Here is a 56,350-nt window from a genome sequence, read left to right as displayed (position 1 = left end):
AGGTTGCCCTCCTGGATCAGGTCGAGGAAGAGCATGCCGCGGCCGGTGTAGCGCTTGGCCAGGGAGACCACGAGTCGCAGGTTGGCCTCGAGGAGGTGGTTCTTGGCGCGGCGGCCGTCCTCGGCGATCCACTCCAGCTCCTCCTCGAGCTGGGGCTTGATCTTGCCGCCCTTTGCGAGCTTCTCCTCGGCGAAGAGACCGGCCTCGATGCGCGTGGCGAGCTCGACCTCGAGCTCGGCGTTGAGCAGCGCGACCTTGCCGATCTGCTTGAGGTAGTCCTTGACCGGGTCGGCGGTCGCACCGGCGACCATGACCTGCTGCTCGGGCTCGTCGGTGTCATCGCTGTTGGAGACGACGAAGGAAGCCTGCTTCTCGTCCTCGGCGATGGACGGGTCGGACGCGACGTCCTTCTCGAACTGCTCGTCGGAGATGTCAGGCAGGATCTTCTTGCCGTCGGGGCCGATCTTGACCTCGGTGACGGTCTCCTCGACCTCCACCTCGACCTCGTCGAGCACGATCTCCTCGCCCTCGTCCTCGTCGACCGGCGGCTTGGCGGCAGCCTTCTTCGCGGCAGCGGGCTTGGCGGCGGCCTTGGTCGCCACCGGCTTGCTCGCGGCCGGCTTGGCAGCGGCCTTCTTGGCCGACGCGGTCGTCGTCTTCTTCGCCGGGGACGCGGCGGCGGCAGCCCGCGAGCTGACCTGGCCGAGGTCGACGGAGATGCCGAGCTCGGACAGATGACTCATCAGGCCCTTGAGATGGCGCGGCTCAACGGCCGCCGCCTCACTTGCCTGTCGCACATCCTCCGGCGTGACCCGACCGGTCGGACGACTCCGATCGATGAGTGACACGACGGCGGGGTGGGACAACACCTCTGCAGGGAGCTTGCGTGCGTTCGAGGACACGAACACCTCTCGTGAAACTGGCTTCGGGGCGCGGCGAGGCCCGGTGACGTCAAGAACCGCGTTGATCATTGTGCCACGGGACTCATGACTTTTCGCGCAGGGCCGCCTTCTTGGCCTTCTTGAAGTCGCGAACCTTCTGCAGCGACTCCCCGTCGACCACGTCGGCGACCGAGCGGAACCCCTCCAGGGCGTAGTCGCCGACGGCCTTCTCCCAGCCCTCGGGCCGCACTCCGGCCTGCTTGGCGAGCAGGGCCACGAAGATCTGCGCCTTCTGCTTGCCGAACCCCGGCAGAGCCATCACGCGCTTGAGCAGCTCGGCGCCGGTGGTCGCCTCGCTCCACAGTCGCGTCACGTCGCCGTCGTACGTCGTCTCGATCATGCCGGCGAGCTCCTGGAGCCTCGAGGCCATCGAGCCGCCGTACCGGTGGATGGCCGGAGGCTGACGGCACAGCTCGGAGAACCGCTCCGGGTCGGCCGCGGCGATCTTGCCCGGCTCCAGCGTGCCGAAGCGCTCGAGCACCTTGGCCGGGCCGGCGAAGGCACGCTCCATCGGGAACTGCTGGTCGAGCATCATGCCCACCAGGAGTGCGAACGGGTCGTCGGTCAGGACCTGATCGGCGGCGGGGTCCTGGGCGATCTGGAAAGCCATGCCGACCATCATCGCGCACCTGTGGACAGAGCGCCGCACGAGCGAGCGAGGTGAGGCACGCTGGGCACGTGATCGATCCGGGAACGCACGGCCTGACCGAGCCGGTCTCGCGCCCACTGCAGCGGCTGCTGCGGGTGGCCGTGGCGACCCACATCGCCGGCCTGCGCGGTCGGCGGCGGACCGCACCCCGACTCTGGGTCGGACTGCCCCGCGGACCGCTGCTGAGCCGCACCGCCGACACCGATCAGACCGACCACACCCTGCGGACCGAGATCGTGGCCCAGATGGCAGGACGGATCGCACCGGCGACCCAGCCGTGGACCCCACTGGTCTGGCTCACCCGCCCCGGCGAGGTCGACCCGGTCGAGGACCTGGAGCTGGCCTGGCTGGCAGCGGCCGGAGCCGCCTACGCCGAGCTCGACCTGCGGCTCGTCTTCGTCACCGTCGGGCGGCACGGATGGCGCGATCCGCGCACCGGCACCGCCCGGCAGTGGGACCGGATTCGTCGACGCTGAGCGGCTCACCATCCGATCCCCTGTCCTGCCACCGGCGCCGACTCGGCCTCGGCGTCCGGGGCGCCCTCGACGTCCAGGTCCAGGTCGAAGCCCTCGTCCATGTCCGGCCAGCGTTCCAGCGGCGGCACCCCGCCGACGAGCAGGCCCGCGATCAGGACCAGTACGTCGTTGTCGGCCCCGACCGCACGCGCCCGGTCGACCGCGCACCAGGCCAGCGCCCCGTTGCCGGCGAGCCAGCTGACCGCCGCCAGCACGGTGGCAGCATCGCCCACCGTGGCCCCGGGCGCCCGCCGGACCAGGTCGATCCAGAGCTCGACGTGCCGCTCGGCACCTGCGTGGGTGAGGCCCCACCACACCCCGGCCCGCACCTGCGGCGCACCGATCGAGAGCAGCAGCGTGGCAGCCTCGGCGTCCGAGGGCCTCGTGCGCCCGCCGATGTGGGCCTCGACCAGATCGCGCGTCTGGGCCAGCGGCCACGGCTCGGCCTGCCCCATCGCCACGGAGACCGCTCCGACCAGTGCGGCGTCCCCGACCAGGCGCCGCGCCAGCGCCTCACGGCTCTCAGCGGTGACCCGACCCTCCAGCACGGCCTCGGCGGTGAACCGGTGGCCCGCCGGGTCGAACGTGGTGCCGCGCTCCCCCGCCGACGGGACCCGCCAGGCCCTGAACCACCGGTCGCCCTCGACCCTGATCCCGTCGAGCACCACGATGCCGTCGGCACGACACTCACGGCTCAGGTGGCGATGCACCTCGACCACCGCTGCCGCCTCGGCGCTGTAGTAGACGAACACCACGGAGTCGGGGCGCTCCCGGCGTGCCGGGGCGAGCAGCGCCGCGCCGAGATCGGTCAGCACCTCGGGGAGGAGGTCGGGTGGCGGGAGGTCGATCCGAGCGTGGAAGGGGTGCGCGCCGCCGAAGGTGACCATCACCGCCGAGTCATGGGGATGGAAGCCGAGCAGGACGGGAACGGCCGCGAGCAGATCGTCGGTCGTGGAGAGGTTCATCGTCATCATGGCGTCCACCCTGGGCGGAACAGCCGACCCACGGCGGCCACCGCCGACGGACCGGTGGAGAACCAGCCGGCAACGGCGATCCGGGACAGACAGTGGTCCGTCGTGTGACGCGTGGGACGACGACGCACCCGGCGCACCCGCCGAAGCAGCGTTCGAACGGAGATTCGACTAGATTCGTCCCGTGCGCCCGCACGCCAGTGTCCTCCACCTCGATCTCGACGCGTTCTTCGCCGCCGTCGAGCAACGCGACAAGCCTTCGTTGCGGGGCAAGGCCGTCGTCGTCGGTGGGACCGGTGGCCGCGGCGTGGTCGCCACCGCGAGCTACGAGGCCCGGGCCTATGGCGTCCGGTCGGCGATGTCGACCCGCGAGGCCCGCAGCAGGTGCCCGCACGCCGCCTTCCTCGGTCCGCGGTTCGAGGCCTACCGCAGCGTCAGCGAACGCGTGATGGAGCTGCTCCGTTCGGTCTCCCCCTTGGTCGAGCCGCTCTCCCTGGATGAGGCGTTCGTGGACCTGGCCGCCGCCCACGAGCCGATCGACCTCAGCCCGACCGGGGTACGCGCCTTCGCCGAGGACCTGCGCCACCGACTGACCGAGGCCACCGACGGGCTGACCGCCAGCGTCGGGGTGAGCACGTCGAAGTTCATGGCGAAGATCGCCAGCGACCTGAACAAGCCCGACGGCCTGGTCGTGGTCGACCCCGGCACCGAGCTGGAGCTGCTCCGCCCGATGAACGTCAAGGTGATCCCCGGCGTCGGCCCGCAGACCGCCGAACGTCTGCGCCGCGCCGGCATCCACACCGTCGCCGACCTGGAGACCGTCGAGCTCGACGAGCTGGTCAGCCTGATCGGCAAGGCCCACGGCACCGGCCTGTTCCACCTCGCCCGGGCCCAGGACGACCGACCGATCGTGGCCGAACGGGAGACCAAGTCGGTGAGCGTGGAGTCGACGTACGACTCCGACCTCACCGACCGGGTGCTGATCGACTCGCTGGTGGCGCGCCAGGCCCGCCAGGTCGGCGAACGGCTCCGGGCGCACGGCCTGTCCGGACGCACGATCACGCTCAAGGTGCGCCTCCACGACTTCACCACCCTGAGCCGGTCCACGACGCTGGCCGGGCCGACCGACACCGACGCGGTGATCGCGAAGATGGCCCGCACCCTGCTGGTCGAGCTGACCGAGTCGGGTCAGACCGCAGGCGGCATCCGCCTTCTCGGGGTCGGGGTCAGTGGCCTGGCCGACTGGATCCAGGAGGACCTCTTCGAGGAGCTGTTCGGCTCCCAGGATCCCGCCACGACCGACGACGGTGACGCCGAGAACGCCCCGGTCCCGGCACCGGAGACGGTGATGCGCCGACGTCAGGGCTGGTGGCCGGGGATGGACGTCGTGCACGCCGAGCACGGCCGCGGCTGGGTGTGGGGCTCAGGGCGCGGCGTGGTCACCGTGAGGTTCGAGACCGCCGAGACCCCAGCGGGCCCGGTGCGCTCCTTCGCCGTCGACGACCCGGCGCTCAGCCGTTTCGAAATCGCAGCCGATCCCCCGGCCTGACCTGAGCGCACTGCCACAGGTCATCGGGGTCGACCACCCCGATCACCGGGTAGCCCCCGGTCGGCGGATGGTCGGCCAGGAAGACGATCGGCTGCCCCTGCGGCGGGATCTGGACGGCGCCGAGGACCATCGGCTCGCTGGCCAGCTCCCGTCCCCGGTACGTCGTCTCGCGCTCGATCATCGGTCCGGCCAGCCGCATCCCGATCCGGTCGGAGTCGGGGCGGACCGTCCACTCGGCCTCGACCAGCAGCCGGCGCGCGGCCGTGGTGAACCACTCCGCACGCGGGCCGGCCTGGAGCCGCAGCCCCTCGCCCCGCGGACGACGGACCGTCGGCAGGTCGTACGCCGTCCCCGCGGGCGCCCCGAGCGGCACCAGGTCCCCGGCGCGGAGCCGGTCGGGCCCGACCCCGGCGAGCAGATCGGTAGCCCGCGAGCCCAGCACAGGCTCCACCGCGATCCCGCCCGCGACCGCGAGGTAGCTGCGCACCCCGGTCGTCGGCGCCCCGATCCGGAGCTCGGCACCGGTGGGCCACCAGAACGGCGCCCCGACCGGCATCGTGCGCCCTGCCAGGGTGAGTGGTGCCGGGGCCCCGGTGAGGGCCGCCCAGCGGCCACCCCCAGCGGCCCCGTCGAGCCCGTCCACCCCGTCCAGCCGGGCAGCGAAGCCGCCCAGGGTCACCTCGATCACCGCATCGTCGACGCCGTTGCCGACCACCCGGTTCGCCAGCGCGGCGGCCGGGGCGTCGAGGGCACCGGCTCGCGGAACCCCCAGGTGCGCCCAGCCGATCCGACCCCGGTCCTGCACCGTGGCCAGAGCGCCGACGGCGAGCAGGGTGAGGCCACTCATACGGCCACCGGTCGCACCGCGACGAACCTCACCCGTGTCCCCGGGGCCAGGGTCGCCGGGCTCGGCGCCTCCAGGTCCCACAGCACCAGGTCGGTCCGGCCCAGCAGCTGCCACCCGCCCGGCGAGGACGTCGGGTAGACCCCACACCACGCTCCGGCCAGGGCGACCGAGCCGACCGGGACCGCGGCACGGGGCTCGGCCCGTCGCGGCACCTCCCAGCCCCCGGGCAGTCCCGCCAGATAGGCGAAGCCCGGCGCGAACCCGCAGAAGAGGGAGGTGAACTCGACCGAGGTGTGGCGGGCGACGACCGCCTCGACCGAGCAGCCCCACAGCCCCGCCACCTCAGCGAGGTCGGCCCCGTCGTAGACGGTCGGCACCTCCACCACCCGCGACGCCGCCGCCGACGTCGCCGAGGACCGCAACACCCCAGCCCCAGCCGCCGAGGCCTCCCACCGCAGCACAGCCTCCTCGATCACCGCCCGCTCGACACCGTCGAAGAGCACCGTCAGCGCTGCCGGCACGATCTCGTCGGCCTGCACCCCTGCCGCCCGCGCCCACAGCGCGAGCGAGGAGGCCTGGGCGGCGTCGTCGACCTCGACCAGGACGGCCCGAGCGCCGCACTGCCGCAGCCTCACCTGAAGCTCCGCAGCGCCCATCCCTCGGCCTCCAGCGCGGCCCGCACCGCCCGGGCGTGCTCGACCGCCCCCGGGGAGTCCCCGTGCAGGCACAGCGACTCCACCCCCGAGGTCGCCAGCCGCACCGCGTTGGCGATGATCTGGGGCTCGGCGCTCACCAGCGCACCGGGCTGGTCGCGTGGACGCAGCTGCTCGCCGTCGTACGCCCGATCAGGGAATCCCTCGGCGATCGTGCGCCGGCCCTCGGCGCGGGCCTGGGTGAGCAGCTCGCCCGGCATGCCCAGCACCGGCAGCCCCGCTGCCCCGGCCAGCACCGCCGCCGCCTGGACGGCGTCGCGGCGGGTGCGGTGGTAGAGCGCCCCGTGCGCCTTGAGGTAGGTCACCTCGATGCCGGCGGCGGTGGCGGCCTCCCGCAGCAGGCCGACCTGGTCGGCGATCTGCTCGGTCAGCACCGCGGCGTCGACGTCGAGCTCGACCCGGCCGAAGTTCTCCCGGTCGGCGTAGGAGACCTGGGCGCCAACGGCCACACCCCCGGCCGCGGCCAGATCGCAGACCGCGCGCATCACCGCCACAGAGCCCGCGTGGTAGCCGCAGGCCACGTTGGCCGAGGTCACCACAGCCATCAGCCCGGCGTCGTCGGTGATCTCCTCACCGAGGTCCGCGTTGAGGTCGACGGTCAGCATGGCGTCGAGGATAGGGGCGTCGGCGATAGGGTCGCATCCATGCCCCAGCTCCAGGCTCCCTCGATCGACGCCCGACCGATCACGACCGAACACCACGGCCGGAAGCGGACCGACGACTACGAGTGGCTGCGGGACAAGGAGAACCCCGAGGTGATCGGCTACCTCGAGGCGAACAACGCCTACACCGAGGAGCGCACCGCCCACCTCGCCGACCTGCGCGCCCGGCTCTTCGACGAGATCAAGCAGCGCACCCTGGAGACCGACCTGTCGCTGCCCGTACGCCGTCGCGGGTACTGGTACTACGGCCGCAGCTTCGCCGGTCGCGAGTACGGCGCCTCCTGCCGGGTCCGGGTCACCGACCCCGACGACTGGACGCCGCCGACGCCCGACACCACCGTCGCCCCCGACCAGCCCGCCCTGGCCGGTGAGGAGGTGCTGCTCGACCTGGACGCCCTGGCCACCGGGCACGACTTCTTCAGCCTCGGCGGCTCGGCGGTCTCCCCCACGACCTCGCTGCTGGCCTGGGCCGTCGACGTCGTCGGCGACGAGCGCTACACCATCCGGGTCAAGGACCTCGCCACCGGCGAGGAGCTGCCCGACGTGATCACCGGCGCGATGGGCGGTGCCACCTGGGACCGCGACGGCGCCTCCTTCTTCTACTCCACCGTCGATGAGTCCTGGCGCCCCGACAAGGTCTGGCGCCACCGCCTGGGCACCGCCCAGGCCGAGGACGAGCTGGTCTTCCACGAGCCCGACGAGCGGTTCTGGAGCGGCCTTGGCCGCACCCGCACCGACCGGTTCCTGATGATCGAGTCCGGCGCCAAGATCACCACCGAGATCCGCTTCCTCGACCTCGACGCCCCCGAGACCGGCTGGCAGGTCTTCGCCGCCCGGGAGGAGGGCGTGGAGTACTCCCTGGAGCACGCCGTGCTGGGCGGGGAGGACGTCTTCCTGGTGCACCACAACGCCACCGGCGCCGACTTCGAGATCGCGGTGGCACCGATCGCGCCGACGCCGCGGGAGCAGTGGCGTCCGCTGATCGCGCACGACCCCGCCGTACGCCTGGAGGGGGTGGACGCCTTCGAGACCCACCTCGTCGTCCACCAGCGCAGCGGCGGCCTCACCCAGCTGCGCATCCTGGACCTCGACAGCGCCGCCCCGAACGGGATCAGCGACGACTACCTGGTGAAGTTCGCCGACGAGCTGTACACGATCGGCGCCGGCGGCAACCCGGACTTCCGCCAGCCCACGGTGCGGCTGGGCTACACCACGATGCGCACCCCGAGCTCGGTCTACGACTACGACGTCGCCACCCGGACCCTGACGCTGCGCAAGCAGCAGCCGGTCCTGGCCCTGGACGGTGTCGAGTACGACCCCGAGGCCTACGAGGAGCACCGGCTCTGGGCCACCGCACCCGATGGCGAGCAGGTGCCGATCTCGATCGTCGTACGTCGTGACGCGCGGGCTGCGGGCCCGGTGCCGGTCCACCTCTACGCCTACGGCTCGTATGAGTACTCCCTCGACCCGAGCTTCTCGATCGCCCGGCTCTCGGTGCTCGAGCGCGGCGGGGCGTTCGCGCTGGCGCACGTGCGCGGCGGCGGCGAGCTCGGCCGTCGCTGGTACGACGACGGCAAGGTGCTGCACAAGCGCAACACGTTCACCGACTTCATCGCCTGCGCCGAGCACCTGGTCGCGACCGGCTGGACGGAGAACGGCCGGATCGTCGCCGAGGGTGGCAGCGCCGGCGGGCTGCTGGTCGGCGCGGTGGCCAACCTCGCCCCCGAGGGGCTGCTGGGCGGGATCGTGGCGGCAGTGCCGTTCGTCGACAACCTCACCACCATGCTGGACGCCTCACTGCCGCTGACGGTGGTGGAGTACGACGAGTGGGGCAACCCCGAGGCCGACGCGGAGGTCTACGACTACCTGGCCTCCTATGCGCCCTACGACAACGTGACCAACCGCGCGTATCCGCCGATCCTGGCCGAGACCAGCCTCAACGACACCCGAGTGCTCTACGTCGAGCCAGCCAAGTGGGTGGCGCGCCTGCGGGCCGTCGCCGAGGCCGACGTACTTCTGCGCACGGAGATGGCGGCGGGGCACGGCGGTGTCTCGGGGCGCTACAAGGGCTGGCACGACCGCGCCTTCAGCCTGGCCTGGATCATCGAGCGGCTCGGTCTGGTGTGAGCACGCCCGGGCCGCGGATCCTGCGGGTCGGGTTCTCCCCGGTCAAGGGCACGGCCCACCTCGACCTGCCCCGGATCGAGGTCGATCCTCACGGCGTCGTGGGTGACCGGCGCTGGTGCTTCGTCGATCCGGTCGAGCGCCGGGTGCTGCGCACCGTGCAGCATCCGGGGCTGGTGGCGCTGCACGCGGTCGAGACCCGGAGCGGGACTGGGACCGGCGCCCGGCCCAGTCTGAGCATCACCGCACCCGACGGCGAGCGTGTGGTCGCGGTGCCGACGCCGACGGGGCGCCACCTGCGGTGTGACTACTGGGGCCGCGAGGTGGACCTGGCGCTGATGGTGGGCCCGCACGCCGCCCTGGTGGGACGGGTGCTGGGCCGCGACGTCGCGCTGGCGGCCGCTCCGCCACGCGGGGTGGTGTACGGCGCCGGCCTCACGCTGCTCACCCGGGCCTCCCTCGACGAGCTCGCCGCCCGCACGGGCACCGCCGTCGACCCGGCCCGCTTCCGCGCCAGTGCGGTGATCGAGACCGACGAGGCCGCCGGTGCCGAGGATGGCTGGGCGGGCCGCGAGCTGCGGCTGGGCACCGCCACCGTCAAGGTCGGCGCCCCGGTCGGGCGCTGCGCCGTGATCGACCTCGATCCACGCACCGGGGAGCGCGCGGGACGGCTGCTGCGGGCCCTGGCCGACTACCGCCCTCGCACCCCTGCCGGTGAGCCCGCGTTCGGGGTCTACGCCGAGGTGGTCACGCCCGGACTCATTCGGGTGACCTGAGATTTCACTTAGATTCACCGAATCCGGAAACCACGGGAACACGCCACACGTCTAACCCTTCGAGAAGCGCGCACGGCTGGGAATCCAGTGCCTCACGAGCGTGTTGACTAGATGCAGGCGAACCCTGCAAGCGAAGGAGGGGTCCCCATGGCTACACTCACCGCCACCCGGGAAATCGAGGGACGCGACAGCGTCGGTCTCTACCTTGACGAAATTTCACGCACCGACCTCTTGGACGCCGCCCAAGAGGTGGAGCTCTCCCAGGCGATCGAGGCGGGTCTGATGGCCCAGCACCTGCTCGCCGAGGGCAAGGTCAACACGAAGGCGCCCGGCCGTGCCACCCGCGAGGAGCTCGAATGGCTCGTCGACGAGGGCGAGCGCGCCATGCGTCAGTTCATCAACGCCAACCTGCGGCTGGTCGTCTCCATCGCCCGCAAGTACGGCCGTGCGCAGATGCCGATGCTCGACCTCATCCAGGAGGGCAACACCGGCCTGATCCGCGCGGTGGAGAAGTTCGACTACACCAAGGGCTACAAGTTCTCCACGTACGCCACCTGGTGGGTGCGCCAGGCGATCACGCGTGGCATCGCCCAGCAGGCCCGCGTCGTACGCCTTCCCGTGCACGTGGTCGAGGAGCTCAACCAGATCGGCGGCGCCCGCCGTGCCCTGGAGCGCAAGCTCGGCCGCGAGCCCGAGGCCGCTGAGATCGCCGCCGAGCTCGGCCTCGACCTCGACCGTGTCCTCGACCTGATGGCGTGGGGCCGTGAGCACGTCAGCCTCGACGCTCCGGTCGACGACGAGGGCGACACCTCGCTGGGTGACCTGATGGCACTGGAGTCCGCACCCGGTCCCGACCTGGAGGTGCTCGACAGCGAGGCCCGTGAACTGCTCGACGAGCTCGTCGACCAGCTCGACCCGCGTGCCGCCGACATCATCAGGGCGCGCTACGGCCTCTCCGACGGCCGCCAGCACAAGCTGGCCGACATCGGCGTCAAGCACGGCATCAGCGCCGAGCGAGTGCGCCAGCTCGAGCGGGAGGCGCTGCAGAAGCTCCGCCGGCTCGGCGACCCGGACCTGGCCGCCTGACCCCTGCCTCAGCTCCGCAGCTGCTCGAGGACCTGTGCCACCTGGTGGCGCAGGTCCTCGACATTTCCGGTGTTGTCGATGACGTACGTCGCCGCCGCCAGCCTCGACCCGCGGTCGAGCTGCGCCGCGATCCGGCTCTCGGCATCCTCCCGGGTCATCCCCCGGTCGCGGATCATCCGCTCCACCTGGGTCTCGTGCGGCACGTCCACCACGATGACAGCGTCGAAGGTGCTCTCCTGGCCGGTCTCGACCAGCAGCGGGATGTCGTGCACGATCAGGGCGCCCGGCTCGGCCGCGGCCACCAGGGCCGCCGAGCGCGCAGCGACCAGCGGCCAGATGATCGACTCCAGCTGGGCCCGCTTGTCGGGGTCGGCGAAGACGATCGCGCCGACCTTCGGCCGGTCCATCTCACCCTCGGCGGTGAGCACCTCGGGGCCGAACACGTCGACCACGCTGGCCAGGCCCGCGCTCCCGGGGGCGACCACCTCGCGGGCGAGCTGGTCGGAGTCGATGATCACCGCGCCGGCCTCGGCCAGCATCCGCGACACGGTCGACTTGCCTGAGGCGATCCCGCCGGTGAGCCCAATACGCATGGGCGCAGCCTAGACCGCACCCCGCCCCGCCGACTTCCGGGTTCACCACCGCCGACTTCCGGGTTCACCACCGCCCAGATCCGGGTTCACCACCGCCCAGATCCGGATTCACCACCGTCTACTCGCCCGACTCCCGCAGGTCGGCGACCACCTGACGCAGGATCCGGTCGAGCTCGGCGCGATCGGGGTCGGACAGGTGCGAGGCGAAGCCGTCGAGCTCGCGGTGCCGGGCCGCGTCGATCAGCGCCCGCAGCCGCGCACCCTCCTGCGTCAGCACGACACACGTCGCGCGACGATCCACCGGATCCGGCTGCCGCTGCACCAGTCCCCGGCGCTCGAGTGCGTCGATCACGTCCGTGGCCGACCGGGGCGCGATCCGCAGGCGCTCGGCGATCACCGAGAGTCGGACGCCGGGCTCCTCGGCGACGGTGCGCAGCGCTCGTGACTGCGACGGCGTGACGTCGTACTCCTCCAGGGCGACGGAGAAGCGACGCCGGAGCATCCGGGCCGCCACCATCAGCAGGTCGCCGGTCGATTCGGTGTGGGTGCTGTGCACGGGAACAAGAGTACAGCGGTGCGGTGTTAGGCTCATAGTGAGTCAACCTCAGCAATTGGAGGTGAGCGTGTGAGCGACTTCCACGCCCCCGGCGGCCGCGGCCGCCCCGAACGCCACGACGGCGGTCCCAGCGACCGCCGCGATCCCCGCAAGCGTGACGCCGACACGGCGCAGCTCCGGGACCACCCCGCCGAGCTTCGGCGGATCGGGCGCCTCTTCGCGCCCCACAAGGGCTGGCTGACCATCGTCGTCGCCCTGATCACCGCCAGCTCCGTGATCGGACTGGCCTCCCCCTTCCTCGTTCGCCACGTCATCGACGTCGCGCTGCCCGAGCAGAACGTCTCGCTCCTGGTCTGGTGCGTGATCGGCATGGTCGCCATCGCCGTCGCCTCGGCCGGCCTCGGCGTGCTCCAGACCCTGATCTCGACCCGGATCGGCCAGCAGGTGATGCACCGGCTGCGCAGTGACCTGTTCGGCCACCTGCAGCGCCAGAGCGTCGACTTCTTCACCCGTACCCGCGGCGGAGAGGTCCAGTCCCGGCTGGTCAACGACATCGGCTCGATGCAGTCGGTGGTGACCAGCACGGCCACCTCGATCGCCGCGAACGTCACCGTCGTGATCGGCACGATCGCGGCGATGGTCGCGCTCGACTGGCGCCTGGCCCTGATCTCGATGGTCGTGCTGCCCCCGGCCGTCCTGACCACCCGCACCGTGGCGCGCACGCGCTACAAGATCACCAACGAGCGGCAGCGGAAGTTCGCCGATCTGCACGTCCAGGTCGAGGAGGGGCTCTCCGTGAGCGGCGTACTGCTGGCGAAGACGCTCGGCGCAGCACCCGCCATGACCCGGAAGTTCGAGCAGACCTCGGCCGAGCTCGTCGACCTCGAGGTGCGCAGCCAGCTCGCCGGACGCTGGCGGATGGCAACGATGCAGATCATCTTCGCCGCCGTGCCCGCAGCCCTCTACCTCGCCGCCGGCCTGCCGGTCACCCGCGACGGCGTCACGATCGGCACCCTGGTCGCCTTCGTCTCGCTCCAGGGCTCGCTCTTCCGCCCCCTGATGGGCCTGCTCAACGTCAGCGTCGACGTCACCTCGTCACTCGCACTGTTCAGCCGGATCTTCGAGTACCTCGACCTGCCGATCGAGATCGACGACCCCACCGACCCCGTCGCCCTGGGCACCGCACGGGGCGAGATCTGCTTCGCCGACGTCACCTTCGGGTACGACGCCACCCAGCCGGTCCTGCACGACATCGAGCTCGCCGTTCCTGCCGGTTCGTCGCTCGCCCTGGTCGGCGCCACCGGCTCGGGCAAGACGACCCTCGCAGGGATGGTCGCTCGACTGCACGATCCCGACTCCGGTGCGGTCACCCTCGACGGCGTCGACCTGCGCGACCTGCGCCTGGCCGACCTGGCCGATGTCGTGGGCGTGGTCACCCAGGAGACCTATCTCCTGCACGCCACCGTCCGGGAGAATCTGCGCCACGCACGGCCCGACGCCACCGACGCCGAGATCGAGGCAGCCGCCCGCGCCGCCCAGATCGACGACCTGATCCGGTCACTGCCCCAGGGCTACGACACCATGGTCGGTTCGCGTGGCCACCGCTTCTCCGGTGGCGAACAACAGCGCCTGGCGATCGCCCGCACCCTGCTGCGCAACCCCCAGGTGCTGGTCCTCGACGAGGCCACCAGCGCCCTGGACAACACCACCGAGCGCGAGGTCCAACTCGCGCTGGACGAACTGTCCCGGGGCCGCACCACGATCACGATCGCGCACCGCCTCTCCACGGTCCGCAACGCCGACCAGATCGCGGTCCTCGACCACGGCCGGATCGTCGAGCTCGGCACCCACGAGGACCTGCTGCTGCGCGGCGGTGCGTACGCCGACCTGGTCCGAGGCGGGCTCACCACCCCGGTCACCGTGCCGTGACCCGAGCCTGCTCAGCGGACCTTCGTGCAGGAGTACGACGACCCGGCGACGGGCCCCACCGCCGTGTCACGCACCGGGCTCCATCGGGCCCAGACGTACGCCGCCCGGGTCCGGAACCTCGCCCGGGGGCTGGTCACCTCGGCGCCGGTCCGCACGAATCGTGACGCCGCCGGACGGGATCGGCAGCTGCGTCCGGCCGCACTCTGCAGCCGGTAGCTCGTCGCGTAGGCGACCGTCGCTGCCCGGGCGACCACCACCCGGTGCCGGGGCGAGGAGCTGAGCGCCTTCGTCACCGGCTTCAGCGACGGCACGGCCACCGCGAGCGGAAGCGACCACTCGCTGGCCAGCAGACCGTTCTCGGCCCGCACACGGACCACCACCACCGCGCCGTTGCGCAGGCCGGTCCGCAGCCACGACGGCGAAGTCGTCGGGGTGCTGGTCCGCACACCGGCTCCGTCCCGCGTCGTCACCTCTACCCGGTAGCCGGCCGTGGCCGGTGTGGCAGGCCACCTCACCCGCACCCGACCGCCTGCCGAGACACCGTCGAGCGCGGGACGCGGTGCCGTCGGCCGAGCGCCGGGCACGACCTCGACGACGGCCGAGGTCACCTCGGCCAGGGAGTTCTTCTTCTGCGGGCGCAGCCTGAACTGATACCGGTGCCCATCGGCCAGCCCCGGAACGACGGCCTGGTAGACACCGTCCGGGAACGGCGTACGGTGGCGGATCCAGGCTGCTGCGGCGGTGGCGTCGCGCATCTCCACCCATTCGGTGTAGACGCCCGGAGCAGCCGCCCACAGCAACGTCGCCTCGCCGACCCCCGGGTAGGCCGTCAACGCCGGCGGCCGGGCGGGACCGACCGGAACGACCGGCACCGTCGTAGGCGCCGTCCCGACGCCGATCGATGCGAGCGCATCCTCCACGCCCGTTGCGATCCGGATCGCACCGCTGCCACTGGGGTGGGTGCCGTCGAAGGTGTCCTGCGACTGGTCCGCCGGCGGAACCTCCGCGACCTCCACCCGGGACCGCTCCGTGGTGAGGTCGGCCGCCAGGGCGCGGAGGTGCTGGTTGTAGATCGGAACAGAGGTGAGCCAGGTGTTGGGGTACTCGACCAGCACCCAGTCGATGTCGGGGTTGACGAGGCGTGAGGTCTGGATCTGGTCACCGATCGCCTCCACGATCCGCTGAGGCGAGACCTGGAGGAAGCCCATGTCGTCGATCCCGATCATGGAGGCGACCACATCAGGCAGGTACGTCGGCACCAACGCCTGCGGGCTCGGCCCAGCGAGCTCGTAGACCGGCCAGCTCAAGGCCTGACCCCAGACCGCTCCGCTGTCGTGATCGAACGCGGGATCGGCGTACTCCTCGTCGTCGGGATTCAGCCCGGTCTCCGGCTCCGGGAGGTGGTGCACCCCGGGCCGCGGTCCGACGAGGTCGAAGCTGACGCCGCTCGATCGCAGGTGCCTGTCCACGAAGTAGCGCCAGGTCCAGTCTCCGCTGGACCCCTGCGTGATGGAGTCGCCGTAGAGCAGGATCCGGAGGGGTCGATCGGCATCGGCGACGCCGGGACGGGCCACCACCAACGACGTGACCACCACGATGATGGCGACGACCACGACGCCGATCCTGCTCACCACGCGACCAGGCTAGAGACACCGCGGCGTCAGCGCAGGCGAATGGGAACACCCGCCGTGGGTCCGGTGACGAACCCGGAACTCACCCGTGGTGAACCCGGATCTCGCGCGTGGTGAACCCGGAAGTCGGCGGTGGCGAACCCGGAAGTCGCGGAACGACGAAGCCCCCCGACCCACCGTGACGGTGGATCGAGGGGCTTCCTCAGTTCTGCTGTTCACCTGGGCCGGAGCCCGAGGAGGAACCTCAGTTGTTGCCGGTGAGCTTCTCGCGAAGCGCCTGCAGAGCCTCGTCGGAGGCCAGCGAGCCGCTGGTCTCGGCGGTCTCGGAGCTGTACGAGGTGGCCTCGCCAGCCTCAGCCTCGGCCTGCTTGGCCTCCTGCTGCTGCTTGACGTGAGCCTCCCAGCGAGCGTGAGCCTGGGCGTACTGCTCCTCCCAGGCGTTCTTCTGAGCCTCGAAGCCCTCGAGCCACTCGCCCGTCTCCGGGTCGAAGCCCTCGGGGTAGATGTAGTTGCCCTGCTCGTCGTAGGTGGCGGGCATGCCGTAGAGGGTCGGGTCGAACTCCTCCACGTCGGCAGCCGTAGCCGTCTCGTTGGCCTGCTTCAGCGACAGCGAGATCCGGCGACGCTCGAGGTCGATGTCGATGATCTTGACCATCGCGTCGTCGTTGACCTGGACGACCTGCTCCGGGATCTCCACGTGACGCTCGGCGAGCTCGGAGATGTGGACCAGGCCCTCGATGCCCTCCTCGACGCGAACGAACGCACCGAACGGGACGAGCTTGGTGACCTTACCGGGAACGATCTGGCCGATCTGGTGGGTCCGGGCGAAGTGCTGCCACGGGTCCTCCTGCGTCGCCTTGAGCGACAGGGAGACGCGCTCGCGGTCCATGTCGACGTCGAGAACCTCGACGGTGACCTCGTCGCCCACGGCCACAACCTCGGAGGGGTGGTCGATGTGCTTCCAGGACAGCTCGGAGACGTGCACCAGACCGTCGACGCCGCCGAGGTCGACGAACGCACCGAAGTTGACGATCGAGGACACGACACCCTTGCGGATCTGGCCCTTCTGGAGCTGGGTGAGGAAGCCGTGGCGGACCTCGGACTGGGTCTGCTCGAGCCAGGCACGACGCGACAGGACCACGTTGTTGCGGTTCTTGTCGAGCTCGATGATCTTGGCCTCGAGGGTCTGACCCACGTAGGGCTGCAGGTCGCGGACGCGACGCATCTCGACGAGCGACGCGGGCAGGAAGCCACGCAGGCCGATGTCGATGATCAGGCCGCCCTTGACGACCTCGATGACGGTGCCCTCGACGACGCCGTCCTCTTCCTTGACCTTCTCGATGGTGCCCCAGGCACGCTCGTACTGAGCGCGCTTCTTGGACAGGATGAGACGGCCTTCCTTGTCCTCCTTCTGGAGAACCAGAGCCTCAACCTCGTCGCCGACAGCAACAACCTCATTGGGGTCGATGTCGTGCTTGATGGAGAGCTCGCGCGAGGGGATGACGCCCTCGGTCTTGTAGCCGATGTCAAGAAGGACCTCGTCGCGGTCGACCTTGACGATGGTGCCGGACACGAGGTCGCCGTCGTTGAAGTACTTGATGGTCGCGTCGATAGCGGCGAGGAAGTCCTCCTCGGAGCCGATGTCGTTGATCGCAACCTGGGGCGCGTCGTAGTCCGGAAGGGCAGAGAGCGTGGTCATGGAGTAGTAGGAACCTTGAGGTTAGGGAGTGCTTCCTAGGAAGCGGGACAGTCCAGCGTACGTCGCGGGCCGCCTCGGAGTCCAACCGGCGTAACTCCTACAGATTCTCCTCGTTTTGGTAACACAGGCTGTTGACATCCCTCACGGGGCGCCTGTGCCACACACCCCGAGGAGTATCCCATGCGTTTCAGTCCCGCCCTGGCCTCCGCGGTCGGGCTCACCACGGCGGTGATCACCTCCATGGTGACACCGAGCCTGGCCCAGGCGGCGGTCGCGCCCACCCCGACACCGCCCGCCACTCCGACGTACACGGCGACGGCCCAGGCCGACGTCCTGCGGATCTCCGCCCTCGGCGTGAGCGCCGGCTCGCTGGCCAACGTCGTCGTCGGTGAGGCCAAGGGCAGCGTCGACAGCCGGGGCGGCAAGGACTCCAAGGGCAACACGGTCAAGGCGAAGGCCTTCGGCGGTGGCCTCGGCCTCAAGGTCGCCGAGGCCGGCGGCGCCCTGGACTACGCACTGCAGACCGCTCCGGAGCCGGGCGACGCGCTGCCGAACTACGGCCCGTCCGCCGACATCACCGCCCTGTCCCCGCTGGTCTCGGCCAAGGTCGCCGACACCTCGGCGCACGCGATGTGGAACGCCCACGCCTCCTGCGCCCCGGCCTCGCTGGTGCCGACCACCTCGACCGCCGGGATCGCGAGCCTCACCGTGCTCGGTGGCACCTCCACGCTCCCGGGCGTGCCCGACCTGCCCTCGCTGCTCTCACTGCCCGGCACCGCCTCGGTGAGCGAGACCATCACCCAGGTGCCCAACGCCGCGACCCCGGCCGACGACCGGGTCCTGGTCGCCGAGTCGCGAGCCAACGTGGCCTCCGTCGAGCTGCTCGGCGGCGCGATCTCGATCGGGGTGGCGCAGGCGCCGAAGCTGGTCGCCTCTGCCAGCGGTACGCCGGGCGGCGCATCGGTCAGCTACACCCAGCCCGTCCTCACCGTCAGGGTCGGGTCGATGGCACCGCAGACCCTCGACGCGAACAACAAGGTCCTGTCCCTGTCGAACATCCCGGGGCTGGGCACCGTGCTGGGCTCGATCGCGAACGTGGAGCTGAGCCTGGGCTATCTGGGGACGCAGAACCAGAGCCTCGCCGCCGACGGCACCAGCGCGAGCGCCGACGTGGCGCTGCTGCACGCCAAGATCAGCCTGCTGCCCGTCCTCGGCGGCGGTCTCACCGTGCTCAACGCCGACGTGGTGCCGCTCTCCTCCACCGTCACCGTGCCGGCCGGCGGCATCGACTGCACCACCGACCCCGACGGCGACGGCCTCAGCACCGCGGTGGAGACCGCCCTCGGCCTCGACCCGTACCACCCCGACACCGACGGTGACGGGATCGCCGACGGCGCCGAGGACAACGACGGCGACGGTCTGACCAACGCCGAGGAGGTCAACGGCACCCCGGCGACCGACGCGGCCAAGGCCGACACCGACGGCGACGGCCTCACCGACGGCCAGGAGCGGCTGACTAACACCGACCCGACGAAGGCCGACTCCGACGGCAACGGCGTCTCCGACGCGGCCGAGGACCCCGACGGCGACGGCCTGACCAACCTGGCCGAGGTCAACGGCGACCCGGCCCACCACGTGCCGGCCACCGACCCGCTCAAGGCCGACACCGACGGTGGCGGCGTGGACGACGGGCACGAGGTGGCCAACGGCACCGACCCGACCGACCCGAGCGACGACCAGGTGGTCAGCGGCGCCGTCGACACCGACAACGACGGGCTGACCGACGCCACCGAGCACAACATCGGGACCGACCCGTCGAAGCCCGACACCGACGCCGACGCGCTCACCGACTACGCCGAGGTCGTCACGTACGCGACCAGCCCGCTCAAGGCCGACACCGACGGCGGTGGGGTCGACGACGGCGCCGAGGTCGCCCGGGGCACGAACCCGCTGGACAGCTCCGACGACCTGCCCACGACCCCGACCACTCCGACCACCCCGACGACGCCGACCACGCCCACCGGGCCGGTCGACACCGACGGCGACGGCCTCACCGACAGCACCGAGCGCAACATCGGCACCGATCCGCTCAAGGCGGACACGGACGGTGACGGCCTCAACGACGGGCTCGAGGTCAAGACCTACAAGACGAACCCGCTCAAGGCCGACACCGACGGCGACGGGCTCACCGACGGCGCCGAGGTGAAGGGCTTCCGGGTCGTCTCCCGGCTCCGCCTGATCGGGGCGAAGAAGGCCACCCGGGTGGTGTGGGCGGTGCGGACCAACCCGCTCGTGGCCGACACCGACGGTGACGGGATCAGCGACCGGGACGAGATCCGGGGCACCGGGAACAAGCGCTGGGGCTCGCGGCCCACCAACCCGCTCCAGGCCGACACCGACCGCGACGGCCTCAAGGACGGCCAGGAGACCAAGCGCTACAAGTGCAACCCCAACGACTGGGACACCGACCGTGGCGGCAAGAGCGACGGCTGGGAGGTCAAGCACGGGTGGAGCCCGCTGAAGAAGGGCAAGCTCCCTCCGGGCCAGAGCAAGCACACGAAGAAGTGATCGTCACCGGTCTCGCCGATGGGGCGGCGGGACCGGTGGACTCGGGGCTCCAGCGGGCACGGACTCAGGTCCGTGCCCGCTGGCGCGTGTGTGGGCCGATAGCCTGGCCCTGTGAGTGAGCCGCAGGGGCCGATCGTGTACTCCGATCGCCGGGCCGTGAGCGAGACCGAGTCACGACGGGCCAACGGCCCGGACTGGGACCGCTACGCCGACGAGTATCAGGCCACCCACGGCCCGTTCCTCGGTGACATCGGCTTCATCTGGGGCCCCGAGGGGGTCACCGAGGAGAGCCTTCGGGTCCTGGGCGACCTCGCCGGCCGGCAGGTGCTCGAGCTCGGCTCGGGTGCGGGCCAGTGCGCACGCTGGGTGCGGCACCAAGGCGGGACCTCCTACGGCCTGGACCTGTCCCACCGCCAGCTGCAGCACTCGCTGCGCCTCGATGACGCGACCGGGGTCGCCGTACCGTCGGTGCGGGCAACCGCCACCGCGATCCCGTTCGCCGACGACTCCTTCGACGTCGTGTTCTGCTCGTTCGGCGCGCTCCAGTTCGTCGCCGACATCGAGGTCGCCGTCGCCGACGTGGTCCGGGTGCTGCGCCCGGGCGGCCGCTTCGCCTTCTCGATCACCCACCCGACCCGGTGGATGTTCCCCGACGACCCGACCGCCGAGGGGCTCACCGCCTCGCAGTCGTACTGGGACCGCACGCCGTACGTCGAGATCGACGTCACCACCGGCACCGCGTCGTACGCCGAGCACCACCGCACGCTCGGGGACTGGGTCGGGCTGCTCTCGGCCGCCGGCTTCCGGCTCACCGACCTGATCGAGCCCGAGTGGCCGGCCGACAACGACCGGATCTGGGGTGGCTGGAGCCGCGCCCGGGGCGAGTTGACCCCGGGCACCGCGATCTTCGGTGCCGACCTGCTCGCCACCGCCCAGCGCTGAGCGACGCCCCTGACAGTCAACGGCGCCCCCAGGACCAGGTCCTGGGGGCGCCGTCGTCGGTCTCGCGTCTGATCAGGCCTTCGCCGCGGGGCGGCGGCGCAGCAGCCACACGCCCAGGGCCACGAAGGCGATCCCGATGAACGGGGCGTAGTAGCGCGCCAGCGTCCCGACCAGGCCCAGCGAACGCTTGTTGCTCTTGGCGGTCTTCACGTTGTCGGCGATGGTCTGGTCGGTGTACTTGACCGCGACGTCGAGGACGTTGGTGCCGTCGGGCAGGGTGACCTTCTGGGTGCCCGTCTGGTCGATGAACGAGCCGGTCTTCGGGTCGACCCAGACCGTCTGCGTGGCGGCGTACGTGCCCTGCGTGCCGGCGGCGATCTCAGCCTGCGTGGCCGGGATGTCGACATCGAAGCGGTAGGTCGTGAGGCCACGGATGGTGCGCTCGCCCTTGTAGACCGCCGTCGTGGTGGCACCCAGGGTGCTGTCCCAGTAGGGGTAGTCCTTCTTCTTCGTGTTGAAGGGGAACTTCACCACGACACCCTCATAGGGCTCGACCAACGAGGCGTCGAGGATGTACTTGCTCTGGTCCTTGACCGGCCAGCTGCTCTTGCGGTCGATCGCGAACGCCTTGTGGGCGATGTTGACGATCTGCTCGTCGGTGCCCGCCAGGACGAACTTGCCCGACCCGTCGATGCAGTACTCCGAGGTCAGCGCCATGCAGCTGGTCTGCTCCATCGCGATCACGTCGCCATTGGAGTGCTTCGGGTCGACCTGGGTGTGGACGATGTAGGTGACGTCCACCGGGGTGTCGGACTTCGCCAGGCTGCCCGAGGCCTGACCCGTCAGCCGGGTGTAGGAGTCGGTGTCCAGCGGGATCCGGTAGGCAGCGTCCTTCCCCCAGAAGATGGAGACGGCCGCGGCGACGAGCGCGAAGGCACCAACAAACAAGGACAGGCGTCCAAGAACAGCACGCACGGTTTAACCCCTCCCAAGGTCACGGAAATGCTTCCGAACCTTAGCAGTTTCTCAGGGGTGCTGTGCCATAGGTCACACGAGCCTCGCCCGTGAGCGGACTCACCCCTTCGATGTCCTGTTCGGCGGCCCGTATGCCATAGTCACGCCGTGGACCGCCCTGCCCTCACCGAACAGCCCCCGGCGACCCGTCGCGGCACCAGCCGAGCACTGCGCTGGTTGCAGACCGAACGGGGCGTCGTGGTGAGCGCGATCGCGATGATCCTGGTCGCCCTGGTGATCCGCTCCTGGGCCGTGTCGGGCTCCTGGTTCGCCTTCGACGACTTCGTCTTCATGTCGTGGGCCCAGACCGACGGTCTGCACCTGTCCAGTCTGATGCGCAACTACGGCGGCCACGTGATGCCGGCCGGGATCGCGCTGAGCTGGCTCAACCTCAAGATCGCCGGCCTCGGCTTCTGGCTGACCGCGATCGAGCTGATCGCCGGCCTCGCGCTGACCTACGGCGGCGCGCTGATGCTGCTGATCACCGCGTTCGGCAAGCGCCCCGGCATCCTGCCGCCGCTGGCGCTGCTGCTCTTCACCACCTTCACCATGCCGACCACGGTGTGGTGGGCGGTCGGGATGAACCAGACCCCGGGCCTGATCGTGATCATGTGGGCCGGCATCTTCCACCTGCGCTACCTGCGCTCGCGACGCTTCCGCGACGCCCTGATCGCGATCGCGATCACCGTGGTCGGCCTGGCCTTCCAGGAGAAGACCCTCTTCGTCTACTGGCTGTTCGCGCTGCTGGCGGTGGGCTACTTCGCCCAGGGTGACATCGTGGCACGGCTCCAGCAGGTCTGGCGGCGCTATCGCGCCGGAGTGGTGCTGTACGGCGTGGTGGCGGTCGGCTACCTGGCGATCTACCTGTCCACCGGCAGCGCCTTCAGCCCCTCGCCCGACCAGGACCAGCCGCTGACCGCGGTCGGCTCCCGGATGATCGGCACCACCTACGCCACCGGCATCCTCGGCGGCCCGCTGAAGTGGGACATGACCGGCGGCACCTGGCCCTCGGCCGCTCCCCCGCCGCTGCTCACCTGGGTCGCGTCCGGCCTGGTCCTGCTCTTCCTGGTGCACGTGGCCCAGACCCGCCACCGCTCGCGTCGGGCCTGGCTGCTCGTCGCGGTCCCCCTGATCGCCGACATCGTGCTGGTCACCGCCGGGCGCTCCGTGCTGGGCTCCATCCTCGCCCTGGAGTACCGCTACGTCACCGAGCTGGCCGCGTTCACGATGATCGCGCTGGCGCTGGCCACGATGCCGCTGCTCGGCGCCCCCGAGCAGGTCGAGTCGACCCGGGAGAGCGCGCTGCTGGACAAGCCGGTGCGGGTCACCCTGGCGATCTCGGTGATCGCGGTGCTCGGCACCGTCTCCTGCGTCGAGTACGCCCACCGCTGGCACGAGGTCAGCCAGCAGGGCGGCAACCGGTACGTCAGGGCCGTCGCCCGCACGCTGGACCACCTCACCGAGCCGACCGCCATCGCCGACACCCAGGTGCCGCAGACGGTGATGTGGGCCTACGGCTACCCGGACAACACCGTCAGCCACGTCTTCCGCTGGAAGGCCGCCAAGCACGTCACCTTCCCGACGATCAAGGCCGACACGATCGCGGTCTTCGACGACACCGGCCACCTCGGGCCGATGATGGTGACCCCGCTGCGTCAGGCGGCCCCGGTCGCCACCACCGGCAACGGCGTGGAGTCGGGTGCGACCAGCGCAGGCTGCGCCTACCCGGCCAAGCACGGCGCCGTCTCGGTGCCCCTGGACGGCCCGATGCTGGGCACCGGCTGGTGGACCCGGGCGGCCTACTACGCCGAGACCGAGACGCCGATGTCGATCACCGCCGGGGACCAGCACTACGAGACCACCCTGGAGCCCGGCCTGCACTCGCTCTTCTTCATCGCCGGTGCCGACCGGATGGACGAGATCTCCTTCTCCGGGATCTCGGCCGGCGCGCACCTGTGCATCGCCGAGCTCTCCGTCGGTACGCCGACCCCCGCGCCGTGACCTCCACCGCGGCCCGCCGCCGGTACCCGACGCTGGACGCCGTACGCGCGGCGGGAGCGCTGATGGTGGTGCTCACCCACGTCGCGTTCAACACCGGCCAGATCAACCACGGCTGGCCCGGCGCGGTGCTCTCCCGCCTCGACTTCGGCGTCGCGCTCTTCTTCGTCGTCTCCGGCTTCCTGCTCAGCCGGCCCTGGTTCCAGGCTCGCACTGCCGGGACCCCCGATCCGGCGCTGGGCCACTACCTGTGGAAGCGCGCGCTGCGGATCCTGCCGATCTACTGGGTCGTGGTGGTGGTCGCCCTGGCCGCCGACCCGGCCAACCGGCACGCCTCGCTGGGCGACTGGGTCAGCAACCTGACCCTGACCCAGCTCTACCGGCCCGCGCCGCTGTCGAGCAGCCTCACCCAGATGTGGAGCCTGTGCACCGAGGTGGCCTTCTACCTGGTGCTGCCGTTCCTGCTGCGGCTGCTGCTGGGCCGCGGCCGGTTCTCCCTGCGCCGGACCCTGGCCGGCTTCGCCGGGCTCAGCGTGCTGGGCCTGGCCTGGACCGCGTTCGCCCAGCAGATCGCGCCGAGCGACTGGCATGTCGGGCAGTGGCTGCCGGCGTACGTGCTCTGGTTCAGCGTCGGCGTCGCGTTCGCGGCCTGCAGCGTGGTGCCGAGCGTGACGGCACGGCTGGACGACGTGGCCCGTGACCTCACCGGCTGGTGGATCCTCGGCCTGGCGCTCTTCGCGATCGCGTGCAGCGACGTCGCCGGGCCCCGCCTGCTGGTGCCGCCCACGTCCTGGGAGGCGGTCGCCAAGTCGCTGCTGTATGCCGCCTCGGCGGGCTGCCTGATCCTGCCGCTGGTCTTCGGCCCCGAGCGCGAGGGCCGGGTGCGCCAGTTCATGACCGGGCGGGTGCCGACCTGGCTGGGCGAGATCTCCTACGGGATCTTCTGCATCCACATGTTCGTGCTCGTGGTCGGCATGCGGGTGGCCGGGATCGACCCGTTCACCGGCCGCTTCGCGGAGGTGCTGGCCTTCACCCTGGCGATCACCCTCGTCGCCGCGGGCCTGTCCTACCGGTTCCTGGAGTCGCCGGTGCTGCGGCTGAAGAACCGCGGCCCGCTGGCCCGCAGGGACCCGGCGATGAGCGCGACCGCGACCACCGCCGACCACTGAGCCAGGCCGGCGAGGTCGCTGCCCCGCTCCAGCACTCGCGGCAGCACCGAGACCAGCACCGCCCCGGCGGCCAGCGGCCCCCACGGCTCCCCCTCGCGCAGCCCCGGCAGCCGTCGCCCGGCGACGATCAGGACCAGGCCCAGGGCGGCACCGATCCAGCCGGCGAGCAGCCCGAGGGCCAGCACGGCCAGCACACTGTCGACGTACGTCGGCTCGCCGGTGCCCAACGGTGCCAGCTCGCGCCGTGGGCGGCTCCGCACCAGGACGACGGCGACACCGAGGACGCCGAGCGCCCCCAGCACCAGGCCGACCCGGTAGACGGTGTTGGCCGGCATGTCGAGGCTGACGGTCCCGGCCAGTCCGGCCGGCACCACCCAGCCCTGCTGCCAGCCGTCGACGCGGAGCGGGGTCAGCACGGTGCCGTCGAGGGTGGCACGCCAGGCGGCGTTGAAGTTCTGCGGCAGGCTCAGCACCCGCTCGTCGGTGGTCGCCACCGCGATCTGGACCGAGGTCGGGGTGTCGCGTCCGTCGCGGGTGACCGGCAGGGTGGTGCCGGTCAGGGCACGGTCCGTGGTGACGCCGGTGGTCGCGTCGCTGTCCTGGGTCTGACTCTGCGGCTGGGCCTGCGCCAGGGCGGTCAGGTGCAGGGTGTCGACCCGGGCCAGGTCGCTCGGGGTGGCGAGCACCGTCGTGGTGCCCGCACCCAGCCGGCGTACGGCGTCACCGCACGGCTCCAGCGCGACGTCGTCGCCCCGCACCAGGGCCGACAGGGATCCGGTGAGCCGGGTCGCGACCACGGTGCCGTCCACGTCGATCCGGGGCCCTGCCGCACAGCCGAGGGTGGCCTGGGAGCCGCCGACCTGCTCGCCGTTGATCAGCAGCTCGGAGATCCCCGGGTCCAAGGTGGCGGGCTGGCCGTCGTCGATGCTCAGACCCTTGCTCCAGGTCAGCACCCTGATCGTGAGGTGGTCGGTGCGCCAGCCGGGCAGGCGGGCGTCGCCGTCGTGGAGGGTGACCCGGAGCCGGTGGGCGCCGGCACGGATCTCGACCCGTTCGGGGCTGCGGGCGGCGGCCGTCGACCCGGTGGCCAGGGTGAGCGAGTGCAGCACCCGGGGCGTGTCGAAGCGCAGCGTCACCGAGGCGTCCTCCTCGGCACGCCAGGTGGTGGCCGGGTCGCCGTCGATCATCGCGACCGGTGACTCGGCCAGGTCGACCGCGGCCGAGCCGGTGGTGCGCAGGTCGACCCCGGCGGCTGCGGCCAGCGCCCTGCTGCCGGACGGGTCACGGCGCAGCGAGGCGGTGCCGCTGAGCCGGTACTCCCCCGCGTCGGTGGTGAGGCTCCGGTCGAGGTGGTCGCCGTCCTCGCCATTGGTGCCCAGGTAGGCCAGGCAGGTGACGGCCTCGTCGATGAGCGGGCACGCCGAGGTGCCCCGGTCGCGGGTGAGGTCGATCGCCTCGACATTGACACCCGTCGGAGGCGTGGGCAGGGCCAGCACCCGGTGGGCGCTCAGGCCGGGGACGGTGAGCTCCGCGATGCCGACCTGTCCGACGGCCCCGGGAGCGGTGTGCAGCGTGACACTGAGCGAGGTGGCGGCGGTGGCACGGAGGGTGACCGGGAGGTCGGTGCCGGCCGCTGGGGCGTCGACCCGGGTGCTGGCCGCACCGGCGCGGAGGTCCACGGAGGTGACGGTGCTCAGCCCCGACGGCAGCCGGAGGGTGACCCGGTCGACGTCGGTCGGCTGGTCGAAGGTGACGGTGAGCCGCTGTCCATCGGTGGCGGTGCCCGCAGCGCTCTTCCAGGCGGTGGTGTCGTCGCCGTCGAGGGCGGAGCCGGGGGTGGCGCCGCGGTCCAGGGGCGGCTCGGCGTCGACTGCGGCCTGGGAGGAGGTGGCCGTGACCGCGCTGACGCCCTGCCAGGCCAGGGTGGTCTGCCAGGCCTCCTGGTCGGCGATCACCCGGTGGAACTGCTCGCGGCCGGGCCGCAGCGGCGACGAGCCGGCGGCGTCGGTCGCGGCGACGTTGCGTCGCACGGCCTGGAAGGCGACCTCACGGCGGCGCATCCCGTCGGTGAGGACCACCGGCGCCGAGGTGGCACCGCCGGTCGCGGTCGCGGACGCGCTGGTGCCGAGCAGGTCGGCGGTCAGCGGCAGCCCGCTGCCGACGTCCCCCATCACCGAGGTGCCGCGCTGCTGCAGGGTCGCCGTGGCCGGGGCGCTGACGGCGTAGAGCTCGACGGCGCTGTACTGCCCGGCAAGGCCGCGGTTGACGACCACCCGGGCACCATCGGAGCCGGTCTGCAGGCGGGTCTGGCCGACCTTGTCGCCGTACCCGGCGACCCGGGTCAGGCCGGGGCTGTTCTCCAGCGCGGCGTGGACGTAGGCGGGGTCGGGTGCGCCGGTGGCGGCCCGGTCGAGGTCGTTGCGCACCACCAGGGTGCCGACCCCGGCACGGGCGAGCAGACCGGCCAGCTGGTCGCTGCCGTGCCCGCTCTCCAGCAGCGCGGTGACCTGGTCGAGCAGGTCGACGTTGCCCGGCTCGGCCAGCGGCACCACGTTGCGCACCGCCCACGGTCCGGTGGCATAGGGCTGCAGGATCCCGTCGCGGGTCGAGCCCCAGGTGTAGTCGTCGAACGCCGCAGCCGGGACGACCAGACTGGTCCCCGTGCGGCTCCCGGCGGCGTCGGCCGCCTGACGCCAGTACGTCGGCACCGCGGTGAAGCCGCCCGGTGCTGCCACCGATCCCTGCGCCCAGGGCAGCGCCAGGCCGACCAGCACGACGGCGGTGGTGCCGACCAGCATCCGGCGGGCCAGGGTGGCCACCGCCGGGGTCATCTGGCGGCCCTGCAACGGCCGGGCCAGGGCATGGGCGATGCCGAGGCTCAGGGCCAGCCGGATCGCGACGTCGTACTTGTGGGTGTTGCGCAGTGCCGCCAGCGCACCGTCGAGCCAGGACTGCCGCTCGGCGGCGCCCCAGCCGTGCACCTGGCCGACGTAGCCCAGGCCGACCAGGACCAGGCCGGCCAGCAGCAGGCCGATCCCGAAGCGGCGCTGCGGGTGGGCACGCAGCGCCAGCCCGGCCAGGCCCAGACCGGCGATCGCGGCGGCGTCGAGCAGCACGAACGGGGTCCCGAGCACGGTGGTGCCGGCCGGGTAGGAGCCGCCGCCGAGGTAGGGCGCCCAGTTGGAGGTGCCGAGCAGGCTGTTGGACGGGTCGGTGACCGAGGAGGTCAGGGTGGCGTTCTCGATGTAGTCCAGGAACGGTGCGGCGTAGCGCCCCAGCAGCATCAGCGGGATCGTCCACCACAGCGTCGCGGCGACGGTGAAGATCCCCCACCAGCCCAGCAGCCGCCAGCGGCGCGGGCCCGGGGCGCGGGTGAGCAGCCAGATCACGCCGATCGGGATCACCGCCGAGGCGGCGGTGGCGTTGACCCCGCCGCAGCAGGCCACCAGCAGCGCCGCCGCCGCGGCCGCCTTCACCACCGATCCCCGTTCGGAGCCGCGGATCAGCGGCACCAGCACCCACGGTGCCAGCGCGGTGGGCCACAGCTCGACGGAGCTCTCCCCCAGGATCGAGGTGATCCGTGGTGCCAGCACGAACGCGGTCGCCGCGGCGACCTGGCTCCACGGGGTGCCCAGCCGCAGCTCGCGCAGCAGCCGCAGGATACCGAAGAACGCCAGGTTGAGCAGCAGCGCCCACCACAGCCGCTGGATCACCCACTCGGGCAGTGCGATCAGCTTGCCGAGGCCGAAGAACGGCCCCATCGGCCACAGGTAGCCGTAAGCCTGGTTCTGGATCTGGCCGAATGCCGCCTCGGCGTCCCACAGCTGGGTCGCGTTGGCCAGGAAGCGCCACGGCGCCGCGACCAGGTCGAACTTGGTGTCGGGCACGATCCGGCCCGGGGACTGGGCGAAGGCCAGGGCGGTCAGGATCGCCGCGTAGCCCCAGCGCCGCAGCCGCGAGGTCGCCGAGGCAGAGGTCACCGCTTTCGCAGAACGAGCAGCAGGTTCCACGAGAGCACCTCCCCGATCACCGGCACCCTGACGATCCAGCGCGCCCACCAGGGGTGGTAGCGCGCGACCCGGGCGAGCACCTCGCCGGCGTTCTGCGCACGCGCCCAGCGCAGCATCTCGGCCGCGGTGACGGCGTACATCGACTCACCGAACTTGTTCTTCGGCTCGTGCCCGTGGGTGCGCGCATAGCGTCGCCGGGCGTAACGGCCGCCGAGGAAGTGCCACGGCGAGGTCTCGTGGCCGCCCCAGGGGCCGTACCAGAGCGTGTAGGAGAGGAAGACGATCCCGCCGGGCTTGGTCACCCGGAGCATCTCGTCGGCCATCGCGGCCCGGTCGGGGACGTGCTCGAGCACGTTCGAGGAGTAGCAGACGTCGACCGACGCGTCGGCGAACGGCAGCCGCATCCCGTCGCCGATCACCGTGCCCGGCGCGATCTCGCCCTGCCCGGAGAGCTCCCCGACGTCGGCGTCGAGAGCGAAGTACGTCGCCCCCGCGGACTCGAACGCGTCGCGGAAGAACCCCGGGCCGCCGCCGACGTCGAGCACGACCTTGCCCGCCAGCCCGGCGCTGCCGGCGTACGCGCTCAGCTGGCCGACGGAGTCGGTCGCGAGCGCTGTGTAGAACCGGCGCGGGTCGTCCTGCTCATGCCGAAAGTCGGCGAAAAGACGGACCGAGCGACGCACGGTCGGGGCCCACGAGTCAGCGTTCAGGGACCGACGAAGCACCGCCGCAGGGTAGCCCACGCATCGCGCGTGTGCACAACGTCACAGCAAAAGGTTACTGTTCAGTACTGGTTTCCTTGGGAGGGGTTGCCTTGACTGCACGACACGTTGTGATGCTCACGTGGCGGGACACCGGAAACCCCGAAGGGGGCGGCGCGGAGGTCTATCTGGACCAGGTCGCGCGCGGACTGGTGGAGCGCGGCGACCGGGTCACGATCTTCACTGCCGCCTACCCCGGAGCGGCTCCTGAGGAGACCTCCGAGGGCATCCGCTACGTCCGTCGCGGCGGCAAGCTCACCGTCTACCTGTGGGGCATGCTGCTGCTGGCGCTGGGCCGGCTGGGTCGCCCCGACGTGGTCGTCGACGTCCAGAACGGCCTGCCGTTCTTCACCCGCCTGGTCACCCGGGCGCCGGTGATCGTGCTGGTGCACCACGTCCACCGCGAGCAGTGGCCGGTGGTCTACCCGGGGCTCAAGGGCCGGATCGGCTGGTGGCTGGAGTCGTCCTTCGCGGTCAGGCTCTACCGGCGCTGCCAGTACATCGCGGTCTCCCGCGCCACCCGCACGGAGCTGATCGAGCTGGGCGTGGACGGGGACCGGATCGCGGTGGTGCACAACGGCACCGAGGCCCGCCTCGACGTGCACCCGCGCAAGTCGACGTACCCGAGCATCTGCGTGGTCGGCCGACTGGTGCCGCACAAGCGGGTCGAGCAGGCCATCGACGCGGCCGTCGCGCTGCGTGCCACGATCCCTGACCTCCGGCTCACCATCGTGGGCAGTGGCTGGTGGGGCACCGAGCTGACGGCGTACGCCGCCCAGCGCGGAGCCGGGGAGACCGTGGAGTTCCTCGGCTTCGTCGACGACGCCACCCGGGAGGCGGTCTACGAGCGCTCCTGGGTGATGGCGGTGCCCTCGCTCAAGGAGGGCTGGGGCCTGGTGATCACCGAGGCGGGACGCTACGGCACCCCGGCGATCGCCTACCGCAACGCCGGGGGCACCACCGAGTCGATCGAGGCCGGTGTCTCAGGGCTGCTGGTCGAGACCGAGGAGGAGTTCGTCGAGCGGCTGCGCGAGGTTCTCACCGACGAGGTGCTGCGCAAGGAGCTCGGCGAGGGGGCGCTGTGGCACGCGGCCCGGCACACCTGGGAGCAGTCCCAGACCAACTTCGCGGCCATCGTCGACGCCGCCGAGCGCGGCCAGGTGGTCAGCCCACAGCTGTGAGGCTCACAGCGAGGTGCGCTCGAAGATCCGTCGCGGGACGGCCCTGATGATCGCCATGATCAGCCGCCAGCGCCGCGGCGCATAGACCACCGGACGACCGGCCTCGACCCCGGCGACGATCTCGGCGGCGACCGCGTCGACGTCGGCCAGCGCAAGCTTGCCGCCACGCAGGTGGTCGGTCATCGGGGTCGCCGTCGGACCGGGCTTGACCAGGGTGACGGTGACCGGACTGGACGCGAGCCGGTGCTGCAGCCCCGCGACACCGGTGGCGACCATCGCCTTGGCCGCACCGTAGAGGTAGTTGGACTGTCGCCCGCGGTCCCCGGCCACCGACCCGAGCACCGCCAGCGCCCCGTGCCCTTGGCCCTCCAGGCGCAGCGCGACCAGGTGTGCGGCGAGCAGCGCCAGGGTGCCGTTGACGTGCAGCAGGTCGGCGCCCACCTGCGCCGAGGCGTCCGCCTCGGCCTGGGACGGCATCGTGCCGAAGGCGATCATCACGATGTCGACGGGACCGTCGGCGAAGATCGCGTCGACCGCGGCACTCACCGACGTGGCGTCGCTCAGGTCGGCACTGATCGGGGTCACGGTCACGGCCGCACCCCGAGCGCTCAGGTCGGCGCCGGTGCGCTCCAGGCGCTGCGCGTCCCGGGCCACCAGCCGCAGCGCCAGCGGCTGCCTCGCCTGGCCGGTCTGGGCCGTCCACTGCCGCAGGCAGGCCTGGGCGATGCCGCTGGTGGCACCCAGCACAGCGATCGTGGTCATCGTCTCTCCTCGTCGGTGGACGTGTCGGTGGTCGGGTCGCCTCAGGCGAGGCCGAGGCGTCGGGCCTGCTCGGAGACGAAGACTCCGGTGGCGCCGTACTGGGCGCGGATGCGGGCGAACTCGTCGATCCGGTCGTAGCCCGCGGCGAAGGTCTGCGCGCTCATCCGGGAGTCCTTGGTCAGGTAGAGCCGGCCGCCGGCCTCGATCACGAGCCGGTCCAGGGCGTCGCACAGCGCGAACGCGGCCGGCCCGGTCTGGACGTCGACGGCCAGGGTGTAGCCCGGACGCGGGAAGCTGAGCAGGTTGTCGTTGCCCGCCCCGAAGACCTTAAGCACCGCCAGGGGCGAGGCCAGCCCACTGGCCGCGATCAGCCTGACCGCCTCGGCCAGGACGGCCCGGCCCGCCTCCAGCGGCACCACGAACTGGTACTGCAGGAAGCCGCGCCGACCGTAGAGCCGGTTCCAGTCGCTGAGCCGGTCCAGCGGGTAGAAGAAGGGCTCGTAGTCGATCCGATGCTGCGTGAGCGGCCGCCGGACGCGGCCGTAGTAGAGCGCGTTGAACGCGGTCACGGTGGCGCGGTTGAGCAGCCGGGCCGGCATCTCGACCGGCACCGGCAGGCCGGGACCGGAGGCCTGGCCGAGCTCGCCGTCGGCAGCGTGCTCGCCGAGCATCACCAGCGACCGTCCCAGGTGGGCTCCGGTGGCGACCAGGTCGATCCAGGCCACCGAGTAGGTGACGTCACCGTGCTGCTCGAACGCCTCGATCGCGGCGTCGAGGTGCGGGACCTTGAGGACCGTCTCCTCGATCATCCGCGAGCGCACCGCGCGCAGGGTGAACGTCGCCTCCAGGATCACCCCGGTCAGCCCCATCCCGCCGCAGGTCGCGTGGAAGAGGTCGGCGTGCTCGGTGCGCGAGGCGGTCACGATCTCGCCGCTGGCCAGCATCAGCCGCAGCGAGGTGACGTGGTCGGAGAAGGAGCCGTCGCGGTGGTGGTTCTTGCCGTGCACGTCGCTGGCGATGGCGCCGCCCACGGTGACGAACCGGGTGCCCGGCGTGACTGGCAGGAACCAGCCCCGCGGCAGCGCGACGGCGAGCACGGCCGACAGGCTCACCCCGGCCTCGCAGGTGATCACCCCGGTCTCGTCGTCGAAGGCGATCAGGTGGTCGAGGCCGGTCAGGTCGAGGGTGCGCTCCCCCAGTGAGCTGTCCCCGTAGCTGCGCCCCAGCCCGCGCGGGGTGAGCGGCCCGGCGGCCACGGCGGCGGCGACATCGTCGTACGAGCGGGCGAGGGTGAGCTCGGTGGGGACGACCGGGTAGCGGCCCCAGCCCGACAGCGAGACCTGGCTCATCGACTGCTCACATCGTCACGACCTTGGCCAGCACGAACACAGCGACCAGGATGCCACCGGTCGCGATGCTGGCACGATCGCGGATCGCGAACAGGATCGGGTCCTCGTCCATCTCACCGCGGTGGGCCAGCAGCCAGACCCGCATCAGCCAGGCCAGCAGCACCGGCACGCTGCACCACAGCAGCTCGGGGGTGGCGTAGAGCACCGACGTCTTCGGGTCGTCGACGTAGAGCGAGAAGATCACCACCGCCGCGACGCTGGAGGCGACCCCGTACGACGACAACAGCTCCAGGTCGGCGGGCCGGTAGCCGCGGCCGCGGGCGTTGATCCCCGCAGGGCCCGCGGTCCGCCGCAGCCGGGCCAGCTCACTGACCCGCTTGATCAGGGCCAGGCTGAGGAAGAAGAACATCGAGAAGGTCAGCAGCCACATCGACAGCTCGACGTCGATCGCCGCCGCACCGGCGACGATCCGGCTGGTGTAGAGCATCCCGAGCGCCACCACGTCCACCACCGGCTGCTGCTTGAGCCAGAAGGTGTAGGCCACGGTCAGCACCAGATAGGCCGCCAGCGCGGCGCAGTAGAGCCCGGGCAGGAAGAGTGCCGCGATCGCGAAGCCGACCACGGCCAGGGTGGGCCACAGCAGCCAGCCGGCCATCAACGGCAGCCGACCCGAAGCGAACGCCCGGGAGCGCTTGCGCGGGTGGTGCCGGTCGTGGGCGACGTCGGCGAGGTCGTTGAGCACGTAGACGCTGGAGGCGACCAGGCAGAAGGTCAGCAGTGCCAGCAGGGTGTCCCCGACCGCCTCGGCATCGCCGAGCCGCTGCGCCGTCAGCAGCGGCACCAGGATGAGGGCGTTCTTCACCCACTGATAGGGCCGCAGTACGCCGATGGCATCACGCAGCGACCGACCGTGGCGGCCGAAGACGCGGCCGACCTCGGTGACACCGCGGGCCTGCCCCTCCACGCCGCTGCGCGGACCGACCAGGTGCCCGACGGCCGCTGCCCGCCAGACCGGGAGGTCGTCGGCGTGGTCGCCGACGTAGTCGAACCCGTGCTCGCCGAAGCGCTCCACCAGGGCCGCTGCCTTGGCGGGCCCCTTGAGGTTGACCCCGTCGCCGGTGGCCAGCACCTCGTCGAAGAGGCCCAGGTGAGCGGCGACCGCCTCGGCCTGGCGGGCGTCGCTGGCCGTGGCCAGGATCAGGCGCCGGCCTGTGGCACGCTCCGCGGTGAGCCAGGCCACCACGTCCTCGCGGTAGGGCAGCACCGCGACGTCGAGGTCGACCCGGGAGGCGAGCTCACGCTTGAGGGTCGCCTTGCCGGCGCGCAGCCATCCCGGAAGCCGGAGGGCTCCCAGGGGATGGTGTGCGATGTAGTCCGAGGCGCTCTCGACCAGGAGGTCGCTGGCGATCAGCGTCCCGTCGAGGTCGACCACGAGGGGTCGAGCGAGCTCGCTCAGCGCGTGCCGTAGGCGATCGAAGTGCTGCCCGCGACGCTACCGGCCTGGCCGGGGCCGGGCTTGCTGTCGACGGTGTGGTTGACCAGACCGACGACGGTCACAGCAGCGACAGCGCCGCCGACGACGATGCTGGCGATGGTCCCCATGAACCCAAAACTAAGCACGATGGCTCTCCCTCCACTCGAACCCCCAGCCTAGCAGGACCCAGGCCGAACGTGACCATCTTCACATGCGGGCCGCAGCGGTCCGGGCCGCGGCGGCGAGGAGGGCTGCGGCCGAGGCGACCACCACCGCCAGGTACGCCACCCAGGCCGCTCCCTGCGCCACCCGGGTCGCCGTCGCGACCTCGGTGCGGGTGATGGTCCCGTCGAGCCTGACCACCCGCACCAGCGGGTCGTCCAGGACCACGGTGCCGGCCACCTCCGGGGCCGTGCCGGCGTCCAGCTCCTGCACCACCCAGCCGATCCCCAGACCGCGCAGCCCCTCAGCACGCGCCGCCGGGGTGGCAGCGGCCAGCACCCGACCCGCGTCGGCGGCACGGGGGTCCTCACCGGCCACCAGCGTCTGGCCGACCAGCAGGTCACCGTTGATCACCGCGTCGGTGCGCAGCATCCGCGGGAGCGGGTCGAGCACCGGGCGCCCGCCGTTCCAGGCCGGCGCCCGGTAGGCGCTCCACGGCAGCACCAGGGCGCTGCCGTGACCGGGCTCGACCACGGCACGCACCTGCGACCAGGCACCCGGCAGCCGAGCCGTGTCGAGCTCACCGCTCAGACCGGCCGCCGCATCGGGCAGCAGCGCCACCGGTCCCAGCACCCCGACCGCGGCCAGGGCGAGGGCGGCGACCCGTTCGCGGGGCAGGGCGACCAGGCGCTCCACGCCGGCAGCGACCAGGGCCGCGGTAAGCGGCACCGCCAGCCCCAGGGAGCGGGTGCCGTCGCGCAGCAGCCCGAGACCCGGGACGTGCTCGCCGATCCGGCCCAGCGGCCCCGGAGCGAGCCAGCTGACCCAGGCCACCGCCATCGCGATCAGCCAGAGCACCAGCAGTGTTCGGCCCTGTCCCCCGGCGGACGAGGCGGGGGTCGCGGGGGTGCGCCAGCGTCGCCATCCCGCCACCGCCAGCGCCACCAGCGCGATCAGTCCGATCCAGGCCGCGATGCCCTCGCGGGAGCCGGGCACCACGCCGGTGTTCCAGATCCCGCCCAGCGTCAGCACCGCCAGCGGGGTCGGCAGGGCATCGGCCGAGGGCGCGAAGGCACTCCAGCCGCCCGCCCCGGTCGAGGCGGCGGCGTGGGCCAGACCGGCGACGATCCACGGGGCGTTGACCGCCGCCACCAGCACCGCCAGCACGGCGATGCTGCGACGTCGTACGCCGCCCACGCAGGCACTCACGCCGAGGGCGAGGGCGGAGACCACCCCGGCGTTCGCACTCAGACTCCCCGCGATCAGCACCAGCGGCAGCCAGGCCGCGACCGCTCCCCCGGCCGCGATGCGCCGTCCGGCCAGCAGGAGCCACGGCAGGGCGGCGTACCCGGCCAGGACCGGCCAGTGGCCGATGGCGAGCCGCTCGACGACGAACGGGTTCCAGATCGCGACACTGGCTGCGCTCAGCCGGGCGACCTGGGCGCCGCCGACCAGCACCGCCATCCCGACCCCGGCTCCGGCCAGCGAGCCGAGCAGGACGAGCTTCTGCAGCACCATCCCGCCGACGACCTGGTCCAGCACGGCGACGACGGCGTCCGAGGGCACCGCGCGGGGCAGCGCGCTGCCCAGCCCGAGCACGTCGGCGCGCCCCAGGTCCAGGTGCGGCACGAAGACCATGTCACGCAGCAGCACGAAACCGGGACCGAGCGCCGGTCCGAGCATCACCACGGCGAGGGTCAGGCTCCACACGACGGACGGCAACACGACGCGGGAGCGGGATGCTCGGGCGCTCACACGAGGCACTCTAGACTCAGCGGTTGTGACCCTCCGTGCTCAGCCATCGTCGCGACTCCGCAGATTGATCGAGACCGGTGGCGTGATCGCGGTCGCGGTGATGGTGATGAACGTCGGCACCTACGGGTTCCAGCTCGTGGCGGCCCGCCTCGTCGGCCTCGACCAGTACGGCTCGATCGCCCGACTGCTCGCCATCCAGCTCGTCCTCTCGGTGCTCCAGCTGGGGCTCCAGGCCACGGCGGCCCGCCGGATCGCTGCGAACCCCGACCACCTGCCCGAGGTGGAGCACAACATCCTCGCCCTGGGCTGGCGCGCCTCGTGGGCGCTGACCCTGGTGATGCTGGCGGCCTCGCCGATCCTGGTGAGCGCCCAGCACCTCAACAGCATCTACCCGGCCCTGCTGGTCGCGATCGGCGCACTGCCGATGAACGTGATGGGTGCCCAGGCGGGCATCCTCCAGGGCGAGCGCCGCTGGGCCGAGTTGAGCCTGGTCTACCTCGCGGCCGGGGTGCCACGCCTGGTGCTCGGCGTGATCGCCCTCGCGATCCGTCCGACCGAGGGTGCCGCGCTGGCGGCGGTGGCCGTCGGCTGGGTGATCCCGTGCGTCGTCGGCTGGTACGTGCTGCGCCGCGGCCGCAACAGCCGTCCGGCCCGCACCGACCGTCCGCAGCTGCGCGAGATCGGCACCGAGGTCGCGCACGGCGCCCTGGCGCTGCTGGCCTTCTTCGCGCTGTCCAACATCGACATCGTGATGTCGAGCCACATCCTCGGCAAGCACGGCTCGGGCTTGTACGCCGGTGGCCTGATCCTCACCAAGGCCGTGCTGTTCATGCCCCAGTTCGTCTCGATCGTGGCGTTCCCGGCGATGTCGACGACCGCCCGTCGGCGTACGGTGCTGCTGCGCTCGCTGATGCTGGTCGGCCTGGTCGGCGTGATCTGCGTGGCCGGAGCCCTGCTCCTGACCGACGTGGCGATGATCTTCGTCGGCGGCGAGAAGAAATACGGCGCGATCCACCCCGACCTGTGGCAGTTCGCCGTCCTGGGCACCCTGCTCGCGGCCCTGCAGCTGCTGATCTACTCCGTGCTGGCCCGGCAGAGCCGTCGCGCGACCCTGCTGCTGTGGGTCGCGGTGCTCGTGGTGGCCGTGGTCGGCTGGTGGCACGTCACCAGCCTGACCGGCCTGCTCGCCCTGATGATCGTGACCGACGCCGTCCTGGTCGCGGTCCTGGTCGGGCTGAGCCTGTGGACGATGCGCGAGGACGACCAGGCGACGGAGGCGGCCGCGGCCCCGGTGGCCTGAGCGGCCGCCCGCCGGGGCGCAGCCCCGCTCAGTGCGCGGCGTCGTGCCAGCTGCGGCCGGTGCCGACGCTGACGTCGAGCGGGACACGGAGTGCCGCGGCGGCACCCATCTCGCGACGGACCAGCTCCTCGAGCACCTCGCGCTCGCCGGTGGCGACCTCGAGCACGAGCTCGTCGTGCACCTGGAGCAGGAGCCGTGAGCGCAGCCCGGCGGCGTCCATCGCTGCCTGGGTGTTGAGCATCGCGACCTTGATCAGGTCGGCGGCCGAGCCCTGGATCGGAGCGTTGAGCGCCATCCGCTCGGCTGCCTCACGGCGCTGCCGGTTGTCGCTGGTCAGGTCGGGCAGGTAGCGACGACGACCCATGATGGTCTCGGTGTAGCCGGTCTTGCGGGCCTCGTCCTTGACCCCCTCGAGGTAGTCGCGGATGCCACCGAAGGTGAGGAAGTAGTCGTTCATCAACTCCGTAGCCTCACCGGGGGTGATCTTGAGCTGCTGAGACAGGCCGAACGCCGAGAGCCCGTAGGCCAGGCCGTAGTTCATCGCCTTGATCTTGGCGCGCTGCTCGGTGCTGACCGGGACGTCCTCGGGCACACCGAAGACCCGGCGGGCGGTGATGGTGTGGAAGTCAGCCGCCGAGCGGAACGCCTCGATCAGGTGCTCGTCGCCGGACAGGTGCGCCATGATCCGCATCTCGATCTGGCTGTAGTCGGCCGTCAGCAGCGACTCGTAGCCCTCACCGACGACGAAGCCGGCACGGATCCGACGCCCCTCCTCGGTGCGCACCGGGATGTTCTGCAGGTTCGGCTCGGTGCTCGAGAGGCGGCCTGTGGCGGCGATGGTCTGGTTGAACGTGGTGTGGATCCGGCCGTCGGCCTGGACGGTCTTGAGCAGCCCCTCGATGGTCGTGCGCAGCTTGCCCGCCTCACGGTGGCGCAGCAGGTGCAGCATGAACGGATGCTCGGTGGTCTCGTACAGCCACTGCAGCGCGTCGGCGTCCGTCGTGTAGCCGGTCTTGGTCTTCTTCGTCTTCGGCATGTCGAGGTCGTCGAAGAGCACCACCTGGAGCTGCTTGGGCGAGCCCAGGTTGATCTCCTTGCCGATCACGTCGTAGGCCGCCTGGGCGGCCGCCCTGACCTCACCGGCGAAGAAGGACTCCAGCTCGTCGAGGTAGGCCTGGTCGACGGCGATGCCGGTGCGCTCCATCCGCGCCAGCAGCCCGATCAGGGGCTGCTCCAGCTCGTGCAGCAGGCGGGTGCCGCCGGCACGCTCCAGCTCCTCGCCGAGGACGACAGCCAGGTCGAGCACCGCCCGCGCATGCAGCATCGCCGACTGCGCCGCCTCGCTGACCGGGCTGCCGGGGGTCTCGAAGAGGGCTTCCTGCTCCTCGACCACGTCGGCACGCAGCTCGCGCTTGAGGTAGCGCATGGTGAGGTCGGCCAGGTCGTAGGAACGCTGATCGGGGGCCACCAGATAGGCAGCAAGGGCGGTGTCGGTGGCCAGCCCGGCCAGCGTCCACTCCCCCTGCCCCCACAACGCCAGCTCGGGACCCTTGGCGTCATGGATCACCTTCGGCTTGGTGGCGTCACCCAGCCAGGCGCCGAGCGCGGCAGCGTCGTCAGGGGTGAGCGTCTCGGTGCCGACGTACGCCGCTGTGGCGGCGGTGACCAGGGCGATCCCGTCGACGTGGCCGGTGCCCGAGCCCCAGCCGCCGCGCACGTGCAGGGCGACCTGCTCGGTGCCCAGCCCGGCCAGGAAGTCGGCGACCTCGCCGGCGGCCAGGGTGCGGCCGTCGAGGGTGAAGCCGGCGCTGGTCTCCTCGACCGGCTCGTCGGCACCGCCGACGACGTCGAGGATCCGGGTGCGCAGCTCGCCGCGGAACTCCATCTCGTCGAGGAACTCCAGGGCCGCCTGCCGGTCCCACTCGGTGCGGGCCAGGTCGGCGGGGGCCTTGTCCAGCGGCAGGTCGCGGATGAGGGCGTTGAGGTGTCGGTTGCGGAGCACGTCACCGAGGTGGGCGCGCAGCGACTCCCCGGCCTTGCCGGTGATCTTGTCGACGTTGGTGATCACGTTGTCCAGGCCGTCCCAGGTGGCGATCCACTTGGCGGCGGTCTTGGGTCCGACGCCGGGCACGCCCGGCAAGTTGTCGCTGTCCTCGCCGACCAGGGCGGCGATCTCGGGGTAACGGTGCGGCGGAACGCCGTACTTCTGCTCCACGGCGGCCGGTGTCATCCGGGCCAGGTCGGAGACCCCACGCATCGGGTAGAGCACGGTGGAGTGCTCGGTGACCAGTTGGAGGCTGTCGCGGTCACCGGTGAGGATCAGCACCTCCATGCCGGCCTCGACTCCCTGGGTGGTGAGCGTGGCGATGATGTCGTCGGCCTCGAACCCCTCCTTGGTCAGGTAGGTGATGTTCCAGGTGTCGAGCATCTGCTGGATCAGGGGCAGCTGCGACTTGAACTCGTCGGGGGTCTTGTTCCGCTTGGCCTTGTACTCGGAGTACTCCGCCAGCCGGAAGGTCTGCCGGGACAGGTCGAAGGCGACCGCGACGTGCGTCGGCTGCTCGTCGCGCAGCACGTTGGTCAGCATGGAGGTGAAGCCGTAGACAGCGTTCGTGTGCTGTCCGGCGGCGGTCGCGAAGTTGTCCACCGGCAGCGCGAAGAACGCCCGGTAGGCCAGCGAATGGCCGTCCAACAGCAGGAGTCGGGGTCGGGTCTGGGTCACCTGGTCAGCCACCCCGAAAGCCTATCGTTCGCCACCGACAGCAGAATGGGGGTCATGAGTCAGACTCCGACGAACCCCCAGTCCATCGAGACCTACATGGACTCCATGCCGCACGGCATGGGTGGCCTCAACGTCAAGATGGGCGTCACGATCCTCGAGGCCAGCGCCGACCGCGTGGTCGGCACGATGCCGGTCGAGGGCAACACCCAGCCGATGGGGCTGCTGCACGGCGGCGCGTCGGCGGCCCTGGCCGAGACCCTCGGCTCGGTCGGCTCCCACATGCACGCCATGACGATGGGCAAGGCCGCCGTCGGCGTCGACCTCAACGCCACCCACCACCGCGGTGCCACCACCGGTCTGGTGACCGGCACGGCCACGGCGATCCACCTGGGGCGCACCACGGCGGCCTACGAGATCGTGATCACCAACGAGGCCGGCAAGCGGGTCTGCACCGCGCGGATCACCTGCGCCCTGATCCCCGCCCCGACGGAATGATCGGTCCCGGCGCGCTCAGCTGTGGGACTGGGCGCGCCGTACGCGCCGCGCCGCCAGCACCCGCTGCGGGTGGTAGCCCGGCCCGCGCCGGCTGGTCGGCAGCTGCTCGGTGAGCCGGTCGCGCATCACCTGGGTGGAGCCGATCCGCAGCACCGCCGAGGCACCGAGGCCGAGCCGGGCCAGGTAGCGGTTCGCGTCGCGGGAGCCGTGACCCGCACCGGTGGTGATGTGCGTGATGCCGTTCTCCTCGGCCCAGGTCACCGCGGCGTCCATCAGCGCCCGCCCGACGCCCTTGCGGCGGAACTTGCCGCCGACGTACGGCGCCAGCACCAGCAGGCTCGGGGTCGCGTTCAACGGCGTGAGGGTGCCGATCCGGAGGAAGACCCCACCGGCGATCTCGCCGTCGTACTCGGCGATCACGATGCGCTGCTCGGTGGAGGCCGCAGCGCTCTTGATCAGGTTCTCGACGTCGGCGGTCTGGTCGGCCAGATCGGCACGGCGCAGCAGGTCGATCCACAGCACGGTGAGGAAGGGGGCGTCCTCGACCGTGGCCTCACGGAGGGTCACCATCGATCGTGACACACGCGCGTTCATCGAAAAGCCTCCCAGCTTTAGGCGAGTGACCCCGACGGGGGCGTGTCCTCTACCGGGGCGAGAGTTTATGCGTTCGCCAGGTCTGACAGAAGTCCACGCGGTGAACCGGGGACCTTCGACCCGGGTCTTGTGACTCAGGTCTCTCGTCCCGGCTGCCTCACTCGGCAGCGGGAGCGATCCCGGGGCCGTGCTCGATCACGCCGTCGGCGACCTGGCGCATCGACAGCCGCAGGTCCATCGCGGTCTTCTGGATCCAGCGGAACGACTCCGGCTCGGAGAGCTGGAGCTGGGCCTGCAGAATGCCCTTGGCCCGGTCGACGGCCTTGCGGGTCTCCAGGCGCTCGGTCAGCCCCGCCACCTCCGCCTCGAGCTGAGCGAGCTCGTTGAACCGGCTCATCGCCAGCTCGATCGCCGGGACCAGGTCCGAGGCGGTGAACGGCTTGACCAGGTACGCCATCGCGCCGGCGTCCCGAGCCCGCTCGACCAGCTCGCGCTGGGAGAAGGCGGTCAGCATCACGACCGGGGCGATCCGCTGACGCGCGATCACCTCGGCGGCGGCGATCCCGTCCAGGACCGGCATCTTCACGTCCAGGATGACCAGGTCGGGTCGGTGCTCGGTGGCCAGCTCGATCGCGGCCTGTCCGTCACCGGCCTGCCCGACGACGTCGTAGCCCTCCTCGCCCAGCATCTCGGCCAGGTCCATCCGGATCAGGACCTCGTCCTCGGCGATGACAACAGTGCGAGGCGGCTTCGTGGAGGTCACCGCACCAGCCTAGTACGCCGAGCACCCGCACCCCTGAGTAGTGGGGTGTGATTCAGATCCGGTAGGTTGAGCCGTCCCTGCCGGGTTGATGGAATGGCAGACATGGCGGTCTCAAACACCGCTGCCGAAAGGCGTGTGGGTTCGACTCCCACACCCGGCACCACAGACAAGAGCGGAGGCCCGAGGGCCTCCGCTCTTGTGGTTTCGTCGATGTGAAGAACTAGTCCTTCTTGTAGGCGACCGTCACCTCGTTGATCGCGTCGCCCATGCGGTGGATCCGCAGGGCGTTGGTCGACCCGGGGATGCCCGGAGGCGCACCGGCGATGATGACCACCAGGTCACCCTCCTCGACGCGGCCGATCTGGAGCAGGGCCTCGTCGACCTGGCGGACCATCAGGTCGGTGTGCTTGACCTCGTCGACCTTGAACGTCTCCACGCCCCACACCAGCGCGAGCTGGGAGCGGACGAGGGCGTGCGGGGTGAAGGCCAGGATCGGGATCGGGCCACGCAGCCGGGACAGGCGCTTGGCCGAGTCACCGGTGGTGGTGAAGGCGACCAGGTACTTCGCGCCGACGCGCTCGGCGACCTCCTCGGCCGCCTTGGCGATGACACCACCGCGGGTGTGCGGGTCCCACTCGATCTCATTGAGGCGACCGATGGTGCCGTGCTCGAAGGCGTGGCCCTCGGTGGCGGTGATGATCCGGGCCATCGTCTCGACGGTGTGGACCGGGTAGTCGCCCACCGAGGTCTCGGCCGAGAGCATCACGGCGTCGGCACCGTCGAGGACGGCGTTGGCGACGTCGTTGGCCTCGGCGCGGGTCGGCGCCGGGTTGGAGATCATCGAGTCGAGCATCTGGGTGGCCACGATCACCGGCTTGGCGTTGATCCGGGCCTTCTGGATGATCGTCTTCTGCAGGAAGGGGACCTCCTCCAGGGGGCACTCCACGCCGAGGTCGCCGCGGGCGACCATGAAGGCGTCGAACGCATCGATCACCTCGTCGAGGTTCTCGATGGCCTGCGGCTTCTCGATCTTCGCGATGACGGGGACCATCCGGCCCTCCTCCCGCATGATCGCCCGGACGTCCTCGGCGTCCTGGGCGTCTCGGACGAAGGAGAGCGCGATGTAGTCGACGCCGAGCGCCAGCGCGAAGCGCAGGTCGGCGATGTCCTTCTCCGACAGCGCCGGCACGGAGACCGCGACGCCGGGGAGGTTGATCCCCTTGTGGTTGCTGACCGGTCCCCCGACCAGCACCTCGACGTGGACGTCGGTGCCGTCGGTCACGCCGGTGACCCGCAGCCGCAGCTTGCCGTCGTCGACCAGCAGCAGGTCGCCGACCCTCACGTCACCGGGCAGGCCCTTGTAGGTCGTGCCGCAGATCTTGTCGTCGCCCTCGACCTCGCGGGTGGTGATCACCCACTCCTGGCCGCGGCGCAACTGCCACTTGGATCCGTCCGGAGTCTCCTTGAAGGTCTCCAGACGGATCTTGGGGCCCTGCAGGTCCGCGAGGATGCCGACGCCCTTGCCGCTGGCGTCGGCAGCCTCACGTACCAGCCGGTACCGCTCGGCATGCTCGGGATGCGCCCCATGACTCATGTTGAGTCGGGCGATGTCCATGCCGGCGTACACCAGCTCCTTGATCCGCCGCTCGGAGTCCGTCGCAGGACCGAGGGTGCACACGATTTTTGCCCGTCTCACGTGTCCAACCCTAGCGGATATGATCGATCAAACGACCAGTGGGCGGTCCGTCGGCTTGATCGGGGCGGGCAGCGTCGTGGAACCGGTCAGGAACGTGTCCACCGCGGCTGCGGCGGCCCGGCCCTCAGCGATCGCCCAGACGATCAGGGACTGTCCACGACCCGCGTCACCGGCGACGAAGACGCCAGGCACGGTGGTCGCGAAGGCACCATCGCGCACGACATTGCCACGACCGTCGAGCTCGACACCGAGCTGCTCGATCAGACCGGGCTTCTCCGGGCCGAGGAAGCCCATCGCGAAGAGCACCAGGTCGGCGAGGATCTCGCGCTCGGAGCCCTCGATCTCGACCAGCTTGCCGTCGACGAACTCGACCTCGATCAGCTTCAGGGCCCGGACGTTACCCTCAGCGTCGCCCAGGAACTCCTTGGTGGAGACCGAGTAGACCCGCTCGCCACCCTCCTCGTGAGCCGAGGAGACGCGGTAGATCATCGGGTACGTCGGCCAGGGCTGCCCCGCGGGACGGTGCGCGGCCTTGCCGTCGGAGTCCGCAGGACGCGGCATGATCTCGAGCTGGGTGACCGAGGCGGCACCCTGGCGCAGCGAGGTGCCGAGGCAGTCGGCACCGGTGTCACCGCCACCGATCACGACGACGTGCTTGCCCGCCGCCGTGATCTGCTCGGCGCCGTCGACCTGCTCGCGACCGAGCGCAGCCCGGTTGGCCTGGGGCAGGAACTCCATCGCCTGGTGCACGCCCTTGAGCTCGCGGCCGGGGGCCTTGAGGTCGCGGGGCTCGCACGCACCGATGGCGAGCACGACAGCGTCGTACCGCGAGCGCAGGTCGTCGCCGGTGAGCTTCTCCCCCACCGCGACACCGGTCCGGAAGACGGTGCCCTCGCGTCGCATCTGGTCGAGGCGACGGTCGAGGTGCTTCTTCTCCATCTTGAACTCGGGGATGCCGTAGCGCATCAGGCCGCCGACCTCGTCGGCCCGCTCGTAGACGGCCACGGTGTGACCGGCACGGGTGAGCTGCTGCGCGGTCGCCAGCCCGGCAGGACCGGAGCCGATCACGGCGACGGTCTTGCCCGAGAGCCACTCCGGCGCCTGCGGACGGACCAGGCCGGTGTCCCAGGCCTTGTCGATGATGGAGACCTCGATGTTCTTGATCGACACCGGGTCCTGGTTGATCCCCAGGACGCAGGCGGTCTCACACGGGGCCGGGCAGAGCCGGCCGGTGAACTCGGGGAAGTTGTTGGTGGCGTGGAGCCGCTCGATCGCGCCCTCCCAGTCACCACGGTAGGTGAGGTCGTTCCACTCGGGGATGATGTTCCCCAGCGGGCAGCCGTTGTGGCAGAACGGGATGCCGCAGTCCATGCACCGGCTGGCCTGGTCGGTGATGATCGGCAGCAGGTTCTTGCCGATGCCGCCGCCGGCGTACACCTCGTTCCAGTCCCCCAGACGCTCCTCGACCGGACGACGGGTCGCGCCTTCGCGACCGTGCTTCAGAAATCCCTTGGGGTCAGCCATGCTGCAGCCCACCTTCCACGTCAACGCGTCGCTCAGCCATGGAGCACCTCCATGATCCGAGCTGCGGCCTCGTCCTCGTTGAGGCCCTCTTCGAAGGCCTCCTCCTGAGCTTCGATGACCCTCTTGTAGTCACTCGGCATGATCAGGGTGAAGCGCGACACTGCGTTCTCCCAATCAGCCAGCAGTTCTGCGGCGACCTCGGAGTCGGTCTCGGCCAGGTGGCGCTCGACGATCTCCCGGAGCTCGTCGGCACGCTTGCCTGTCACCGGACCGGTCTCGACCAGCTCACCGTTGAGCCGGATCTCCTTGAAGTCGAGCACGAAGGCGTAGCCACCGGACATACCAGCCGCGAAGTTGCGGCCGGTCTTGCCCAGCACCACGACCCGTCCACCGGTCATGTACTCGCAGCCGTGGTCACCCACGCCCTCCGTGACGACCGTGGCACCGGAGTTACGCACACAGCAGCGCTCACCGACACCGCCGCGGACGAAGATCTCGCCCGAGGTGGCGCCGTAGGCCATCGTGTTGCCGGCGATGATGTGCTCGCTCGCCTTGAACGTCGCGGCCCGGTCGGGGCGGATCACGATCCGGCCACCGGACAGGCCCTTGCCGACGTAGTCGTTGCCGTCGCCCTCCAGGCGCAGCGTCAGACCCGACGGGATGAAGGCACCGAAGGACTGGCCGGCGGCACCGGTGAAGGTGACGTCGATCGTGTCGGCGGGCAGGCCCGCGCCCCGGTACCTCTTGGTGATCTCGTTGCCGGTGATCGTGCCGACGGTCCGGTTGATGTTGCGGATCGGCAGCGCGACCTTGACCGGGGTGCCGGTCTCGATCGCGTCGGCGACGGCCGGGAGCAGCTGGGTGAGGTCGAGCGACTTCTCCAGGGCGTGGTCCTGGGCCTTCGTGTGGCGCAGGTCCTGGTCGGCGAACTGCTCCTGCGGGACGACCTTGTGGAAGATCGGCGTCAGGTCGAGACCCGAGGCCTTCCAGTGGTCGATCGCGTCACGGGTGTCGAGCACGTCGACCTGGCCGATGGCCTCGTCGAGCGTCCGGAAACCGAGTGCGGCGAGGTGCTCGCGCACCTCCTCGGCGAGGTAGAGGAAGAAGTTCTCCACGTACTCGGCCTTGCCGCTGTAGCGCTCACGCAGGACCGGGTTCTGCGTGGCCACACCCACCGGGCAGGTGTCGAGGTGGCACACCCGCATCAGGATGCAGCCCGAGACCACCAGCGGAGCGGTGGCGAAGCCGTACTCCTCGGCACCGAGCAGCGCCGCGATGACGACGTCGCGACCGGTCTTGAGCTGGCCGTCGGCCTGGACCACGATCCGGTCGCGCAGACCGTTGAGCAGCAGGGTCTGCTGGGCCTCGGCGAGGCCGAGCTCCCAGGGACCGCCGGCGTGCTTGAGGCTGGTCAGCGGGGAGGCGCCGGTGCCGCCGTCGTGACCGGAGATCAGCACCACGTCGGCGTGGGCCTTGGAGACACCCGCCGCGACCGTGCCGACGCCCATCTCGGCGACGAGCTTGACGTGCACCCGCGCCTCGCGGTTGGCGTTCTTCAGGTCGTGGATCAGCTGGGCCAGATCCTCGATCGAGTAGATGTCGTGGTGCGGGGGCGGGCTGATCAGGCCGACGCCGGGCGTCGAGTGCCGGGTCTTGGCCACCCACGGGTAGACCTTGTGACCGGGCAGCTGGCCACCCTCGCCCGGCTTGGCGCCCTGCGCCATCTTGATCTGGATGTCGTCAGCGTTGGACAGGTATTCACTCGTCACACCGAAGCGCCCCGACGCGACCTGCTTGATCGCCGAGCGACGCTCCGGGTCGTAGAGCCGCTCGGGATCCTCGCCGCCCTCACCGGTGTTGGACTTGGCGCCCAGCCGGTTCATCGCGATCGCGAGGGTTTCGTGCGCCTCCTGGGAGATGGAGCCGTACGACATCGCGCCGGTGGAGAACCGCTTCACGATCGCCTCGACCGGCTCGACCTCGTCGATCGAGATCGGCGCGCGACCCGTGGCGGCAGCGTCCTTGAACTTGAACAGGCCACGCAGGGTCATCAGGCGCTCGGCCTGGTCGTCGACACGCTGGGTGTACTGCTTGAAGATGTCGTAGCGACCCTGGCGGGTGGCGTGCTGGAGACGGAAGACCGTCTCGGGATCGAACAGGTGCGGCTCGCCCTCGCGGCGCCACTGGTACTCGCCACCGATCTCCAGGGTGCGGTGCGCCGGGGCGACGCCGTCGCGCGGGTACGCCTTGGCGTGGCGCAGCGCCACCTCCTGCGCGATCACGTCCAGGCCGATGCCACCGAGCTTCGACGTCGTACCGGTGAAGTACTGGTCGACCACCTCAGCGGACAGGCCGACGCACTCGAAGATCTGCGCACCGGTGTAGGAGGCCAACGTGGAGACGCCCATCTTGGACATCACCTTGAGCACGCCCTTGCCCAGCCCCTTGATCAGGTTCTTGACCGCGACCTCGGGGGCGACCTTGACGAAGTTGCCCTCGCGGGCGAGGTCCTCGACGGACTCCATCGCCAGGTAGGGGTTGACCGCGGCAGCACCGAAGCCGACCAGCAGCGCGACGTGGTGCACCTCGCGGACGTCACCGGCCTCGATCAGCAGACCGACCTGGGTGCGGGACTTCTCCCGGACCAGGTGGTGGTGGACGGCGGCGGTGAGCAGCAGCGACGGGATCGGCGCCAGCTCCGCGGTGGAGTGACGGTCCGAGAGCACGACGATCCGGGCACCTGCCTCGATCGCCTCGCTGACCTCACGGCAGATCTCCTCGATCCGCGCGGCCATCGCCTCGCCGCCACCCTCGACCTCGTAGAGGCCGCGGGAGACGTGGGTGATGAAGCCGGCGTAGTTGCCCTCGCGGTTGAGGTGGCGGATCTTGACCAGGTCGTCGTTGGAGATCACCGGGAACGGCAGCACGATCTGGCGGCACGAGGCCGGGCCGGGCTCGAGCAGGTTCGACTCCGGGCCGATCGAGCCGGCCAGCGAGGTGACCAGCTCCTCACGGATGGCGTCCAGCGGCGGGTTGGTGACCTGCGCGAAGAGCTGGGCGAAGTAGTCGAAGATCAGGCGCGGCTTGCTCGACAACGCCGCGATCGGCGAGTCGGTGCCCATCGACCCCAGTGCCTCGGCGCTGGTGTTGGCCATCGGAGTGAGCAGGACACGCAGCTCCTCCTCGGTGTAGCCGAAGATCTGCTGGCGACGCGTCACCGAGGCGTGCGAGTGCACGACGTGCTCACGCTCGGGGATCTGGTCGAGCTTGATCAGACCGGCATGCAGCCACTCGTCGTAGGGGTGCTCGGAGGCGAGCTTGTCCTTGATCTCGTCGTCTTCGATGATGCGGTGCTGCTCGGTGTCGATGAGGAACATCTTGCCGGGCTGCATCCGGCCCTTGCGGACGATCTTGGCGGGGTCGATGTCGTCGAGGACACCGGCTTCCGAGGCGTAGATAACCAGACCGTCGTCGGTGACCCAGAAGCGGCCCGGGCGCAGACCGTTGCGGTCCAGCACGGCGCCGACCTGGGTGCCGTCGGTGAAGACGACGTTGGCCGGGCCGTCCCAGGGCTCCATCAGGGTGGAGTGGAACTCGTAGAACGAGCGGCGCTTGGCGTCCATCTCGGCGTGGTTCTCCCACGCCTTGGGATCATCATCAGCACCGCGTGCGGCAGGCTGCGCCCGCCCAGGTGGAGTAGCTCCAGGACCTCGTCGAAGCTGGCGGAGTCCGACGCACCCGGCGTGCAGATCGGGAAGATCCGGTCCAGGTCGCCGCCGATGACGTCGGAGGCCAGCAGGGCCTCACGGGCGCGCATCCAGTTCCGGTTGCCCATCACGGTGTTGATCTCACCGTTGTGCGCGATGTAGCGGAACGGGTGGCTCAGCGGCCAGCTCGGGAAGGTGTTGGTGGAGAAGCGCGAGTGCACCACCGCGATGGCCGAGGCCATCCGCTCGTCGCGCAGGTCGGGGAAGACCTCGGCGAGCTGGGCGGTGGTGAGCATGCCCTTGTAGACCATCGTGCGGCTGGACAGCGACGGGAAGTACGCCTCGGTCTCGTGCTCGACACGGCGGCGCAGGCAGTAGGCCAGGCGCTCCAGGGCGAGACCGGTCTGGCGGGCACCGGCGGCGGCGACGAAGAGCTGCTCGAAGGACGGCATCACCGCGACGGCGGTCTGGCCCAGGGTGCTCGGGTCGACCGGCACCTCGCGCCAGCCCAGGACGTCGAGGCCCTCGTCGGCGGCGATCGCCTCGATCGCGGCCTTGGCGGCCTTGACCTGGTCGGCGTCGCCGGGGATGAACGCCGTGCCGACGGCGTACGCACCGGCGGCGGGAAGCTCGAAGCCGGCCACGGCCCGCAGGAACGCGTCCGGCACCTGCAGCAGGATGCCGGCGCCGTCGCCGGAGTTGACCTCCGCACCAGCGGCGCCGCGGTGCTCGAGGTTCTCCAAGGCGGTGATGCCCTGGGAGACGATCTGGTGGGTCGGGACTCCGGTCAGGCTGGCCACGAAGGCGACGCCGCAGGCGTCGCGCTCATCGCGGGGGTCGTACAGACCCTGGGCCGCCGGGAACGAGTGCTGATAGGGCACAGGAATGGTCTCCTGTCGAGGTGTCGTCCGGTGAAGCATTTTGCAAGGGACGGCATTGGCCCAGGCGCAAGTCGTTACGTTACCACCGTGTGAACGGGCTCCGCATCCCGGTACACGCTCGGGTTCCGCCCCGGGTGCCGACGCTGGCTCCACATGAAGAAGATCAGGGCGGCGACGAAGAGAACGATGGACGTCCAGACGTTGAACCGCAGGCCCAGGACGTGGTTCAGCTCGACGGTGTCGATCCGCAGCATCTCGATCCAGCCGCGACCGGCGGTGTAGAACATCACGTACAGCGCCATCACCCGGCCGAAGCCGAGCCGGAAGCGTCGCTCCAACCACAGCAGCAGCGCGAAGGCGGCCAGGTTCCACACGCACTCGTAGAGGAACGTCGGCTGGAACGTGGCCACGTTCTCGTAGCCCGGCACCCGGTGGGCCGGGTCGATCTCCAGGCCCCAGGGCAGGTCGGTGGGCTTGCCGTAGAGCTCCTGGTTGAACCAGTTGCCCCACCGGCCGATCGCCTGGGCGACCAGCAGGGTCGGCGCGATCACGTCGGCCAGCGCACCGAAGTCGATGTTGCGCTTGCGGGCACCCAGCCAGGCACCCAGCGCTCCCCCGGCGACGCCGCCCCAGATCCCCAGGCCGCCGTGCCAGACGTAGAAGACGTTCCAGAAGCTCCGCCCGGCCCCGAAGTAGAGGTCGTGGTCGGTGGCGACGTGGTACAGCCGGGCACCGATGATGCCGAACGGCACCGCCCACAGCGCCACGTCGGAGATCTCGCCGGACTTGCCGCCTCGGGCGACCCAGCGCCGCTCGCTCAGCCAGACCGCCACCACGATGCCGAGGACGATGCACAGGGCGTAGCCCCGGATGGGCAGTGCGCCGATGTGCCAGACGCCCTCGCCGGGGCTGGGGATGCTGAGCGGCAGGATCATGACTCGCTGGGGGCCTTTCCGTGCAGGATCGCGGTGAAGTCGGCGGCGAACTTCGACGACGAGGTGTCCATGTCCCACATCACGGTCGAGGTGTGGTCAGGTCCCAGCGCCGAGATCGTGGTGCCGTGAGCGCTCAGATCGTAGCCCCCTCCGGGCAGCGGCTCACCGGCATCGACCGAGACCGCCAGCGACTTGCCCACCGCGACGATGTCGGCGAGCTTGCCGGTCAGGCCGATGAAGCCCGAGCCGTAGCGGTCCAGGTACTTGCGCAGCACCGGACCGGTGTCGCGGGCCGGGTCGCTGGTCACGAAGATCAGGTCGACCTTGGCCCGGTCGGCCTCGCTGAGCCGGGTCAGGGCCACCGAGAGGTTGTTCATCACCAGCGGGCAGTAGTCGTCACAGTGCGTGTAGCCGAAGAAGACCAGGGTCAGCGGCTTGGTCGCGTCGGTGAGGCTGTAGGGCTTGCCGTCGGTGTCGGTCAGCGCGACCTTCGAGACCGTGTACGGCGCATGCGTGGTGCCCGAGAAGGCCTGGGTGCTCGACCCGCCGCCGCAGGCGCTCAGCACGAAGGTGAGCACCGCGGCGATCGCGACCGCCAGGGTGCGACGACGCTCAGCGACGAACACCGGCAGCCAGCTCCTCGGTCAACGCCGACAGCGCCTTCAGTCCGGCGGCGGGGTCGCCGGCGTTCTCCAGCAGGGTCCTGACGAACGCGCTGCCCACGATCACCGCCTCCGCTCCGGCGGCCGCGACCTGGGTGGCCTGGGCCGCGGTGGAGACCCCGACGCCGACACCGACCGGGAGCCCGGCCGGGGCGAGTGCGTGGGTGCGGGCCACCAGGGGGCCGACCACGTCGGTGGTGGCAGCCTTGCCGCCGGTCACGCCCATCACGCCGGTGGCGTAGACGAAGCCCCGGCAGGCCGCCGTGGTCATCGCGATCCGCTCGTCGGTGCTCGACGGCGCGACCAGGAAGATCTTGTCCAGATCGTGCTCGTCGGCCGCGGCGATCCAGTGCTCGGCGTAGTCCGGGGTGATGTCGGGGGTGATCAGACCCGAGCCACCGGCAGCGGCCAGGTCGCGGGCGAACGCCTCGACGCCGTACTTCTCGACGGGGTTCCAGTACGTCATGACCACGGTTGGGACACCGGTGGCCGCGACCGCCTCGACGGTGCGCAGCACGTCGCGGGTCCGCACTCCCCCGTCGAGTGCCTGCTGGGCGGCGGCCTGGATGGTCGGGCCGTCCATCACCGGGTCGCTGTAGGGCAGGCCGACCTCGATCACGTCGCAGCCGGCCGCGACCATCGCAGTCAGCGCCTCGATGCCGCCGTCGACGTCGGGGAACCCGGCCGGCAGGTAACCGATCAGAGCGGCACGGCCGTCGGCCTTGGCCTGGACGAATGCGGTCGAGGTGCTCACTGGGCGTCCTTCGTGTCCTGCGGGGCGTTCTGGTCGAGGTGGAAGTACTCCATCGCGGTGCCCATGTCCTTGTCGCCACGACCCGAGAGGCTGACCAGGATGGTCGAGCCCTCCGGCAGCGTCGGCGCGATCCGGAGCGCACCGGCGACGGCGTGCGCCGACTCGATCGCGGGAATGATCCCCTCGGTGCGGGCCAGCAGCGCGAAGGCGTCCATCGCCTCGGTGTCGGTCACGGGCTGGTAGGTCACCCGGCCCGACTTGGCCAGCCAGGAGTGCTGCGGGCCGACGCCCGGGTAGTCGAGGCCGGCGCTGATCGAGTGCGACTCGATCGTCTGGCCGTCGGCGTCCTGGAGCACGTAGGTGCGTGCGCCGTGCAGCACGCCCTCGTCATGCGCAGTGATGGTGGAGGCGTGCCGACCGGTCTCGAAGCCGTCGCCGCCGGCCTCGAAGCCGTAGATCGCCACGCTCGGGTCCTCCAGGAACGCGGTGAACAGGCCGATCGCGTTCGAGCCGCCCCCGACGCAGGCAGCGATCGCGTCGGGCAGGGCGCCGTACTGCGCCAGCACCTGCTCCCGGGCCTCGTCACCGATCCCCCGGGTCAGGTCGCGCACCAGGGTCGGGAACGGGTGCGGGCCGGCCGCGGTGCCGAACAGGTAGGCCGTGGTCTCCACGTTGGCGACCCAGTCCCGGAACGCCTCGTTGATCGCGTCCTTGAGGGTCGCCGAGCCGGTGTCGACCGGGATCACCTCGGCGCCCAGGAGACGCATCCGGGCGACGTTGAGGGCCTGGCGCTCGGTGTCGACCTTGCCCATGTAGACGGTGCACTCCAGGCCGAAGTAGGCCGCGGCGGTCGCGGTGGCGACGCCGTGCTGGCCCGCGCCGGTCTCGGCGATGACGCGCTTCTTGCCCATCCGCTTGGTGAGCAGGGCCTGGCCCAGCACGTTGCGGATCTTGTGCGCGCCGGTGTGGTTGAGGTCCTCGCGCTTGAGCAGGATCCGGCGCCCGCCGGTCTGTGCGCTGAGCCGCTTGGCCTCGTACAGCGGGCTGGGCAGGTTCGCGTAGTCGCGCAGGATCGCGTTGAACTCCTCGACGAAGGCCGGGTCGGCCTTCGCCTCGGTCCAGGCGACGTCGATCTCGTCGAGCGCCTTCATCAGGGCCTCGGGCATGTACTTGCCGCCGAAGCCCTCGACCGGGCCGCCGAAGAAGCCGCGCTCGTCGGCGTCGTAGCTGGTCGTCTCGTGCAGGTGCGTGGTCATCGGGTCAGTCCTTCGTCGTGGCACTCAGGCCGGTCATGGCACGCACCGCGGCCTCGGGGTCGCCGTCCTTGACCAGGGCCTCGCCGACCAGCACCGCGCGGGCACCCTCGTCGGCGAAGCGCTGCACGTCGGCGGGCGAGAAGATGCCGGACTCGGCCACCTTCACCCGGTCGTCGGGGATGAGGGGGGCGAGCCGGCCGAAGACCGACTGGTCCACCTCGAGGGTCTTGAGGTTGCGGGCGTTGACCCCGATCAGCTCGGCCCCGAGCGCGACGGCACGTTCGGTCTCGGCCTCGTCGTGGACCTCGATCAGCGGGGTGAGGCCGAGCTCGACGGCGTACTCGTAGAGCGAGCGCAGCGCGGTGTCGTCCAGGCTGACCACCATCAGCAGGGCCAGATCGGCGCCGTGCGCCCGGGCCTCCAGGAGCTGGTAGGGCTCCACGATGAAGTCCTTGCGCAGGATCGGTACGTCGACGGCGGCACGGACCGCGTCGAGGTCGTCCAGACTGCCACCGAAACGGTGCCGCTCGGTCAGCACGCTGATCGCGCCGGCCCCACCGCGGGCGTACGCCGCGGCCAGCACGGCCGGGTCGGGGATCTCGGCCAGGGCGCCCTTGGAGGGGCTCTTGCGCTTGACCTCGGAGATCACGCTGGACCCGGCGGAACGGAAGTGCGGCATCGGATCGCGGGCCGGTTCGATCTCGCTCAGCCTGGCCCTCAGGTCGGCTTCGGAGGTGGTGGCCTGACGCTCGGCCAGGTCGGCGCGGACCCCGGCGAGGATCTCGTCGAGTACGGTCCCAGACATAGGGGCAAGTCTGTCATGCCGCACGCACGGCCTCGCTCAGGGTGCCAGCCAGGAGCCGGCGGGCAGGTTGCGCGCCACACTGAACACCACGACGACGGCGGCGATCGCCAGCCACACCGCCTGCCGGGTCCGCGGCTCCAGGCGCGGGAACGGCGCGTCACGCCAGGCACAGACCACCCAGATCAGCAGGGCGACCACTGCCACCGGGATGCCCACGGTGACCAGCAGGTTGCTCGACAGTGCTGCCCCGACGTGGCCGTCGCTCAGGTCGTTGACGGCCCGCAGGCCGCCGCACCCGGGACAGGAGAGCCCCGTCAGGGCGTTGAACGGACAGAGCCCCCAGCTGCCCCCGCGATGCGGGTCACGCAGATGAAGGGCTCCGGTCGCGGCCGCGAGGGCCGCGATGGTGAGGGTCGGCGCACGCAGACGCTCTACGCGCGCCGACGCCATCAGTGACTCTCGGTGTGGTAGCCCATCTTGCCGAGGACGACGAAGGCGACGCCCGCGACCAGCACCAGCGCGACGCCGATCCAGAAGACGACGTAGTTGATCGGCGACAGCATCAGCCCGACGCTGCCGACCACGAAGCCGAGGAGACCGAGCGCGACGGCGGTCCAGGCGGCGGGGGTATTTCCGTGATTGTCAGCCATGCCCGCGATCCTAGTGGTTGTCCTCGCCGGGGGCGCCGCCGGTCTGGTCAGTGGCGGGAGGGGCAGCGGGATCGGCTGTCGGATCCCTCCCCTCGTCCATCGCCTTCCACCAGTCCAGCGGGGTCTCCGGCTCGGCCGCGGCGGCGGTGACGGGGGCGTCGTAGCGGCGGCCCATCTCCGGCCACGACGGGGTCGCACGCAGGGCATAGAGGCCGGCCAGGACCGCCACGACTGCGCCCACCAGCGCGATCCAGCCCCAGCTGCCGTGGGTCAGCGCAGGCGGGCCGTCGGAGGTGTAGGAGAACCAGCTCGCCTCGGTGTCGGGGGTCGTGGTCAGCCCGACCACGGCGAACGCCGTCGCCGCGGCTGCCGCCACGGTCGCGAGCACGGCCAGGAGACGGCGTACCCAGCCACGGGTGACCAGCAGGACACCCCACGCTGCCATCGCGACCAGGGCCAGGGCGGTGACGTCGGGACGCTCGCCGACCACGCCGCCGGTGGCGTCGGTCAGCTTCGTGGAGCCGGCGTGCACCCAGGGCTTGTGCCCGGCGATGGCCGCGGCTCCGGCCCCGATCAGACCGAGGCCGACGGTGGGCCAGAACGAGCGCCGGCTCACGCCGGACCGGTCCCCAGCAGGTCGACGTCGAAGCAGGTCCGCTCACCGGTGTGGCAGGCAGCGCCCTCCTGGTCGACCTTGAGCAGCAGGGTGTCGCCGTCGCAGTCGAGGCGGACCTCCTTGATCCACTGCTTGTGCCCTGAGGTGTCGCCCTTGGCCCAATACTCCTGGCGGCTACGCGACCAGTAGGTGGCGCGGCCGGTGGCCAGGGTCATCGCCAGGGCGGTGTCGTTCATCCAGCCCATCATCAGAACCTCGCCGGTGTCATGCTGCTGCGCGATCGCAGGCACCAGCCCGTCGACCGTCCGCTTCAGGCGGGCGGCGATCTGGGGATCCAACACAGGGGTCGACACAGGCTCGGACACGTCTCCCAGTATGACGGTTGTGCCATCGACGGCCGCGGCCGGACCGCCGATCAGCCCTGCTGTGCCGTCCAGGACCGGTACAGACGCTCGTACGCCGTCCCGGCCTGTGCCGCCAGCACCGCGTGCGGACCGCGCTGGACCACGCGCCCCGCGTCGACCACGATCACCTCGTCGGCGGCCTCCGCGGTGGAGAGCCGGTGGGCGATGGTGACGCTGGTGCGCCCGGCCATCAGGCGCTC

46 protein-coding genes, 1 tRNA gene and 1 pseudogene (1 of these 48 only partly in view) are annotated in these 56,350 nt (G+C 71.0%); 14 read left to right on the top strand and 34 right to left on the bottom strand.

All coding sequences use genetic code 11. The features are described 5' to 3' along the window. Together Q1V88_RS01565 and Q1V88_RS01560 are read right to left on the bottom strand one after the other, a co-directional pair. A partial coding sequence (locus tag Q1V88_RS01565; protein ID WP_300676972.1) for a sigma-70 factor domain-containing protein occupies nucleotides 1-743 on the bottom strand: 743 nt, incomplete at its 3' end. A gap of 241 nt (nucleotides 744-984) precedes the next feature. Continuing rightward, nucleotides 985-1,551, bottom strand: a complete 567-nt coding sequence (locus tag Q1V88_RS01560) for an HhH-GPD-type base excision DNA repair protein (RefSeq protein ID WP_300676970.1) — start codon at nucleotides 1,549-1,551, stop codon at nucleotides 985-987. A gap of 68 nt (nucleotides 1,552-1,619) precedes the next feature. Between Q1V88_RS01560 and Q1V88_RS01555 the strand changes: the two genes are divergently transcribed. Further along, nucleotides 1,620-2,066 carry a hypothetical protein gene (locus Q1V88_RS01555; protein WP_300676968.1) on the top strand — a complete coding sequence of 149 codons (447 nt, stop codon included), beginning with the start codon at nucleotides 1,620-1,622 and terminating at the stop codon, nucleotides 2,064-2,066. Nucleotides 2,067-2,071: 5 nt separating this feature from the next. Here the strand turns inward: Q1V88_RS01555 and Q1V88_RS01550 are convergent, their stop codons facing one another. Then, entirely contained in the window at nucleotides 2,072-3,079 is a 1,008-nt protein-coding gene (locus tag Q1V88_RS01550) for a DUF4192 domain-containing protein (protein ID WP_300676965.1), read from the bottom strand. Nucleotides 3,080-3,260: 181 nt separating this feature from the next. Between Q1V88_RS01550 and Q1V88_RS01545 the strand changes: the two genes are divergently transcribed. Continuing rightward, nucleotides 3,261-4,625: a DNA polymerase IV gene (locus Q1V88_RS01545; protein ID WP_300676962.1), complete on the top strand. Its 1,365-nt coding sequence runs from the start codon at nucleotides 3,261-3,263 to the stop codon at nucleotides 4,623-4,625. Here the strand turns inward: Q1V88_RS01545 and Q1V88_RS01540 are convergent. Genes Q1V88_RS01540 through Q1V88_RS01530 form a run of 3 tightly spaced genes read right to left on the bottom strand, consistent with a single transcriptional unit; the run spans nucleotide 4,588 to nucleotide 6,790 of the window. Beyond that, nucleotides 4,588-5,472 carry a biotin-dependent carboxyltransferase family protein gene (locus tag Q1V88_RS01540; RefSeq protein WP_300676959.1) on the bottom strand — a complete coding sequence of 295 codons (885 nt, stop codon included), beginning with the start codon at nucleotides 5,470-5,472 and terminating at the stop codon, nucleotides 4,588-4,590. The genes Q1V88_RS01545 and Q1V88_RS01540 overlap by 38 nt on opposite strands. After that, nucleotides 5,469-6,107 carry an allophanate hydrolase subunit 1 gene (locus Q1V88_RS01535; protein WP_300676957.1) on the bottom strand — a complete coding sequence of 213 codons (639 nt, stop codon included), beginning with the start codon at nucleotides 6,105-6,107 and terminating at the stop codon, nucleotides 5,469-5,471. Before Q1V88_RS01535 ends, Q1V88_RS01540 begins: the two co-directional genes overlap by 4 nt. Then, on the bottom strand, nucleotides 6,104-6,790 hold the full coding sequence (locus Q1V88_RS01530; protein ID WP_300676955.1) for a LamB/YcsF family protein: 687 nt from the start codon (nucleotides 6,788-6,790) through the stop codon (nucleotides 6,104-6,106). The genes Q1V88_RS01535 and Q1V88_RS01530 overlap by 4 nt, the downstream gene beginning before the upstream one ends. A gap of 39 nt (nucleotides 6,791-6,829) precedes the next feature. Here Q1V88_RS01530 and Q1V88_RS01525 point away from each other — a divergent pair, with 39 nt between their 5' ends. The 3 genes from Q1V88_RS01525 to Q1V88_RS01515 all read left to right on the top strand — a co-directional run bounded on the left by Q1V88_RS01525 (nucleotide 6,830) and on the right by Q1V88_RS01515 (nucleotide 10,833). Then, complete coding sequence (locus Q1V88_RS01525) at nucleotides 6,830-8,974, top strand: S9 family peptidase (protein WP_300676954.1); 2,145 nt, start codon at nucleotides 6,830-6,832, stop codon at nucleotides 8,972-8,974. Continuing rightward, on the top strand, nucleotides 8,971-9,747 hold the full coding sequence (locus Q1V88_RS01520; RefSeq protein WP_300676951.1) for an MOSC N-terminal beta barrel domain-containing protein: 777 nt from the start codon (nucleotides 8,971-8,973) through the stop codon (nucleotides 9,745-9,747). Before Q1V88_RS01525 ends, Q1V88_RS01520 begins: the two co-directional genes overlap by 4 nt. Nucleotides 9,748-9,894: 147 nt before the next feature. After that, nucleotides 9,895-10,833: a sigma-70 family RNA polymerase sigma factor gene (locus Q1V88_RS01515; protein ID WP_300676948.1), complete on the top strand. Its 939-nt coding sequence runs from the start codon at nucleotides 9,895-9,897 to the stop codon at nucleotides 10,831-10,833. An 8-nt stretch (nucleotides 10,834-10,841) separates the two neighbouring features. On the opposite strand, the gene coaE is transcribed toward Q1V88_RS01515, so the two are convergent. Together coaE and Q1V88_RS01505 are read right to left on the bottom strand one after the other, a co-directional pair. Continuing rightward, on the bottom strand, nucleotides 10,842-11,426 hold the full coding sequence (gene coaE, locus Q1V88_RS01510; RefSeq protein WP_300676945.1) for a dephospho-CoA kinase: 585 nt from the start codon (nucleotides 11,424-11,426) through the stop codon (nucleotides 10,842-10,844). A 118-nt stretch (nucleotides 11,427-11,544) separates the two neighbouring features. Further along, complete coding sequence (locus Q1V88_RS01505) at nucleotides 11,545-11,982, bottom strand: MarR family transcriptional regulator (RefSeq protein WP_300676942.1); 438 nt, start codon at nucleotides 11,980-11,982, stop codon at nucleotides 11,545-11,547. A 69-nt stretch (nucleotides 11,983-12,051) separates the two neighbouring features. Here Q1V88_RS01505 and Q1V88_RS01500 point away from each other — a divergent pair, with 69 nt between their 5' ends. Further along, nucleotides 12,052-13,911, top strand: a complete 1,860-nt coding sequence (locus tag Q1V88_RS01500; RefSeq protein WP_300676941.1) for an ABC transporter ATP-binding protein — start codon at nucleotides 12,052-12,054, stop codon at nucleotides 13,909-13,911. 11 nt (nucleotides 13,912-13,922) lie between these two features. Here the strand turns inward: Q1V88_RS01500 and Q1V88_RS01495 are convergent, their stop codons facing one another. Further along, entirely contained in the window at nucleotides 13,923-15,545 is a 1,623-nt protein-coding gene (locus Q1V88_RS01495; RefSeq protein WP_300676939.1) for a hypothetical protein, read from the bottom strand. Between the two features lie 241 nt (nucleotides 15,546-15,786). Next, the gene (gene rpsA, locus Q1V88_RS01490) at nucleotides 15,787-17,241 is read right to left on the bottom strand and encodes a 30S ribosomal protein S1 (RefSeq protein WP_300676937.1); all 1,455 of its coding nucleotides are present in this window, start codon (nucleotides 17,239-17,241) and stop codon (nucleotides 15,787-15,789) included. A gap of 180 nt (nucleotides 17,242-17,421) precedes the next feature. On the opposite strand from rpsA, the gene Q1V88_RS01485 reads away from it, so the two are divergent. Next, complete coding sequence (locus Q1V88_RS01485) at nucleotides 17,422-19,809, top strand: binary toxin-like calcium binding domain-containing protein (RefSeq protein WP_300676934.1); 2,388 nt, start codon at nucleotides 17,422-17,424, stop codon at nucleotides 19,807-19,809. A 111-nt stretch (nucleotides 19,810-19,920) separates the two neighbouring features. Beyond that, entirely contained in the window at nucleotides 19,921-20,751 is an 831-nt protein-coding gene (locus Q1V88_RS01480; protein ID WP_300676932.1) for a class I SAM-dependent methyltransferase, read from the top strand. A 72-nt stretch (nucleotides 20,752-20,823) separates the two neighbouring features. Here the strand turns inward: Q1V88_RS01480 and Q1V88_RS01475 are convergent, their stop codons facing one another. Continuing rightward, on the bottom strand, nucleotides 20,824-21,726 hold the full coding sequence (locus tag Q1V88_RS01475; RefSeq protein ID WP_300676931.1) for a DUF3068 domain-containing protein: 903 nt from the start codon (nucleotides 21,724-21,726) through the stop codon (nucleotides 20,824-20,826). A 147-nt stretch (nucleotides 21,727-21,873) separates the two neighbouring features. Between Q1V88_RS01475 and Q1V88_RS01470 the strand changes: the two genes are divergently transcribed. Together Q1V88_RS01470 and Q1V88_RS01465 are read left to right on the top strand one after the other, a co-directional pair. Beyond that, on the top strand, nucleotides 21,874-23,766 hold the full coding sequence (locus Q1V88_RS01470; RefSeq protein WP_300676929.1) for a hypothetical protein: 1,893 nt from the start codon (nucleotides 21,874-21,876) through the stop codon (nucleotides 23,764-23,766). Then, nucleotides 23,763-24,932: an acyltransferase gene (locus Q1V88_RS01465; protein ID WP_300676927.1), complete on the top strand. Its 1,170-nt coding sequence runs from the start codon at nucleotides 23,763-23,765 to the stop codon at nucleotides 24,930-24,932. The genes Q1V88_RS01470 and Q1V88_RS01465 overlap by 4 nt, the downstream gene beginning before the upstream one ends. Here Q1V88_RS01465 and Q1V88_RS01460 read toward each other — a convergent pair. Continuing rightward, on the bottom strand, nucleotides 24,830-28,912 hold the full coding sequence (locus tag Q1V88_RS01460; protein WP_300676923.1) for an alpha-(1->3)-arabinofuranosyltransferase family protein: 4,083 nt from the start codon (nucleotides 28,910-28,912) through the stop codon (nucleotides 24,830-24,832). The genes Q1V88_RS01465 and Q1V88_RS01460 overlap by 103 nt on opposite strands. Continuing rightward, nucleotides 28,909-29,667 carry a class I SAM-dependent methyltransferase gene (locus Q1V88_RS01455; protein WP_300676921.1) on the bottom strand — a complete coding sequence of 253 codons (759 nt, stop codon included), beginning with the start codon at nucleotides 29,665-29,667 and terminating at the stop codon, nucleotides 28,909-28,911. Before Q1V88_RS01455 ends, Q1V88_RS01460 begins: the two co-directional genes overlap by 4 nt. A 110-nt stretch (nucleotides 29,668-29,777) precedes the next feature. On the opposite strand from Q1V88_RS01455, the gene Q1V88_RS01450 reads away from it, so the two are divergent. Continuing rightward, entirely contained in the window at nucleotides 29,778-30,884 is a 1,107-nt protein-coding gene (locus Q1V88_RS01450; RefSeq protein WP_300676919.1) for a glycosyltransferase family 4 protein, read from the top strand. A 3-nt stretch (nucleotides 30,885-30,887) separates the two neighbouring features. Here the strand turns inward: Q1V88_RS01450 and Q1V88_RS01445 are convergent, their stop codons facing one another. The 5 genes from Q1V88_RS01445 to Q1V88_RS01425 all read right to left on the bottom strand — a co-directional run bounded on the left by Q1V88_RS01445 (nucleotide 30,888) and on the right by Q1V88_RS01425 (nucleotide 36,386). Further along, nucleotides 30,888-31,646 carry an SDR family NAD(P)-dependent oxidoreductase gene (locus Q1V88_RS01445; RefSeq protein WP_300676916.1) on the bottom strand — a complete coding sequence of 253 codons (759 nt, stop codon included), beginning with the start codon at nucleotides 31,644-31,646 and terminating at the stop codon, nucleotides 30,888-30,890. A gap of 41 nt (nucleotides 31,647-31,687) precedes the next feature. After that, entirely contained in the window at nucleotides 31,688-32,995 is a 1,308-nt protein-coding gene (locus tag Q1V88_RS01440) for an FAD-binding oxidoreductase (protein ID WP_300676913.1), read from the bottom strand. A gap of 7 nt (nucleotides 32,996-33,002) precedes the next feature. Continuing rightward, nucleotides 33,003-34,451: a UbiA family prenyltransferase gene (locus Q1V88_RS01435; protein WP_300676986.1), complete on the bottom strand. Its 1,449-nt coding sequence runs from the start codon at nucleotides 34,449-34,451 to the stop codon at nucleotides 33,003-33,005. Continuing rightward, nucleotides 34,448-34,597, bottom strand: coding sequence for a hypothetical protein (locus Q1V88_RS01430; RefSeq protein WP_300676911.1), 150 nt, complete (start codon nucleotides 34,595-34,597; stop codon nucleotides 34,448-34,450). The genes Q1V88_RS01435 and Q1V88_RS01430 overlap by 4 nt, the downstream gene beginning before the upstream one ends. A 79-nt stretch (nucleotides 34,598-34,676) precedes the next feature. After that, nucleotides 34,677-36,386, bottom strand: coding sequence for a hypothetical protein (locus tag Q1V88_RS01425; RefSeq protein WP_300676908.1), 1,710 nt, complete (start codon nucleotides 36,384-36,386; stop codon nucleotides 34,677-34,679). Nucleotides 36,387-36,450: 64 nt separating this feature from the next. Between Q1V88_RS01425 and Q1V88_RS01420 the strand changes: the two genes are divergently transcribed. Next, the gene (locus Q1V88_RS01420; protein ID WP_300676905.1) at nucleotides 36,451-37,686 is read left to right on the top strand and encodes an oligosaccharide flippase family protein; all 1,236 of its coding nucleotides are present in this window, start codon (nucleotides 36,451-36,453) and stop codon (nucleotides 37,684-37,686) included. 28 nt (nucleotides 37,687-37,714) lie between these two features. Here the strand turns inward: Q1V88_RS01420 and polA are convergent, their stop codons facing one another. Continuing rightward, nucleotides 37,715-40,420, bottom strand: coding sequence for a DNA polymerase I (polA, locus tag Q1V88_RS01415; RefSeq protein ID WP_300676902.1), 2,706 nt, complete (start codon nucleotides 40,418-40,420; stop codon nucleotides 37,715-37,717). A 42-nt stretch (nucleotides 40,421-40,462) separates the two neighbouring features. Here polA and Q1V88_RS01410 point away from each other — a divergent pair, with 42 nt between their 5' ends. Continuing rightward, complete coding sequence (locus tag Q1V88_RS01410) at nucleotides 40,463-40,903, top strand: hotdog fold thioesterase (protein WP_300676899.1); 441 nt, start codon at nucleotides 40,463-40,465, stop codon at nucleotides 40,901-40,903. Nucleotides 40,904-40,918: 15 nt separating this feature from the next. Here the strand turns inward: Q1V88_RS01410 and Q1V88_RS01405 are convergent, their stop codons facing one another. Beyond that, nucleotides 40,919-41,497: a GNAT family N-acetyltransferase gene (locus Q1V88_RS01405; protein ID WP_300676896.1), complete on the bottom strand. Its 579-nt coding sequence runs from the start codon at nucleotides 41,495-41,497 to the stop codon at nucleotides 40,919-40,921. 157 nt (nucleotides 41,498-41,654) lie between these two features. Next, nucleotides 41,655-42,260: a response regulator gene (locus tag Q1V88_RS01400; protein WP_300676894.1), complete on the bottom strand. Its 606-nt coding sequence runs from the start codon at nucleotides 42,258-42,260 to the stop codon at nucleotides 41,655-41,657. 79 nt (nucleotides 42,261-42,339) lie between these two features. Here Q1V88_RS01400 and Q1V88_RS01395 point away from each other — a divergent pair. Beyond that, a tRNA-Leu gene (locus tag Q1V88_RS01395) sits at nucleotides 42,340-42,423 on the top strand. A gap of 57 nt (nucleotides 42,424-42,480) precedes the next feature. Here the strand turns inward: Q1V88_RS01395 and pyk are convergent. The 13 genes and pseudogenes from pyk to Q1V88_RS01330 all read right to left on the bottom strand — a co-directional run. Beyond that, nucleotides 42,481-43,956 (bottom strand): pyruvate kinase, encoded by a 1,476-nt coding sequence (gene pyk, locus Q1V88_RS01390; protein ID WP_300676889.1) that lies wholly within the window; start codon nucleotides 43,954-43,956, stop codon nucleotides 42,481-42,483. A gap of 27 nt (nucleotides 43,957-43,983) precedes the next feature. Continuing rightward, nucleotides 43,984-45,480, bottom strand: a complete 1,497-nt coding sequence (locus Q1V88_RS01385; RefSeq protein ID WP_300676886.1) for a glutamate synthase subunit beta — start codon at nucleotides 45,478-45,480, stop codon at nucleotides 43,984-43,986. 32 nt (nucleotides 45,481-45,512) lie between these two features. Next, a pseudogene (gene gltB, locus Q1V88_RS01380) lies at nucleotides 45,513-50,068 on the bottom strand (glutamate synthase large subunit). A 74-nt stretch (nucleotides 50,069-50,142) separates the two neighbouring features. Then, entirely contained in the window at nucleotides 50,143-51,003 is an 861-nt protein-coding gene (gene lgt, locus Q1V88_RS01375) for a prolipoprotein diacylglyceryl transferase (RefSeq protein ID WP_300676884.1), read from the bottom strand. Further along, a complete protein-coding gene (locus Q1V88_RS01370) occupies nucleotides 51,000-51,629 on the bottom strand; it encodes an SCO family protein (RefSeq protein ID WP_300676882.1) in 630 nt (209 codons plus the stop codon). The genes lgt and Q1V88_RS01370 overlap by 4 nt, the downstream gene beginning before the upstream one ends. After that, on the bottom strand, nucleotides 51,616-52,419 hold the full coding sequence (gene trpA, locus Q1V88_RS01365) for a tryptophan synthase subunit alpha (RefSeq protein ID WP_300676879.1): 804 nt from the start codon (nucleotides 52,417-52,419) through the stop codon (nucleotides 51,616-51,618). The genes Q1V88_RS01370 and trpA overlap by 14 nt, the downstream gene beginning before the upstream one ends. After that, nucleotides 52,416-53,675: a tryptophan synthase subunit beta gene (trpB, locus tag Q1V88_RS01360; protein ID WP_300676877.1), complete on the bottom strand. Its 1,260-nt coding sequence runs from the start codon at nucleotides 53,673-53,675 to the stop codon at nucleotides 52,416-52,418. The genes trpA and trpB overlap by 4 nt, the downstream gene beginning before the upstream one ends. Before the next feature lie 4 nt (nucleotides 53,676-53,679). Beyond that, a complete protein-coding gene (gene trpC, locus Q1V88_RS01355; RefSeq protein ID WP_300676875.1) occupies nucleotides 53,680-54,480 on the bottom strand; it encodes an indole-3-glycerol phosphate synthase TrpC in 801 nt (266 codons plus the stop codon). Between the two features lie 36 nt (nucleotides 54,481-54,516). Beyond that, the gene (locus Q1V88_RS01350; RefSeq protein ID WP_300676872.1) at nucleotides 54,517-54,930 is read right to left on the bottom strand and encodes a DUF2752 domain-containing protein; all 414 of its coding nucleotides are present in this window, start codon (nucleotides 54,928-54,930) and stop codon (nucleotides 54,517-54,519) included. Further along, nucleotides 54,930-55,130: an HGxxPAAW family protein gene (locus tag Q1V88_RS01345; RefSeq protein ID WP_300676870.1), complete on the bottom strand. Its 201-nt coding sequence runs from the start codon at nucleotides 55,128-55,130 to the stop codon at nucleotides 54,930-54,932. Before Q1V88_RS01345 ends, Q1V88_RS01350 begins: the two co-directional genes overlap by 1 nt. A gap of 10 nt (nucleotides 55,131-55,140) precedes the next feature. Further along, nucleotides 55,141-55,746, bottom strand: coding sequence for a Trp biosynthesis-associated membrane protein (locus Q1V88_RS01340; RefSeq protein WP_300676868.1), 606 nt, complete (start codon nucleotides 55,744-55,746; stop codon nucleotides 55,141-55,143). Beyond that, nucleotides 55,743-56,111, bottom strand: coding sequence for a phosphoribosyl-AMP cyclohydrolase (gene hisI / locus Q1V88_RS01335; protein WP_300676866.1), 369 nt, complete (start codon nucleotides 56,109-56,111; stop codon nucleotides 55,743-55,745). Before hisI ends, Q1V88_RS01340 begins: the two co-directional genes overlap by 4 nt. A 50-nt stretch (nucleotides 56,112-56,161) precedes the next feature. Further along, nucleotides 56,162-56,350 carry the 3' portion of an ABC transporter ATP-binding protein gene (locus tag Q1V88_RS01330; protein WP_300676864.1) on the bottom strand. The gene runs 1,644 nt beyond the window's last position, so 189 of the gene's 1,833 nt are visible here — the last part of the coding sequence; the start codon falls outside the window, past its right edge; the stop codon is at nucleotides 56,162-56,164.

Origin of the sequence: Nocardioides sp. (genome assembly GCF_030150155.1) — a bacterium.
GTDB lineage: Bacteria > Actinomycetota > Actinomycetes > Propionibacteriales > Nocardioidaceae > Nocardioides.
Note: the sequence above shows the minus strand (reverse complement) of the source record. Positions and strands in the feature narration are given on the sequence as shown.

Excerpts from the sequence above, each read along its gene's own strand:
- Q1V88_RS01560 (WP_300676970.1), bottom strand. The coding sequence starts at position 1,551 with ATGGCTTTCCAGATCGCCCAGGACCCCGCCGCCGATCAGGTCCTGACC.
- Q1V88_RS01550 (WP_300676965.1), bottom strand. The coding sequence starts at position 3,079 with ATGATGACGATGAACCTCTCCACGACCGACGATCTGCTCGCGGCCGTT.
- Q1V88_RS01540 (WP_300676959.1), bottom strand. The coding sequence starts at position 5,472 with ATGAGTGGCCTCACCCTGCTCGCCGTCGGCGCTCTGGCCACGGTGCAG.
- Q1V88_RS01530 (WP_300676955.1), bottom strand. The coding sequence starts at position 6,790 with ATGCTGACCGTCGACCTCAACGCGGACCTCGGTGAGGAGATCACCGAC.
- Q1V88_RS01525 (WP_300676954.1), top strand. The coding sequence starts at position 6,830 with ATGCCCCAGCTCCAGGCTCCCTCGATCGACGCCCGACCGATCACGACC.
- Q1V88_RS01515 (WP_300676948.1), top strand. The coding sequence starts at position 9,895 with ATGGCTACACTCACCGCCACCCGGGAAATCGAGGGACGCGACAGCGTC.
- coaE (WP_300676945.1), bottom strand. The coding sequence starts at position 11,426 with ATGCGTATTGGGCTCACCGGCGGGATCGCCTCAGGCAAGTCGACCGTG.
- rpsA (WP_300676937.1), bottom strand. The coding sequence starts at position 17,241 with ATGACCACGCTCTCTGCCCTTCCGGACTACGACGCGCCCCAGGTTGCG.
- Q1V88_RS01485 (WP_300676934.1), top strand. The coding sequence starts at position 17,422 with ATGCGTTTCAGTCCCGCCCTGGCCTCCGCGGTCGGGCTCACCACGGCG.
- Q1V88_RS01450 (WP_300676919.1), top strand. The coding sequence starts at position 29,778 with ATGCTCACGTGGCGGGACACCGGAAACCCCGAAGGGGGCGGCGCGGAG.
- Q1V88_RS01445 (WP_300676916.1), bottom strand. The coding sequence starts at position 31,646 with ATGACCACGATCGCTGTGCTGGGTGCCACCAGCGGCATCGCCCAGGCC.
- Q1V88_RS01440 (WP_300676913.1), bottom strand. The coding sequence starts at position 32,995 with ATGAGCCAGGTCTCGCTGTCGGGCTGGGGCCGCTACCCGGTCGTCCCC.
- Q1V88_RS01430 (WP_300676911.1), bottom strand. The coding sequence starts at position 34,597 with ATGGGGACCATCGCCAGCATCGTCGTCGGCGGCGCTGTCGCTGCTGTG.
- Q1V88_RS01410 (WP_300676899.1), top strand. The coding sequence starts at position 40,463 with ATGAGTCAGACTCCGACGAACCCCCAGTCCATCGAGACCTACATGGAC.
- Q1V88_RS01405 (WP_300676896.1), bottom strand. The coding sequence starts at position 41,497 with ATGAACGCGCGTGTGTCACGATCGATGGTGACCCTCCGTGAGGCCACG.
- Q1V88_RS01385 (WP_300676886.1), bottom strand. The coding sequence starts at position 45,480 with ATGGCTGACCCCAAGGGATTTCTGAAGCACGGTCGCGAAGGCGCGACC.
- lgt (WP_300676884.1), bottom strand. The coding sequence starts at position 51,003 with ATGATCCTGCCGCTCAGCATCCCCAGCCCCGGCGAGGGCGTCTGGCAC.
- trpB (WP_300676877.1), bottom strand. The coding sequence starts at position 53,675 with ATGACCACGCACCTGCACGAGACGACCAGCTACGACGCCGACGAGCGC.
- trpC (WP_300676875.1), bottom strand. The coding sequence starts at position 54,480 with ATGTCTGGGACCGTACTCGACGAGATCCTCGCCGGGGTCCGCGCCGAC.
- Q1V88_RS01350 (WP_300676872.1), bottom strand. The coding sequence starts at position 54,930 with ATGGCGTCGGCGCGCGTAGAGCGTCTGCGTGCGCCGACCCTCACCATC.
- Q1V88_RS01345 (WP_300676870.1), bottom strand. The coding sequence starts at position 55,130 with ATGGCTGACAATCACGGAAATACCCCCGCCGCCTGGACCGCCGTCGCG.